At 48.0% G+C, this 57,671-nt stretch carries 48 protein-coding genes and 1 other annotated feature (1 of these 49 running past the window's edge); of the genes, 46 read left to right on the top strand and 2 right to left on the bottom strand.

Annotation, left to right across the window (positions count from 1 at the left end):
* From QP794_RS16340 to QP794_RS16220, 25 genes are all read left to right on the top strand, one after another.
* Positions 1-2,262: the 3' portion of a penicillin-binding transpeptidase domain-containing protein gene (locus tag QP794_RS16340; RefSeq protein WP_285078094.1), read on the top strand. It extends 69 nt beyond the left edge of the window; only the last 2,262 of its 2,331 coding nucleotides appear in the window; its start codon lies off the left edge, out of view; it ends in the stop codon at positions 2,260-2,262.
* Positions 2,263-2,355: 93 nt separating this feature from the next.
* Positions 2,356-4,320 carry a stage V sporulation protein D gene (locus QP794_RS16335; RefSeq protein ID WP_079349618.1) on the top strand — a complete coding sequence of 655 codons (1,965 nt, stop codon included), beginning with the start codon at positions 2,356-2,358 and terminating at the stop codon, positions 4,318-4,320.
* A gap of 128 nt (positions 4,321-4,448) precedes the next feature.
* Positions 4,449-5,936 (top strand): UDP-N-acetylmuramoyl-L-alanyl-D-glutamate--2,6-diaminopimelate ligase, encoded by a 1,488-nt coding sequence (locus QP794_RS16330; RefSeq protein WP_285078093.1) that lies wholly within the window; start codon positions 4,449-4,451, stop codon positions 5,934-5,936.
* A complete protein-coding gene (locus tag QP794_RS16325; RefSeq protein ID WP_285078308.1) occupies positions 5,936-7,348 on the top strand; it encodes a UDP-N-acetylmuramoyl-tripeptide--D-alanyl-D-alanine ligase in 1,413 nt (470 codons plus the stop codon). The genes QP794_RS16330 and QP794_RS16325 overlap by 1 nt, the downstream gene beginning before the upstream one ends.
* A 12-nt stretch (positions 7,349-7,360) precedes the next feature.
* Entirely contained in the window at positions 7,361-8,329 is a 969-nt protein-coding gene (gene mraY / locus QP794_RS16320) for a phospho-N-acetylmuramoyl-pentapeptide-transferase (RefSeq protein ID WP_024628420.1), read from the top strand.
* A gap of 3 nt (positions 8,330-8,332) precedes the next feature.
* On the top strand, positions 8,333-9,754 hold the full coding sequence (murD, locus tag QP794_RS16315) for a UDP-N-acetylmuramoyl-L-alanine--D-glutamate ligase (RefSeq protein ID WP_285078091.1): 1,422 nt from the start codon (positions 8,333-8,335) through the stop codon (positions 9,752-9,754).
* Between the two features lie 48 nt (positions 9,755-9,802).
* Positions 9,803-10,900: a stage V sporulation protein E gene (spoVE, locus tag QP794_RS16310; RefSeq protein ID WP_285078090.1), complete on the top strand. Its 1,098-nt coding sequence runs from the start codon at positions 9,803-9,805 to the stop codon at positions 10,898-10,900.
* 7 nt (positions 10,901-10,907) lie between these two features.
* The gene (gene murG / locus QP794_RS16305; protein ID WP_079349614.1) at positions 10,908-12,017 is read left to right on the top strand and encodes an undecaprenyldiphospho-muramoylpentapeptide beta-N-acetylglucosaminyltransferase; all 1,110 of its coding nucleotides are present in this window, start codon (positions 10,908-10,910) and stop codon (positions 12,015-12,017) included.
* A 148-nt stretch (positions 12,018-12,165) separates the two neighbouring features.
* Positions 12,166-13,071 (top strand): UDP-N-acetylmuramate dehydrogenase, encoded by a 906-nt coding sequence (gene murB, locus QP794_RS16300; RefSeq protein ID WP_094937306.1) that lies wholly within the window; start codon positions 12,166-12,168, stop codon positions 13,069-13,071.
* Positions 13,072-13,088: 17 nt separating this feature from the next.
* Positions 13,089-14,372 (top strand): UDP-N-acetylglucosamine 1-carboxyvinyltransferase, encoded by a 1,284-nt coding sequence (gene murA / locus QP794_RS16295; protein WP_079349612.1) that lies wholly within the window; start codon positions 13,089-13,091, stop codon positions 14,370-14,372.
* Positions 14,373-14,430: 58 nt separating this feature from the next.
* Positions 14,431-15,198, top strand: a complete 768-nt coding sequence (locus QP794_RS16290; protein ID WP_079349611.1) for a cell division protein FtsQ/DivIB — start codon at positions 14,431-14,433, stop codon at positions 15,196-15,198.
* 292 nt (positions 15,199-15,490) lie between these two features.
* A complete protein-coding gene (ftsA, locus tag QP794_RS16285) occupies positions 15,491-16,774 on the top strand; it encodes a cell division protein FtsA (RefSeq protein ID WP_285078086.1) in 1,284 nt (427 codons plus the stop codon).
* A gap of 151 nt (positions 16,775-16,925) precedes the next feature.
* Positions 16,926-18,038, top strand: coding sequence for a cell division protein FtsZ (ftsZ, locus tag QP794_RS16280; RefSeq protein WP_094937304.1), 1,113 nt, complete (start codon positions 16,926-16,928; stop codon positions 18,036-18,038).
* Between the two features lie 251 nt (positions 18,039-18,289).
* Positions 18,290-19,270: a sigma-E processing peptidase SpoIIGA gene (gene spoIIGA / locus QP794_RS16275; protein WP_285078307.1), complete on the top strand. Its 981-nt coding sequence runs from the start codon at positions 18,290-18,292 to the stop codon at positions 19,268-19,270.
* 11 nt (positions 19,271-19,281) lie between these two features.
* Entirely contained in the window at positions 19,282-20,004 is a 723-nt protein-coding gene (gene sigE, locus QP794_RS16270; protein WP_017687308.1) for an RNA polymerase sporulation sigma factor SigE, read from the top strand.
* A gap of 111 nt (positions 20,005-20,115) precedes the next feature.
* Complete coding sequence (gene sigG / locus QP794_RS16265) at positions 20,116-20,898, top strand: RNA polymerase sporulation sigma factor SigG (RefSeq protein ID WP_024628410.1); 783 nt, start codon at positions 20,116-20,118, stop codon at positions 20,896-20,898.
* A 194-nt stretch (positions 20,899-21,092) separates the two neighbouring features.
* Positions 21,093-21,482: a YlmC/YmxH family sporulation protein gene (locus QP794_RS16260; protein WP_236642200.1), complete on the top strand. Its 390-nt coding sequence runs from the start codon at positions 21,093-21,095 to the stop codon at positions 21,480-21,482.
* Between the two features lie 51 nt (positions 21,483-21,533).
* A complete protein-coding gene (gene pgeF, locus QP794_RS16255) occupies positions 21,534-22,427 on the top strand; it encodes a peptidoglycan editing factor PgeF (RefSeq protein ID WP_285078078.1) in 894 nt (297 codons plus the stop codon).
* A 6-nt stretch (positions 22,428-22,433) separates the two neighbouring features.
* Positions 22,434-23,135: a YggS family pyridoxal phosphate-dependent enzyme gene (locus tag QP794_RS16250; protein WP_285078077.1), complete on the top strand. Its 702-nt coding sequence runs from the start codon at positions 22,434-22,436 to the stop codon at positions 23,133-23,135.
* The gene (locus QP794_RS16245) at positions 23,126-23,593 is read left to right on the top strand and encodes a cell division protein SepF (protein WP_024628406.1); all 468 of its coding nucleotides are present in this window, start codon (positions 23,126-23,128) and stop codon (positions 23,591-23,593) included. Before QP794_RS16250 ends, QP794_RS16245 begins: the two co-directional genes overlap by 10 nt.
* A 7-nt stretch (positions 23,594-23,600) precedes the next feature.
* Positions 23,601-23,870: a YggT family protein gene (locus tag QP794_RS16240; RefSeq protein ID WP_024628405.1), complete on the top strand. Its 270-nt coding sequence runs from the start codon at positions 23,601-23,603 to the stop codon at positions 23,868-23,870.
* 16 nt (positions 23,871-23,886) lie between these two features.
* Entirely contained in the window at positions 23,887-24,669 is a 783-nt protein-coding gene (locus tag QP794_RS16235; RefSeq protein ID WP_285078074.1) for a YlmH family RNA-binding protein, read from the top strand.
* A 241-nt stretch (positions 24,670-24,910) separates the two neighbouring features.
* Positions 24,911-25,420 (top strand): DivIVA domain-containing protein, encoded by a 510-nt coding sequence (locus QP794_RS16230; protein ID WP_024628403.1) that lies wholly within the window; start codon positions 24,911-24,913, stop codon positions 25,418-25,420.
* Between the two features lie 58 nt (positions 25,421-25,478).
* Positions 25,479-25,770, top strand: a binding site (T-box leader).
* A 337-nt stretch (positions 25,771-26,107) separates the two neighbouring features.
* The gene (gene ileS / locus QP794_RS16225) at positions 26,108-29,206 is read left to right on the top strand and encodes an isoleucine--tRNA ligase (protein ID WP_285078073.1); all 3,099 of its coding nucleotides are present in this window, start codon (positions 26,108-26,110) and stop codon (positions 29,204-29,206) included.
* Between the two features lie 228 nt (positions 29,207-29,434).
* A complete protein-coding gene (locus tag QP794_RS16220) occupies positions 29,435-29,788 on the top strand; it encodes a DUF5665 domain-containing protein (protein ID WP_024628401.1) in 354 nt (117 codons plus the stop codon).
* Between the two features lie 12 nt (positions 29,789-29,800).
* Here QP794_RS16220 and QP794_RS16215 read toward each other — a convergent pair whose 3' ends face one another.
* The gene (locus tag QP794_RS16215) at positions 29,801-30,538 is read right to left on the bottom strand and encodes a TraR/DksA C4-type zinc finger protein (protein ID WP_285078072.1); all 738 of its coding nucleotides are present in this window, start codon (positions 30,536-30,538) and stop codon (positions 29,801-29,803) included.
* Between the two features lie 220 nt (positions 30,539-30,758).
* On the opposite strand from QP794_RS16215, the gene lspA reads away from it, so the two are divergent.
* From lspA to QP794_RS16175, 8 genes are all read left to right on the top strand, one after another.
* The gene (gene lspA / locus QP794_RS16210) at positions 30,759-31,253 is read left to right on the top strand and encodes a signal peptidase II (RefSeq protein WP_024628399.1); all 495 of its coding nucleotides are present in this window, start codon (positions 30,759-30,761) and stop codon (positions 31,251-31,253) included.
* Positions 31,246-32,229: an RluA family pseudouridine synthase gene (locus tag QP794_RS16205; protein ID WP_285078070.1), complete on the top strand. Its 984-nt coding sequence runs from the start codon at positions 31,246-31,248 to the stop codon at positions 32,227-32,229. The genes lspA and QP794_RS16205 overlap by 8 nt, the downstream gene beginning before the upstream one ends.
* A gap of 109 nt (positions 32,230-32,338) precedes the next feature.
* Positions 32,339-33,592, top strand: a complete 1,254-nt coding sequence (locus QP794_RS16200; protein ID WP_285078069.1) for an LL-diaminopimelate aminotransferase — start codon at positions 32,339-32,341, stop codon at positions 33,590-33,592.
* Between the two features lie 176 nt (positions 33,593-33,768).
* Positions 33,769-34,683 carry a decaprenyl-phosphate phosphoribosyltransferase gene (locus QP794_RS16195; protein ID WP_483311918.1) on the top strand — a complete coding sequence of 305 codons (915 nt, stop codon included), beginning with the start codon at positions 33,769-33,771 and terminating at the stop codon, positions 34,681-34,683.
* A gap of 31 nt (positions 34,684-34,714) precedes the next feature.
* On the top strand, positions 34,715-35,347 hold the full coding sequence (locus QP794_RS16190; RefSeq protein WP_285078068.1) for an HAD-IB family hydrolase: 633 nt from the start codon (positions 34,715-34,717) through the stop codon (positions 35,345-35,347).
* 26 nt (positions 35,348-35,373) lie between these two features.
* On the top strand, positions 35,374-35,664 hold the full coding sequence (locus QP794_RS16185) for an EamA family transporter (protein ID WP_285078305.1): 291 nt from the start codon (positions 35,374-35,376) through the stop codon (positions 35,662-35,664).
* Positions 35,651-35,971: an EamA family transporter gene (locus QP794_RS16180; protein WP_285078067.1), complete on the top strand. Its 321-nt coding sequence runs from the start codon at positions 35,651-35,653 to the stop codon at positions 35,969-35,971. Before QP794_RS16185 ends, QP794_RS16180 begins: the two co-directional genes overlap by 14 nt.
* 25 nt (positions 35,972-35,996) lie before the next feature.
* The gene (locus QP794_RS16175; RefSeq protein WP_285078065.1) at positions 35,997-37,298 is read left to right on the top strand and encodes a DUF6080 domain-containing protein; all 1,302 of its coding nucleotides are present in this window, start codon (positions 35,997-35,999) and stop codon (positions 37,296-37,298) included.
* Positions 37,299-37,454: 156 nt separating this feature from the next.
* Here QP794_RS16175 and QP794_RS16170 read toward each other — a convergent pair whose 3' ends face one another.
* Entirely contained in the window at positions 37,455-40,130 is a 2,676-nt protein-coding gene (locus QP794_RS16170) for a YhgE/Pip domain-containing protein (protein WP_285078064.1), read from the bottom strand.
* A 783-nt stretch (positions 40,131-40,913) separates the two neighbouring features.
* On the opposite strand from QP794_RS16170, the gene pyrR reads away from it, so the two are divergent.
* The 13 genes from pyrR to QP794_RS16105 all read left to right on the top strand — a co-directional run bounded on the left by pyrR (position 40,914) and on the right by QP794_RS16105 (position 57,593).
* Entirely contained in the window at positions 40,914-41,477 is a 564-nt protein-coding gene (gene pyrR, locus QP794_RS16165; protein ID WP_024631223.1) for a bifunctional pyr operon transcriptional regulator/uracil phosphoribosyltransferase PyrR, read from the top strand.
* Positions 41,477-42,388, top strand: a complete 912-nt coding sequence (locus tag QP794_RS16160) for an aspartate carbamoyltransferase catalytic subunit (protein WP_285078304.1) — start codon at positions 41,477-41,479, stop codon at positions 42,386-42,388. The genes pyrR and QP794_RS16160 overlap by 1 nt, the downstream gene beginning before the upstream one ends.
* Positions 42,389-42,511: 123 nt before the next feature.
* Positions 42,512-43,816, top strand: coding sequence for a dihydroorotase (locus QP794_RS16155; RefSeq protein WP_285078062.1), 1,305 nt, complete (start codon positions 42,512-42,514; stop codon positions 43,814-43,816).
* Between the two features lie 156 nt (positions 43,817-43,972).
* Positions 43,973-44,098 (top strand): hypothetical protein, encoded by a 126-nt coding sequence (locus QP794_RS16150; protein WP_285078061.1) that lies wholly within the window; start codon positions 43,973-43,975, stop codon positions 44,096-44,098.
* A 104-nt stretch (positions 44,099-44,202) separates the two neighbouring features.
* The gene (gene carA, locus QP794_RS16145; RefSeq protein ID WP_285078060.1) at positions 44,203-45,345 is read left to right on the top strand and encodes a glutamine-hydrolyzing carbamoyl-phosphate synthase small subunit; all 1,143 of its coding nucleotides are present in this window, start codon (positions 44,203-44,205) and stop codon (positions 45,343-45,345) included.
* A 1-nt stretch (position 45,346) separates the two neighbouring features.
* Positions 45,347-48,565: a carbamoyl-phosphate synthase large subunit gene (carB, locus tag QP794_RS16140; RefSeq protein WP_285078058.1), complete on the top strand. Its 3,219-nt coding sequence runs from the start codon at positions 45,347-45,349 to the stop codon at positions 48,563-48,565.
* Positions 48,566-48,676: 111 nt separating this feature from the next.
* On the top strand, positions 48,677-49,417 hold the full coding sequence (pyrF, locus tag QP794_RS16135; protein WP_285078057.1) for an orotidine-5'-phosphate decarboxylase: 741 nt from the start codon (positions 48,677-48,679) through the stop codon (positions 49,415-49,417).
* Complete coding sequence (gene pyrE / locus QP794_RS16130; RefSeq protein ID WP_094939307.1) at positions 49,414-50,055, top strand: orotate phosphoribosyltransferase; 642 nt, start codon at positions 49,414-49,416, stop codon at positions 50,053-50,055. Before pyrF ends, pyrE begins: the two co-directional genes overlap by 4 nt.
* A 289-nt stretch (positions 50,056-50,344) precedes the next feature.
* Positions 50,345-51,265, top strand: coding sequence for an ABC transporter ATP-binding protein (locus tag QP794_RS16125; RefSeq protein WP_285078056.1), 921 nt, complete (start codon positions 50,345-50,347; stop codon positions 51,263-51,265).
* Positions 51,228-52,349, top strand: coding sequence for an efflux RND transporter periplasmic adaptor subunit (locus tag QP794_RS16120; RefSeq protein ID WP_285078055.1), 1,122 nt, complete (start codon positions 51,228-51,230; stop codon positions 52,347-52,349). The genes QP794_RS16125 and QP794_RS16120 overlap by 38 nt, the downstream gene beginning before the upstream one ends.
* A complete protein-coding gene (locus tag QP794_RS16115) occupies positions 52,349-55,255 on the top strand; it encodes an ABC transporter permease (protein ID WP_285078054.1) in 2,907 nt (968 codons plus the stop codon). Before QP794_RS16120 ends, QP794_RS16115 begins: the two co-directional genes overlap by 1 nt.
* A 1-nt stretch (position 55,256) precedes the next feature.
* Positions 55,257-56,120, top strand: coding sequence for an ABC transporter ATP-binding protein (locus QP794_RS16110; protein WP_024631213.1), 864 nt, complete (start codon positions 55,257-55,259; stop codon positions 56,118-56,120).
* Positions 56,121-56,141: 21 nt separating this feature from the next.
* A complete protein-coding gene (locus tag QP794_RS16105; RefSeq protein ID WP_285078051.1) occupies positions 56,142-57,593 on the top strand; it encodes an ABC transporter substrate-binding protein in 1,452 nt (483 codons plus the stop codon).
* Positions 57,594-57,671: the final 78 nt, after the last annotated feature.

Raw genomic sequence — 57,671 nt, 5'->3', positions numbered from 1 at the left:
ATAACCCGCATTTTTTTTATTCAGGTTGTTAATGGCGGTATTTGGCAGGAGCGAGCGGCTGGTTTGGTCGAACGCGAACAAACCATCAAGGCAAGTCGCGGGACAATTACAGACCGCAATGGCAACATTCTGGCGACAGATGCACCTGCTTACACGGTGTCTGTGAATCCGGCTCTGATTAACGAGTTCGGGATTGAAGATGTGGTTATTAAAGAATTGTCTAGTTTGTTGGGGAAAAACGAGAGCGAAATGCGTACACTTGTAACAGCCAAAGATAAGGATGGAAAGTTCTACAAGCAACGTGAAGTTCGCAGTGAAGGGTATAAAATCAGCCCTGAATTGGCTGCTAAAGTAGATGCATTTCGTGAAAAACTGCAGGATGACTACAAGGCTAAAAACGCGATTGTCATGACACAGGAGTCGAAGCGATATTATCCCGAGGAAACGCTCGCCTCTCATCTACTGGGATACATGAGCCGTGATGGCAAGGCTGTTAATGGACTTGAGGTTTCGTATGATGAACAGCTTACAGGTACAGATGGTTATCTGAACTATCAGAAGGATGCCAAAGGTATTAAGCTTCCTGACTCCCAGGATAATTATCTTCCTCCGCAGAACGGAAACAATCTAAAGCTGACGATCGATGATACCATTCAGTACTACATCGAAGAAGCGATGAAAGAAGCGGTAGCCCAGTACAATCCACTGAGCATGACTGTCATCGCAGCAGATCCTAACACCATGGAAATCTTAGGTATGGCCAATTGGCCGACCTTTAATCCTAATACGTATGGGGAAACGCCGGATCAGAAAAACTTTATTAACCATGCGATACAATCCATCTATGAACCAGGGTCTACTTTTAAAATTGTTACTCTGGCGGGTGCTGTTGAAGAGAAGCTGTTTGATCCAAATGCGACATTTGAATCCAAACGGGTATACATCGGTGGCTATCCAATCAGTGATAACGGTCACGCCTATGGCCGAATTTCCTACTTGGAAGGTGTCAAACGTTCAAGTAACATTGCGTTTGTTAATCTGGGTTATAACATGCTTGGTGGTGAACGGTTGCGTCATTACATAGACCAATTCGGTTTTGGTAAAAAGACGGGCATTGATCTGCCGAGTGAATCAGCCTCACCAATCAAGCCGCTGGTTTATAAATCAGAAATTGCCACAGCAGCATATGGTCATGGTCTTGTACAGGTAACGCCAATCCAGCAGGTAGCAGCCGTTTCGGCCATTGCCAACGGTGGCAAACTCATGGAACCGCATCTGGTGAAAGAAATAATTAACCCGAATGACGGTACATCAGAAGTAATCAAGCCGAAGGTTGTTCGTCAGGTTATTTCCAAGGAGTCTTCCAAACTGGTGAGCGGGTATCTGGAACAGGTAGTAGCAGACCAAACAATTGGTACAGGGCGTAATGCATACATTGAAGGTTATCGCGTGGCTGGTAAAACGGGTACAGCAAGAAAAGTTGTGAACGGGACATACAGCAAATCGAAGGATGTCGTTTCTTTTATCGGATTTGCACCCGTTAATAATCCCAAAATCGCGATGTTGATTGTGATTGACCAGCCTGATGGATCCAATATTGGCGGAGGGACTGCAGCAGCTCCGGTATTCAAGAAGATTGTAAGCCAGACTCTTCAGTATATGGGAGTTCCCAAAGACACGGTGAAGACCACTGACAAAAAGTCAAAAACAACTCCGGTCGTTCAAGCTAAAGCTCCTGATCTGTCGGGTAAAACAGCCAAGCAGGCGAGAAGCCAATTATTGAACGCAGGAATTGCCTATGAGACGCTTGGTCAAGGTGAAAATGTCATTCGCCAGTATCCTGTGGCGGGTGCAGCCATGAATCCTGGCCAGCGAATCTACCTGCTAACCGAAGAGAGCAGCAAAATGAAGATTCCTGATCTGACTGGCGAATCTCTCCGGGATGCCCTTGAAGTGCTTTCTCTTATGAAAGTGGGGGTAACCGTTAAAGGCGAAGGGTATGTCGTGAAACAAACGGAGCAGGTATCAGGCGAACAGAGAACGGTTGAGCTTTCGCTGCAGACGGCCAAAGCGGCAGTTACCGGTATAGCAGATGAAGCCCCCGAGTCTTCTGATCCAGCATTAGGTAACGAGACTAACAATCAGGGAGCAGCTAATGGTACGGAGAACACCGAAGAAACGGGCAAAACGGATACTACAAAACCACCTTCAAATGAGACAAAATCGTCTGCCAACACATCGGACGAGGGTTCGCTCCCATAGAGATCACTGACAGCTTGTTCTAACCCCCGGTTGTCCTGAATATTCATGAATGGAACACAATCATGATTTTGGGACGAGTGGGGGGATCTTTTCGTGAAGGGGTCAAGCGTAAATCTGCGGCGCAGGCTGTTATGGAGTTTAGTGATTTTAGTTCTGTTATTCTCAGCCTTGGTGATCAGGCTTGCTTATGTACAGTTGGGAAAAGGACCGGAACTATCCGCGAAAGCGGAGGAGTCTTGGCGGCGGAATATTCCTTATTCAGCCAAAAGGGGAGAGATCCTGGATCGAAACGGAACCTCTCTTGCCTACAATATAACTACACCGACCATTATGGCGATTCCTGCCCAGGTGAAGGAAGCAGAGACAACAGCAAGAGCACTCGCTCCTTTGCTGGGGATGACCGAAGAGAAAGTGCTGGCAACCATCAAAAAAAGAGAACTGATTGTAAGACTACAACCCGGTGGCCGCAAAATTACGATGGAGAAAGCTCAGCACATCCGTGATTTGAAGCTTCCGGGTATCGTTGTTGCTGAGGATAATAAACGCTTTTATCCTTATGATGATTTGGCGGCTCATATTCTCGGTTTTACGGGCATTGATAATCAGGGCTTAACGGGTGTAGAGAAAAGATATGATGATAAGCTGAACGGTCTAAATGGCAGTGTGTCCTACTTGTCCGATGCGGCCGGAAGGCTAATGCCGGGCTCATCTGAGAAGTATGTGGAACCGAAGGACGGTCTGAACCTGAAGCTGACTATTGATAAATCGATTCAGTCCATCATGGAACGTGAGCTGGATCAGGCTATGGTCAAGTTCCAGGCCAACTCGGCGCTTGCCATTGCAATGAACCCCAAAACGGGTGAAATCCTTGGCATGGCCAGTAGACCCGGATATGAACCAGCGGATTATCAGCAATATCCGGCCGATGTATACAACCGGAACTTACCAATCTGGATGACGTACGAACCCGGTTCTACGTTTAAGATTATTACGCTCGCAGCAGCACTTGAAGAGAAGAAAGTAAATCTGACGCAGGATCAGTTCTATGATCCCGGATTTGTTGAAGTTGGAGGCGCTCGCCTGCGTTGCTGGAAAAAGGGTGGCCATGGAAGTCAAACCTTCCTCCAAGTCGTGGAGAACTCCTGTAACCCTGGATTTGTTGCACTGGGTCAGAGACTGGGTAAAGAATCGCTATTCTCCTATATCAAAGACTTTGGATTCGGGACCAAAACAGGCATCGATTTAAGCGGTGAAGCCAGCGGGATTCTGTTCAAATTGTCACGGGTCGGACCTGTTGAGCTTGCAACAACTGCTTTTGGTCAAGGCGTTTCCGTTACACCGATTCAGCAAGTAGCGGCTGTGTCAGCAGCCATTAATGGTGGTAAACTATACAAGCCTTATGTTACAAAGGCATGGGTTCATCCGGAAACGGGTGAAGTGATGGAAGAGGCCAAGCCGGAACTGGTTCGTCAAGTCATCTCGGAAGATACGTCCAAGCAAGTGCGTGAAGCGCTAGAGAGTGTAGTTGCCAAGGGTACGGGACGTCCGGCGTTTATTGATGGATACCGGGTTGGCGGCAAAACGGGTACAGCCCAGAAAGTAATTAATGGACGTTATTCCTCTACCGAGCATATTGTATCCTTTATCGGTTTTGCTCCGGCAGATGATCCGCAGATTGTTGTTTATACTGCGGTGGATAACCCGAAAGGGATTCAGTTCGGCGGTGTGGTTGCCGCACCGATCGTACAGAACATTCTCGAGGATGCATTGCATTATATGAATGTTCCTGTTCGGAAGGATCAGGTAGCCAAAGAATACAAGTATGGAGAAACGAAAATCGTGACGGTTCCCGATCTGACAGGAGCTACGGTCGAAGACTTGTATGAGGACCTGAATATGAATTTTATGCTGGCCAAATCCGGCAGTGGAAAATATGTCATTAACCAGGCTCCGAAGCCAGGAGCACGGGTTGATCAGGGTTCTACCATACGCATCTATATGGGTGATGTACTGAATGATATCCATGACCATACCAAGGAGGAAGGACAAGAGCCCTGATCGGGCTCTTGATCTCCACCGCAACAAAATGCACGGAGTTGCGTTTCATTAATTGGCTGTGTTGACGATAGTAATGAATACAGAACTGTTGAAATTGAAGTAAACTTGGAAAAAGTGAGGTTATTCATGTGCTTTTAAAACAACTTTTATCAATGCTGACAACCGCCGGTATCATTGGCGAACCAAATACAGAATGTCAAAACCTACAGACAGATTCTCGCCAGGTACAACCGGGAGATCTGTTTATCTGTCTTCCGGGGCATACGGTTGACGGACATGATTATGCCGAGAAGGCCGTAAACGCTGGAGCTGTCGCTCTGGTTGTGGAACGAGAGCTGGATCTGCCTGTACCGCAGCTGCTTGTAAAAGACAGCCGTTTCGCTATGGCTGTACTGGCAGATTCCTTTTTTGACTCACCTAGCCGCAAGATGAATATGATTGGTGTAACGGGAACCAACGGGAAAACAACGACTACCTATTTAATTGAAAAAATCATGAGTGATTTTGGCCAAAAAACAGGATTAATCGGGACAATTCAAATGCGTTATGACGGGCGTACGTACCCGATGTCAGGCACTACACCGGAAGCACTTGATTTGCAGCGCAGTCTGAATGATATGGTGCAAGCGGGCACGGACTGTTGTGTAATGGAGGTTTCCTCCCACGCTTTGGAGCAAGGTCGAGTAAAAGGGACGGAATTCCGTACGGCTGTATTTACCAACCTGACGCAGGATCATCTGGATTATCATCATTCCATGGAAGAATATCGCGGAGCCAAAGGATTGTTCTTTGCAAGGTTGGGTAACGGATATACTGCGGATGCTTCCAAGCGCAAATTTGCAGTGATCAACGCAGATGATCCCGCTGCAGACTATTTTATATCTGTAACGGCAGCTGAAGTGATTACATACGGCATGGAGGACAATGCGGATGTACGCGCATCCCAAATTTCAATTACTTCGCAGGGTACCTCTTTCCATGTAGACACATTCAGAGGCAGCACCGATATTCGTTTACGCATGGTAGGTAAATTCAATGTGTACAACGCAATGGCTGCCATCGCTGCTGCTCTGGTTGAGGACATTCCGCTGGAGGAGATCAAACGTAGCTTGGAGACAGTTCCTGGCGTAGATGGACGTGTTGAGGCTGTTGACGAAGGACAGCCGTTTGCTGTCATTGTTGACTATGCGCATACCCCAGATGGCCTGGAGAACGTATTGCGGACGGTGAAGGAATTTGCTGAAGGACGTGTGATCTGTGTATTTGGCTGCGGTGGTGACCGAGATCGTACGAAGCGACCTCTAATGGGCAAAATTGCAGCAAAGTATAGTGATATTGTATTTGTCACTTCCGACAATCCGCGGACAGAAGATCCCGATCTGATTCTCAAGGATATTGAACAGGGCCTGATTGAAGACGCCATTGAACCTGACCGTTACACCATGATTGTGGATCGGCGCCAGGCGATTCATGAAGCTATTGAAATGGCAAGCCCTGCCGATGTAGTATTGATTGCGGGCAAGGGGCATGAAACCTATCAGATTATCGGCACAACTAAAACGGACTTTGATGATCGGATCATAGCGAAAGAAGCGATAAGGGGCAAATCCAATTGATAAAAAGAACATTGGCACAATTGGCCGAGATGTGTGGAGGAACACTAACTGACATTGCTGCTTATGGTAATGTTGGTGTTGAAGGTGTATTTACAGATTCGCGTAAGCCCGTTCCAGGCAGTCTCTTTATCCCGCTAGTTGGCGAAAGGTTTGACGGACATGAATTTGTGCAAACCTGTTTAGAGAAGGGCGCTGCCGGGACATTATGGCAAAAGGATCATGGAACTGCACCTCAAGGTGCTGTAATTATTGTGGAGGATACCCTTGTTGCATTGCAGGAGCTTGCGACCTCCTATTTAAAAGAAAACAAGGCCTCCGTTGTAGGCATTACTGGCAGCAACGGTAAAACAACAACAAAGGACATCGTGGATGCCATTCTGTCTACCACATTCAAAGTGCATAAGACCCAAGGCAACTTCAATAACCACATAGGTCTCCCGCTCACTGTGCTAAGCATGGAGCCGGATACGGAGATCGTCATTCTGGAGATGGGCATGAGTGGCCGAGGAGAGATCGAAGAGTTATCTGTAATCGCCCAGCCTGATGTCGCGATCATCACGAATATTGGTGAATCCCATCTGCTTCAACTGGGATCTCGATTGGAGATTGCTCGGGCCAAAGTTGAAATTGCGGCTGGCATGAAACCAGGTGGGCTACTGATCTATAACGGAGACGAACCGTTGATTGAGCAGGTTCTGGCAGAGCCAGCCACTAAGCTCCCTGAAGGGCTCCAGCGGTATACATTCGGCTTGCAGGCAGATAATGATGATTATCCTACCGGAATCATGAATGCGCAGAGCGGGGTCGCTTTTACAACCAAGCAGTCTGGAGAAGTTGCTCTTACAATGCCATTACTGGGGACACATAATGTGGTCAACTGTCTTGCTGCATTAGCGGTTGCCCGTCATTTCGGAGTGGCCGCTGAGCAGATTGTGGCAGGACTGTCACGTCTGAAATTAACCGGCATGCGAATCGAGATTATTAACGGTGTCAGTGGTTTGACCATGCTCAATGATGCTTACAACGCCAGTCCGACTTCCATGAAAGCAGCTGTGGATGTGCTGGAGAGCCTTAAGGGGTATCGGATCAAAGTAGCCGTGCTTGGTGACATGCTTGAGCTGGGGCCTCAGGAGCATGAGCTCCATCGGGGAATCGGTGAATACATCACACCCGATAAAATGAATATGGTGCTTGCTTATGGCCCATTATCAGCGAGTATTGCAGAAGGGGCAAGACAAAACATGCCAGCGGAAGCCGTGCACGCTTTTGAGAGCAAGGAAGAATTGACTCATTATCTGGTGGAGAATCTTCATTCTAGAGACGTTGTCTTGTTTAAGGCCTCCCGGGGCATGAAGCTGGAAGATGTGGTCGAAGCGCTAAAAATAGCTCCATTACAGAATAGAGTAGACTAGAGGGGTGAACCCATGGATTTTCAGGTATTACTGTTAACAATCGGTGTTTCATTTATTTTGGCGGTGATCGCCGCACCGCTCTTGATTCCATTGCTGCGTCGAATGAAATTCGGACAGCAGGTTCGGGAAGATGGGCCACAGAGCCATCTGAAAAAGAGTGGAACACCTACAATGGGCGGAGTTGTTATTTTACTCGCGTTCACATTGGCCTTTTTGAAATTTTCAGCGGTCAAAAATACGGACTTTTATGTCCTGCTTGTAGCTACACTCGGTTTCGGTCTGATCGGATTCCTGGATGATTACATCAAGATTGTATTCAAACGTTCACTGGGGCTGACGGCTAAACAAAAGATGATTGGTCAGTTATTTTTCAGTGCCGTGATGTGCTACTTGCTGATTCAGAATGGCCACAGCACAGCCATATCGATTCCAGGTACATCCTTCTCCTTCGACTGGACGGGATGGTTCTACTATCCGTTTGTCGTATTTATGATGCTTGCCATCACGAATGCAGTCAACTTTACCGATGGTCTGGACGGCTTGTTGTCCGGCGTGAGTGCCATCGCCTTTGGGGCATTTGCCATTGTGGCGATGCAGGCAACATCTATGCCGGCAGCGGTATGTGCGGCGGCGATGATTGGTGCGGTACTAGGCTTCCTGGTATATAACGCACACCCGGCCAAAGTGTTTATGGGAGATACGGGATCACTTGGAATTGGTGGTGCGATCGGTGCCGTTGCGATTGTAACGAAGACAGAACTTCTCTTTGTCATCATTGGCGGTATTTTCGTCATCGAAATCCTGTCTGTTATTATCCAAGTGGTATCCTTCAAAACTCGTGGCAAACGCGTATTCAAAATGAGTCCGATTCATCATCACTTTGAACTGAGTGGCTGGTCGGAATGGCGAGTTGTCATCACTTTTTGGGCGGTAGGTGCCATTTTGGCCGCTCTTGGACTTTATCTCAACAAGGGGTTGTAAACAATGAATCATCCGGAAACATATCGTGGGCAACAAATCGTCGTGCTTGGACTGGCCAAGAGCGGCGTGCAGGTCGCCAAAGTGCTGGATCGTGCCGGCGCAATAGTTACAGTCAATGATAAAAAAGAGAGAGAACAGTGTCCCGAAGCATCCGAATTGGAGGCTTTGGGAATTTCTGTTGTATGCGGGGGACATCCGGACGATCTGATTCACAGTGATGTGAAGCTTGTGGTCAAAAATCCGGGTATTCCTTACCAGGCGCCTCCTGTGCAGCAGGCACTTGCCTTAGGCATTGAAGTGGTGACTGAGGTGGAAGTGGCATATCATCTATGCGCTGCACCTATGATCGGAATCACTGGGTCTAATGGGAAAACGACTACAACAACGTGGGTAGGCAACATGTTGGAGCATGCCGGCTTGAAACCGATCGTTGCCGGTAATATTGGAACACCATTGTGTGAGGCAGCAGAGCAGGCTTCTTCGGATAACTGGATGGTGGTGGAGCTTAGCAGTTTCCAACTGAAAGGCACATCCGATTTCCGTCCGCGCATTGCCAGTCTGCTAAACGTAGCGGAGACTCATTTGGATTACCATGGGGACATGGATGATTATGTGGCTTCCAAATCCAAATTATTCTCCAACCAGCAACCGGAGGATGTAGCTATCCTGAACTGGGATGATCCAGTATGCCGTGGACTGGTTCCTTATATCAAAGCAAGACTGCTCCCATTCTCCCTGACAGAGAAGCTTGAAGCAGGGGTATATGCTGATCCTCCATACGTGGATGAGGAAGAGGATGACGTGAAGCGCCAGGTGATCTATGCAGACGGTCAGGGAAACCATCATATCATTATTGATGTGGAAGACATTGGACTCCCAGGACGATTCAATGTGGGAAATGCATTGGCAGCAGTAGCTATTGCTGTGACCGCTGGAGCCGACCCGTCTGTGCTTGCTGCGCCTCTGGCTGATTTCAAGGGGGTTGAACACCGTCTTGAGTATGTACTAGAACATGATGGAGCCAAATATTACAACAATTCTAAAGCAACCAATTCCAAGGCAACTGTAATGGCGCTGAACTCATTCAAGGAACCGGTTGTGCTCATTGCCGGAGGACTGGATCGTGGTTCAGACATGATGGAACTGCTGCCCTTGTTCCAGGAGCGTGTAAAAGCTGTGGTTGCTCTAGGAGAGACAAGAGCGAAAATTGCCAAAGTCGCGGAACTGGCGGGATTAAAGCAAATTAAGGTCGTCGATAATGAGGAGGACGCTGCCCGGACGTTAACCGCTGCCGTGCAGGAAGCTTCACAGTTTGCAGCTCCAGGTGATGTTGTCTTGTTATCACCGGCGTGTGCAAGCTGGGACATGTTTGCTTCCTATGAAGAGCGGGGACGCATTTTTAAAGAGGCGGCGCATAACTTGTAAGTAGGGGGGTGGAAAAGCCCCTACTTCCATGCAAGGGGTGGCCTCCTGATGAAACAGACGCGACCGGCGCCGGATTTCTGGCTCCTAATTTGTATTCTGGCATTGCTTGCCATCGGCATTATTATGGTATACAGTGCGGGCTCGGTGCTTGCTTTTCATGACTACGGTGATTCATTTTACTTTGTCAAAAGACAGCTGTTGTTCGCCGGACTTGGACTTGCTGCCATGTTTGTTACGGCAAATGTGGACTACCGGGTCTGGAGAAAGTATGCAAAGCCGATATTGATTGCCTGCTTTATAATGCTGATTGCGGTGCTGATTCCTGGCATCGGAGTGGTTCGCGGAGGAGCTCGAAGCTGGTTGGGCATTGGCTCATTCGGCATACAACCTTCAGAATTCATGAAACTGGGTATGATCCTGTTTCTGGCTCATTGGTTAAGCAAGGAGCCTGGTAAAATCAAAACGTTCACGACGGGGCTTCTGCCACCGCTCGGCTTGATTGGTTTGGCCTTTGGTATTATTATGCTTCAGCCCGATTTGGGGACAGGCACAGTCATGCTGGGTGCTTCAATGCTCATTATTTTCACAGCAGGAGCACGGATGAAGCATCTATTACTGCTTGCCCTCGGTGGTGTAGCAGGGTTTGCCGGGCTGATTGCGGCAGCTCCGTACAGATTGCAGCGAATAACGGCTTTTTTGGACCCGTGGTCTGATCCACTTGGTGCAGGATATCAGATTATTCAATCTTTATATGCGATCGGTCCTGGAGGACTTGCGGGCTTGGGGCTGGGTATGAGTCGACAAAAATACAGTTATGTACCCGAACCACAGACGGATTTTATTTTTTCCATTTTGGCAGAAGAGCTTGGCTTCATTGGTGGAATGATTGTATTATTGCTGTTCCTGGTCCTGGTGTGGAGAGGGATGCGCGTAGCGATGACGATACCGGATACTTTTGGCAGCCTTCTGGGCGTAGGCATTGTGGGTATGGTCGCTGTGCAGGTCATTATTAACATTGGTGTGGTCATCGGGCTTATGCCGGTTACGGGGATTACACTCCCACTCATCAGTTATGGCGGTTCATCTCTGACCTTGATGTTGACAGCGTTAGGCATATTATTGAACTTATCCCGTTATGCGAGGTGAATGTACGATGCGAGTCGTTCTAAGCGGCGGCGGTACCGGTGGACATATCTATCCGGCCGTTGCGATAGCAAGGCAATGTGAGGCGGAGAATCCCGACTCGACATTTTTATATATCGGTGGTACCCGTGGACTGGAAAGCAAACTGGTGCCACAAGAGAATATTCCATTTCAATCGATTGATATTACAGGTTTTCGCCGGAAATTATCCTTTGACAACGTGAAGACGGTAATGAGATTTCTGCAAGGTGTACGCAAAGCCAAGAAAATGCTCAAGGAATTCAAACCCGATGTTGTCATCGGTACGGGGGGCTACGTGTGTGGGCCTGTCGTGTATGCGGCAGCCAAACTCGGTATTCCGAGTGTCATCCATGAACAGAATGCCATTCCCGGACTAACCAACAAGTTCCTTACTCGTTATGTGGATACGGTCGCAGTAAGCTTTGAGGGTTCGGAGAAAGCATTCTCTGGTGCCAAAAGGGTTGTGTATACCGGCAATCCAAGGGCTACCACGGTAGCTCAAGCCAGCCGTGATCGTGGATTCGCGACACTGGGTGTACCTATGGACAGCCGAGTAGTTCTTGTGGTTGGTGGCAGCCGTGGTGCGAAGGCAATCAATAAAGCTATGGTGGATATGGCACCGATGCTGGCCAAGCTTGAAGATGTGCACGTGGTCTACGTAACAGGTGATTCTTATTTTGACGAAACGCGTGAAGCGATCCGCAGCTCCCTTGGAACGATGCCGAATCATCTGCATGTGCTGCCCTACGTACACAACATGCCCGAAGTTCTTGCATGCACATCGCTGATCGTGAATCGTGCTGGGGCTTCGTTCCTTGCCGAGATCACATCGCTCGGAATTCCATCCATCCTGATTCCGTCACCTAACGTGACGAATAATCATCAGGAGGCAAACGCCCGCACGCTTGAGGGTGGAGGCGCATCGGTTACGATGCTGGAGAAGGATCTGACAGGCCAGGGGCTGTATAAAGCGATTGCTGGAATTATGAATGACGAAGCGGCGCGCAAAAGGATGGCAGAGGCCTCCAGGAAACTGGGAAAACCCGATGCAGCCGAGGTACTTGTGAGCGAGATTCGGCGTCTTGCTGCAGGGCGTTAAAGTGCGTTTTGGGCGATTGTCACACACACGGCGGGACTGACATAAGATACCCTATAAATCGTGACAATCGTTCCATGGCGACGCAACACGGCCAGCAGCAATGTAAACTGCCGTGCTCATCGGTTTTGAAGTAAAGGAGGATGTTAATATGCAGCAGTGGATATCGCTACTATCCCAGAACAATGTCGGCAATGTTCTTGAAAACGAGCCGCTAGCCAAATACACCACATGGAAGATCGGCGGTCCTGCAGATGCGCTGGTCATACCGGAAAACAAAGAGCAGATGGTTAATCTCATCCAATTACTGCACAAGCATCAGATCCCATGGATGCAGCTTGGACGGGGTTCAAACATGCTGGTGTCCGACAAGGGAATTCGCGGAGTTGTTGTGAAACCGGGAGAAGGCTTTGATTATGCCGAGTTTCACGAGGGCGGGGTAACTGCCGGAGCGGCACATTCCTTTGTTAAACTCAGTGTTGTTGCTGCAAAAAAAGAGTGGACCGGTTTGGAATTTGGCAGCGGCATCCCCGGAACGGTCGGGGGAGCCGTATATATGAATGCTGGTGCCCATGGATCGGATGTGTCACGGATATTTCAATCCGCTGAGATTGTACTGGAGACAGGGGAATTGGTACGTTACAGCAAGGAGGACATGGAATTTGCTTATCGCCACTCTGTTCTGCATGACCGGAGAGGCATCGTGCTGGAGGCTACATTTGCACTCCAGCAGGGAGAACGCAAAGTCATTTCGGAATCAATGGCAGCTTACAAAGACCGTAGGCGCCGTACACAGCCACTACAGATGGCGTGTGCTGGCAGTGTATTCCGGAATCCACCTGGTGATCATGCCGCCCGTCTGATTGAAGCAGCGGGGCTAAAGGGTATGACTCAGGGAGGCGCACAGGTATCCACCATGCATGCCAATTTCATTGTCAATACAGGCCAAGCAACAGCAGAGGACGTTATCACCCTAATGCAGCAGATTCAGAGCACTATATCATCTCAAAACGGTATTAACCTGGTACCGGAAGTCTTCGTAGTGGGTGAACGGTAAACCCCGGAGGTGATACATTGGACAAATTGGTGATTGAAGGCGGGAAACCCCTCTCAGGATCCATACGCATCCATGGAGCAAAAAATGCAGCTTTACCGATCATGGCCGCAAGTTTGTTGGCAGACGGAGAAATTACGCTGCACAACGTTCCGCACTTGCTGGACATCGAAGTGATGCTGTATATCCTGGAACGACTTGGATGCACGTGTCGGCATGAACAGGGAACAGTGACGATAGATACGTCGTCCATCCGGTCATATGATGTGCCTGAGGATCTCATGAAACAGATGCGTTCTTCCATTTTTTTAATGGGACCATTGCTGGCTAAGTTTGGGCAAGTATCCGTATACCAGCCAGGTGGCTGTGCTATCGGGGAACGCAAAATTGATCTTCACCTTCGGGGCCTGGAAGCGCTCGGAGCTTCGATTGAAGAGCTGGATCAGCAGATCATTTGCCGTGGGCGTAAGCTGGTGGGTACAGATATTCATCTGGATTTCCCCAGCGTAGGAGCCACAGAAAATATTATGATGGCTGCCGTTACGGCTGAGGGTACAACAACGATATTTAATGCAGCCAGAGAACCAGAAATACAGGATCTGCAGCATTTTCTGAATGCGATGGGTGCACGAATTATCGGTGCTGGAACGGATACGATTACGATTAGTGGTGTGGAGAAACTCAAGCCGTGCTCTTATGAAATTATACCGGATCGGATCGTTGCTGGAACGGTGATGATTGCGGCCGCAGCAACGAGAGGGAATGTAACGCTTACACACTGCAATCCGGCCCATCTTACTTCCCTTATACATGTGTTGAAGCGTACTGGTGTTCAAATCACAGTCTGCAATGATATAATGACGGTGAGCTGTATGAGCCGTCCCAAATCAGTAGACCGCATTGTGACTTCTCCGTATCCTTCATTCCCAACAGACCTGCAGTCGCAAATTATGGTGCTGCTCAGTCTGGCAGACGGTTTTAGTGTGATGAAGGAAACGGTATTCGAGGGTCGGTTCAAACATGTGGATGAGCTGAATGTCATGGGTGCCGATATTTCGGTAGACCTGAATGCAGCATTTATCCGTGGCGTTCCCCGTTTGTACGGGGCTACAGTGGAAGCAACCGATCTGCGTGCAGGTGCAGCATTAGTCATTGCTGGCCTTGCTGCCCAGGGAAAAACGGTTGTGGAGCAAGTGCATCATATTGATAGAGGGTACGATCGTATCGAGAAGCTCTTTCAGAGTTTGGGAGCTTCGGTTGAGCGACAGTCCCCCGTTTCGAAGCAGCTGGATTTTGCCAATTAACGTCCTTTGAGTCCCCTTCTTAAGGGAAGGGGACCGGAGGCTTTGTGGAGCGCGACCTATGCCTAAAAGCCAAATTCCGGTTCTGAAGAAGAATCGGCCCAAACGAAACACAAGCCGTAAAATTGTTTTTATTCTATTACTTCTTTTTATTGTATTACTTGCTGTACTTTTTTTTCGTTCTTCGATGAGTCGGATTTCGGCAATTGAGATTACGGGTAATGTATACACAACAACTTCGGAACTGCTGGAGAAAAGCGGTCTGAAGGAGGGCGAACAGTTTTTTGGGACAAGCTCGGCTGATGTGATCGAGCGACTGAAAACGATCAAGGCTATATCAACCGTAACTGTGGATAAACAATTTCCGGGTACTATTCTTATCAAGGTGCAGGAATATCCAACGGTTGCGTATGAACTTGGTTCTGACGGTACGCTAAAAGCCATACTGGCAAGCGGGACAAGCTTAACGGTTCCTGCCACCATTGGAGTTGCCGTAGAGAAACCTATATTAACCCAATGGAAGGCTGATGATCCGCTCAAGGCCAAGCTGAGTGAAGCGTTGGCCAAGATCCCGAATGAACTAACAACGGATATTTCAGAGATTATTCCGAATCCTACGCCTTCATTCCCGGATCAGATTCGGATGTATACCAAGTCACAGTTTGAAGTGATTACAACCGTTTCTCTATTGTCCGATAAGGTAGAGTATCTCAACCAGGTCATTGAGACGGAACGGCCAGGGAAAATCACGATGCTGGAGGCCGATACGTACGTGCCTTTCATTCCGGATAACCCGGAAGAAGATGCTGAACCAGGAGCAACTCCCTGATTTCCGCCTTTAATTCGGTTAAGCTGCATTCAAAACCAGGCGGGATCGGGGTTTAGCCCCTCTTATCCAGTGAAAGTTGTTCTTTCTGAGACGAAGAAAAAATGATACACTTGAATATGGCACCTAAGTTGCCTCCTTCTTTTTTCTTCAAGGTTTTATGTCTCACAACCAGATCTTGGCACCCAAAAAAATTGTAGAAAAAAGAGGGAAAGCCTAAAGTGTGTTGAATATGTTTTAAGAGTGTTTAAACCCGAACGTATTTTACTATTTGGAGTCAGGAGGTGCCACAGACTTGAGCAACAATGACATCATTGTTAGTTTGGACATCGGTACATCCAAAATTCGCGCTATTATTGGGGAAATGAATAATGGAACCTTTAATATTATTGGAGTTGGATCTGCCGACTCGGAGGGAATTCGCAAAGGTGTAATCGTAGATATCGATCAGACGGTGCAATCGATCCGCAATGCAGTGGATCATGCAGAACGTATGGTAGGTATTCAAATATCCGAAGTATATGTTGGAATCTCGGGAAATCATATCGGACTGATGAGCAGTCACGGCGTCGTGGCAGTGTCTAACGAGGATCGTGAAATCGGAGAAGAAGACATGGAGCGGGTGTTGAAAGCAGCCGAAGTGATTGCGGTCCCACCGGAACGGGAAATTATTGATGTTGTAGCCAAGCAGTATGTTGTAGATGGCTTGGAGGGCATTCAGGACCCCCGTGGTATGATTGGTGTTCGTCTGGAAGTGGAGGCGACCATCATTACGGGTGCAAAAACCGCGATACATAATCTTTTGCGCTGCGTGGAAAAAGCGGGTCTGAAAGTAAGTGATCTGGTACTCATGTCACTTGGAGCAGGTCAGCTGGCTTTGTCCAAAGATGAAAAAACGATGGGTTCCGTGCTGGTTGATATCGGAGCAGGGGCTACAACCATCGCCATCTTCGAAGAAGACAGTCTCGTTGCAACTTCAACCCTGCCTATTGGCGGGGAGTTTGTAACCAATGACATCGCCTATGGTTTGCGCACATTAACAGATCAAGCCGAAAAGGTAAAACTGAAATATGGCTGCGCATGGCTGGATGACGCGGCTGCGGATGTCATGTTCAAAGTAACACGGATCGGCAGCAATGTAGACAAGGAGTTCTCTCAAGAGGATCTGGCGGCTATTATCGAACCTAGGGTTCAGGAAATATTCCAGATGATTTCTCAAGAAGTGAAGCGTCTTGGTTACAATGATCTTCCGGGAGGTTATATACTAACGGGAGGTACGGTCTCTATGCCGGGTGTTCTGCAGGTAGCTCAGCATGAGCTTGCTGCTTCGGTACGAGTTGCGGTGCCGGATTATATTGGTGTGCGTGACCCGGGCTTTACAAGCGGTGTCGGTATTTTGCACAGTGTAATCCGCAGTTTGCGTATTCGTCCCTCGATCAACAACGGCGGTGGAAATAATAATAACAACAATAATAACAAAAAACCGACCAACCGTCCTAAGCCGAATACGGCCCAGGAATCGGAGCAGAAACCAGGTCTGTTCGAACGGCTGAAAAATATGTTTAGTGAATTTATATAACAGGTTGGATCTATTTCATACAATTCTTGAAGCCGTTTGAATGCGCTGGTTCTAAAATAAACGCTTTCGTTCGTCGATATATGAAATTGATTCGGTTCAAATCAAAAATTGGACGGGCCATCCATGCACATTGAGGGGGAGATGGAATAATATGTTGGAATTTGATTTCGAGATGGAGAGCTTGGCTCAAATTAAAGTCATCGGTGTAGGCGGCGGCGGAAGCAATGCAGTCAACCGAATGATTGAAAATGGTGTACAAGGTGTAGAATTTATTACGGTGAACACGGATGCACAGGCATTACACCTGGCAAAATCCGAGCATAAATTGCAAATCGGTGATAAATTAACCCGTGGTCTTGGCGCTGGCGCCAACCCGGATGTAGGTAAAAAAGCTGCGGAAGAATCCCGCGATTTGATCATGAATACCTTGAAAGGTGCAGACATGGTATTTGTGACAGCCGGTATGGGCGGCGGTACGGGTACAGGTGCGGCTCCGGTGATTGCCGAAATCGCCAAAGAGTGTGGCGCACTTACCGTTGGTGTGGTTACTCGCCCGTTCACATTTGAAGGACGTAAACGTTCCAGCCATGCAGAGCAAGGTATTGAAGCTCTCAAGGAAAAAGTGGACACGCTGATCGTCATTCCTAATGATCGTTTGCTTGAGATTGTTGACAAAAAGACACCAATGCTAGAAGCATTCCGCCAAGCGGATAACGTGCTTCGTCAAGCGGTACAAGGTATCTCCGATCTGATTGCAGTACCGGGTCTGATCAACCTTGACTTTGCAGACGTCAAAACGATCATGCACGAGCGTGGATCTGCGCTGATGGGGATTGGTGAATCGACTGGCGAGAACCGTGCAGCAGAAGCAGCACGCAAAGCAATTATGAGTCCTTTGCTTGAAACGTCCATCGAAGGTGCACGCGGCGTTATCATGAACATTACGGGTGGCATTAACCTGTCCCTGTATGAAGTTAATGAAGCAGCTGAGATCGTTACGTCCGCTTCCGATCCGGAAGTAAACATGATCTTCGGTGCGATCATTGATGAGGATCTGAAGGAGGAAATCAAAGTAACGGTCATTGCGACTGGCTTTGAAGATAAACCTGCTTCACCACCACCTGGACGTAAACCGACTCCAGCAAGTGAGCCTGCGGATAACCGTTCGCCGAACCTGCGTCCATTTGGAAATCAGCCGAGCAGTGATCAGCTGGATATTCCGACATTTTTGCGCAATCGTTCACGCAATAATAATAACGATTAATACGTTAATCGATTTAAATGAAGACCCGGTACTCCTGATGGAGCCACCGGGTCTTTTTATTTTTTTACATTTTATCACACATCATTGAACAAATTCTGAACAAGGGGCCTGAGTAATTCCGACAAAAAAAGTTGAAAGGGTCCCCCCATGATTAGACAGACTTTGAAAAGTGCGCTCCTTATACTTGTGAATATGCTCATGAATATCGGATAACGTTATTTCGATATGCTGCGCGCAGGCAGGTGAAGAATGTGGTAGTTTATGTGGATCTTATTTTTTTGACGAACCTGTGTATTGACGGTGCACTCATCGGCTTGACGGCTTGGATGCGCAAAACGAAGCTGGTCTGGTGGAGATGGTTGCTGTCCGCGATCGTCGGTGCGTTGTACGTCGTCATGATGTTTGTGCCGGAGTTTGATTTTATGTTCACCTTTTTGATCAAGTTTGGATTGTCTCTGGTGATGCTGAGTATTGCATTTGGGTTTAAGGGTCTTCAGGCATTTATACGGACTTTGGGCACCTTCTATGTGATCAATTTTGTCGCCGCCGGAGGAATTCTGGGTGTACATTACATGCTCCAAAGCTCCGGGGAATTGTTCAACGGCATATGGTTTACAGCATCGGGTGGGATGTCATTTGATCTGAAAATCGCCTTCTGGTTCACGTTTGTCGTCTTTTTTGCCGTGCTTTTTTTATTCAAAGCCGTGCAGAGCTCGAAACGTAAAACAGACCGAATGACAACGTACTTGGGTAAAGTAGAGGTTTTAATTGACGAGGTGACTATTTCTTGTACAGGCCTTCTGGATACAGGAAATCAACTCACAGATCCCCTCTCACGAATGCCCGTCATGGTCATGGAGGTATCGTTATGGCAAGACATGCTGCCTGCTGCATGGAAGGGCAGGTTGAAGGATGAGGCGCCGGACAACCTTATCATGGAGCTCGATCAGGAGGATTTTCACTGGCAGGATCGTTTAAGGCTGGTACCTTATCGAGGTATTAACAAAGGAACTGCGTTTATGCTGGCGATGAAGCCAGACCGGGTGAAGGTAACGATGGATGAGATGTGTTATGAGACGACAAAGGTATTAATAGGGTTGGACGGGGGCGTACTGTCATCCGATGGAAAATACCAGGCCGTGATTCACCCTGAGCTTGTGCAAGACGCCGCTTCTGCGCAGTCTACGGCTATCTCTGCGGGAGCAACAGAAAAGCCGCTGAATGTGGTATAGGAGGAACGTACATGCTTGTAAAATGGAAACTGGTGGCGCAGCTGCAGTACTATCGTTTATTATTTCTGCTTGGTTTAAAAAGTGAAGAGATTTATTATATCGGAGGCAGTGAGGCGTTACCGCCCCCATTAACACGTGAAGAAGAAGAATTTTTGTTGCAAAAGCTGTCTTCAGGCGATTCGGCGATTCGTGCCATGTTGATTGAACGTAACCTGCGGCTGGTGGTATACATCGCGCGCAAATTCGAGAACACAGGTATCAATATCGAGGATCTCGTCTCTATCGGTGCGATTGGATTGATCAAAGCGGTGAACACGTTTGACCCGGAAAAGAAAATTAAGCTGGCTACCTATGCTTCCCGTTGTATCGAAAATGAAATTTTGATGTACCTGAGACGTAACAGCAAAATTCGTACAGAAGTTTCTTTTGATGAACCACTCAATATTGATTGGGATGGAAATGAACTATTATTGTCCGATGTACTCGGTACAGAGAACGATACAATCTATCGGAATATTGAAGAACAGGTAGACCGGAAGCTTTTGCATAAGGCATTGGAAAAATTAACAGAGCGGGAACGAATGATTATGGAGCTTCGTTTTGGGCTGACGGATGGGGAAGAAAAGACACAAAAAGATGTCGCCGATCTGCTTGGAATCTCCCAATCCTATATCTCCCGTCTCGAAAAAAGAATCATTAAAAGACTCCGTAAGGAGTTCAACAAGATGGTCTGAACAGGATCATTTTTCATAATGGGTATTAATGGCAAGGATGCCAAGTGCGAATAAAAAAGCCTGCCCCGGAGATAATGTACATTAATGTTTCTCCTTGGGAGGTAAATCACGATGACCCGAAACAAAGTCGAGATTTGTGGCGTGGACACCGCAAAATTGCCTGTCCTCACCAACACAGAAATGCGGGAATTGTTTCATTCCCTTCAGCAACACCATGATCGCTCAGCAAGAGAGAAATTAGTGAATGGCAACCTGCGTCTTGTACTCAGTGTCATTCAGCGCTTTAACAATCGGGGAGAGTTTGTCGATGATCTGTTCCAGGTTGGATGTATTGGCCTGATGAAAGCCATTGATAATTTTGATTTATCCCAGAATGTCAAATTTTCAACCTACGCGGTGCCGATGATTATCGGTGAAATCCGTCGATACCTGCGCGACAATAACCCCATTCGGGTATCTCGCTCTTTGCGGGACATTGCTTATAAAGCACTTCAGGTGCGTGACAGCCTGACGAATAAAAACTCTCGTGAACCGACGATATTCGAAATTTCTGAGGTACTGAACGTACCGAAGGAAGATGTGGTTTTTGCATTGGATGCCATTCAGGACCCGGTTTCGCTCTTCGAACCGATCTATCATGATGGTGGAGATCCGATTTATGTAATGGATCAGATCAGTGATGACAAAAACAAGGATGTGTCCTGGATTGAGGAAATTGCACTGCGTGAAGCGATGCACCGTCTCGGTCAAAGGGAGAAAATGATTCTGTCGATGCGGTTTTTCGAAGGGAAAACCCAGATGGAAGTGGCTGATGAAATTGGCATTTCCCAGGCGCAGGTATCCCGTCTGGAGAAATCAGCGATACAACAAATGCAGAAACATGTGAAGTCGTAACAAGGGGCAAGCCAGGAGGCGATTCAAGGAAAGAGATATTCCTTGGATCGTCTTTTTGCTTTTTGCATTTCGACACCAGTGGAAGTGAATTTGTTCAGTTTCCTCTGAAAAAGAGGACATTTTTCGCGTATGAAACATATATTGTATAGAAGCGGAGAACGGGCAGAAGCGGATTAATCGGGGGGCGGGACCATATGAAAGTGAACACAGGTGAACCGGTGGGTAGCGGGATGAAAATTTCGGATTTTCAAACCAAAGATGTTATTAACATTACGGATGGCAAACGACTGGGTCAGATTAGTGATTTGGAGCTGGATCTGAAACAGGGACGAATCGAAGCGATTGTTGTGCCGGGTTATAGTCGTTTTATGGGGCTGTTCGGCGGGGGAACGGATCTGATTATCCCATGGAGAAACATTGTGAAGATCGGTTCGGATGTCATTTTGGTTAAAATGGATGAAATGAAGGAAACTACCTATGATGAGCGCGACCGTGAAGCCCGCTTGTATGACGAACAGAACAACCGCATGGACCGGGTGGAACGAATCGAACGGCTAGATCGCAGCCAGCGCCGAACGATATAATCGAGACAGAACGGGGTTCATTTGGTACACTGGAAGTTGTGAGGTGAGAGGATGGAACCGTTTATTTTGGATAAGGAAATACGGTCAGGAAGCCAGAGCTCTAATTTGGGTCCTGACCCGTTGTTATTATATGTGGAGCCGTGGAAACTGGAGTTTAAGCATATGAAAGCCGGTTTTACGACAAGGCAGGGTGGTGTCGGAAGCGCGCCTTACGCCAGTCTCAACTGTGCCTATCATGTAGGGGATGATCCGGCTGACGTGCTACATAATCGTAAACTTGTAGCTGAAAAGTTGGGTTTCCCTTTGGAATCCTGGACTTGTGGAGAACAGGTACATGGGAAACATGTAACTGTAATTACCGCTGATGATCGGGGCAAAGGTTTGCTGGATCGGCAGTCTGCATTGCAGGATACGGATGGTTTGGTCACCAATGTGCCAGGTGTGCTGCTGACTTCCTTTTATGCAGATTGTGTACCCCTTTATTTCTATGACCCCGTACAACAGGCGGTGGGGCTTGCTCATGCGGGATGGAAAGGTACAGTTGCCGGTATAGCCGAATCGATGGTTGAAAAGATGGAGCAGGAATATGGAAGTCGCAGACAGGATATCCGTGCTGCAATTGGTCCCTCAATTGGGGATTGCTGTTATGAAGTGGATGAAGCGGTTATGCAGCATGTACGGGTTTGGCTGGATCATTCCTCGGGTAATGATGAATACAAGAACTCTGCATCAAATCAAGTATATCGGCCAGCCGGAAATGGCAAAACGATGTTAAACTTGAAAGAATGCAATCGACACATTATGATGAAAGCAGGAATATTGCCGGATCATATCGAATGTACAACTTGGTGTACAAGCTGCAATCCCGAGCTGTTTTTCTCATATCGTAAAGAAAATGGCATTACCGGGAGAATGGCGAGCTGGATTGGGCTGGAAGAGAGGTGACCCTCTGTGTCATTGGAGGAGCGTATACAACTGGTAAATCAGAAGATCGAAGCCGCGTGTCAGCGCAGTGGCCGTCAACGTGAAGATGTGAATGTGATTGCTGTCACGAAATACGTCTCACTTGAAACAACGGGAGCTGTACTGGACCACGGTCTTGAGCATATTGGCGAAAACCGCTGGCAGGATGCACAGGCGAAATGGGAAGCATTCGGTCAGCAAGGTACCTGGCATTTTATCGGTCATTTACAGACGAATAAGGTGAAGGACGTCATCGGTAAATTCCGTTACATACATTCACTGGATCGTTTGTCCCTGGCCAAGGAGTTGGATAAAAAGGCGGCGTCTCTTGGCATCCAGGTGGAAACACTATTGCAGGTGAATATTTCGGGTGAAGAAAGCAAGTATGGCTTGCAGCCTGAACAGGCGAGTTCTTTTTTACGTGAAATCAGTTCGTTCAACAACCTGAAGGTCATCGGTTTGATGACCATGGCACCCCATGAGGAAGATCCGGAGCTTACACGTCCCGTATTTCGCGGACTGCGTGAGCTTAGAGACCATTTGAATGGACAAGCTCTGACGGCAGAGCCATTAGCCGAGTTGTCGATGGGCATGTCCAATGATTTTGAAGTGGCGATTGAAGAAGGGGCAACCTGGGTTCGGCTTGGATCGATTCTCGTAGGAAAAGAGGAGGGTTCACAATGGGCGTAATGAATAAGTTTATGAATTTCCTCGGGCTACAGGAAGAGGAAGAAATTGTGGAACGTGAGCGTATGGCGGCACAAGAGGAACATGATCCTGATCAACAGGAAGCTGAAACCTCAAGTCTCGATAAACGTAGAAACCAAAGGGGGAATAATGTGGTGAGCATTCATTCCCAGAAAAATGTTAAAGTCGTCCTTTATGAACCGCGTTCTTATGACGAAGCACAGGAGATCGCTGACCATCTGCGCTCCCATCGTACAGTTGTGGTTAACCTGCAGCGAGTGCGTCAGGATCAGGCACTGCGCGTCATTGATTTCTTGAGTGGCACAGTATATGCACTGGGCGGCGGTATTTCAAAAATTGGTGGCAACATTTTTCTCTGTACGCCAGATACGGTTGAAATTCAGGGAGCAATTACGGAAATACTGGCTGACAGCGAGCAAGATTATAACAGAATGAGGTGAGCCACTTTTGCAACAGGTTGAAGTTGTATTGTACACGCTATACCAGATTTATTTTTACATGGTCATTGTCTACATATTGATGTCATGGCTTCCCAACGCACGGGAAAGCTTCATCGGTGAATGGCTAGGCAAATTGGTGGAACCATACCTAAGACCTTTCCGTCGATTTATTCCGCCTTTGTTCGGTATGTTGGATATTTCACCGATTGTGGCGTTAATCGTTCTGCAACTTGCGCTTAATGGGCTGATCTCCATCCTCCGATACTTTGTATATTAGGGTAGGGTGAACATAGATGAGCGGTGAAATTTACGAGCATTTTAGTCATGACGAGCGGGATTTTGTGGATAAAGCCTCAGACTGGGTTGAACGTGCAGGCAAGTTTCATGACATGAAGCTAACTGACTTTCTTGATCCCAGACAGGCCTTTATTTTACAAACACTTGTTAACCGTCGAGATGATGTACAGATTCGTCTGGATGGTGGTTATGAAACAGCTGAACGTAAGCGGGCGCTGATTGCACCGGATTATCGGTATCTGGACGATGAAGATATGGGTATGCAGGTGATGAGCATTACGTCTGACGATCAGAAGATTAAAGAGCTGGAGCATGGGGACTATATGGGTGCCCTGCTCGGGCTTGGCATGAAACGTGGCAAGATCGGTGATATTCAAGTGCTGGAGGACGGGTGCCATACGGTGGTGGCGTCGGAAACCGGCGCTTTTTTATCGCTTCAATTGAACCAGGTGCACCGGGTACATGTGTTTACAGAGCTACTGGCATTGGATCAGCTGAAATGGTCCCAAAGTAAACTGGAGACGATGGATATTACCGTGGCTTCCCTGCGTTTGGATGGCATCTGTGCAGATGTGTATCGGCTTAGTCGCAGTAAAGTTCTGGTCCCGATCAAGGCCGGTCGCTGTCGTGTGAATTGGAAAGTGGAGGAAGATCCGTCCAAATCACTAAAAGCCGGCGACGTGGTTTCCATTCAAGGTTTTGGTCGATTCAAGGTGCTGGAACAGGAGGGGTTGACCAAAAAGGGACGCTGTCGCGTAAAAATCGGCAAATTTGCCTAAGTGTGTTGCAGGAAAACCCGCTTTCTTGTCGAAATGTTTAAGGTAAAGGTGCAAAAAACATTCGGTGTTTCCGATATACATTAAAGTGCAAAGGTTGATATGATCGCTAAAGGATCAGAGTCTGATCCTGCATTCCGTATTAGTTGCCAGGATTGGGCATCTCATATACGGCCCCTTGGGTGGAACCCATATGCTGCAAACCTTCTCGTCCGGGAAGGAACTTTTACAGGAGGTGGACAGCATGCCATTAACGCCGCTGGACATACACAACAAGGAATTTTCCCGACGCTTGCGCGGGTATGACGAGGATGAGGTCAATGAATTCCTGGATCAAGTCATCAAAGATTACGAAGGCGTCATTCGCGAAAACAAAGAGCTGAGCAATCAGTTGCTGTCCGTACAGGAGAAGCTTGATCATTTTGCAACGATTGAAGAGACGCTGAGCAAAACGATTATCATTGCGCAGGAAGCTGCGGATGATGTGAAGAACAATGCGAAAAAAGAAGCACAGTTGATCGTGAAGGAAGCCGAGAAAAATGCGGACCGGATCATAAACGAATCATTGTCTAAATCACGCAAAATTGCTTTGGAAGTCGAAGAGCTGAAAAAGCAGGCGTCCATCTACCGTGCCCGTTTCCGTACACTTGTGGAAGCACAGCTCGAACTGCTGACTCAGGATGGTTGGGAAGCGCTGGAGAGCCGGGAACAGGAAGTCCGTGACCGTGAGCGGGAAATGAAGGAAATTTATTAGTCTATCCGCCTGGTTGACTTTTACCTGTAAAGAGGCTATAACTATATTCATAATGAATAGTGATTCCATGACGGGTTCAGTACGTTATGATCTCATCCCTCAGAGAGTTGGCGTTTGGTGCAAGCCAATGGATGAGTTATAGCCGAATATCTCCCCGGAGAAGTGACGCTGAAGCGGTGAATTAGTTGCCGTGTGTAAGCGAAACCGTGAGCCGAACGTTATATCGGCACCCTGCTGTAGTGAAGCGGGGCATAAGCGCTGTTGATGACAGAGCATACCCAATTTATATTGGATGTGGTTTGTGATGAACAGAATTAGGGTGGTAACGCGAGTATAACCTCGTCCCTTTCCAGGGATGAGGTTTTTTTGTGTCCAAAAAAAGCAGCGAACGCCCATGAGGCCCGAAGGTGCCTCAAGGAGAGAGCCCACGCCGGAGAAGCGAAGCGTCCGGCAGCTCCCCCCACGTAGTAAGGCCCGGCGGCGTTCCCGGAGGGGACAGCCGCAAAAGGGCCGACTCCAACATACACACCTTCGCAAACGCCGCCGCAGTCCCGCCAAAGACAACCCATCCCGGGTGTCCAGAGGGCGGAGCGCCTATGGGGTCCCCCTTGGTAAGGGGGATTTAGGGGGATTGAAACGCTTTTTGTGGACGGTCCACAATCTAACACAGTTGAAAGGAAGATAATCATGCAACGAGTTGACGTCAAAGAGAAAGCACGCGCCAGAGAACTACGCGTGTTAAACAAATGGAAAACCGAGAATACATTCAAAAGATCCATCGAAAACCGGGAAGGCAAGCCGAACTTCGTATTTTACGAGGGACCGCCAACGGCCAACGGTAAACCGCATATCGGTCACGTACTCGGACGGGTCATCAAGGATTTCGTAGGACGTTATAACACCATGAAGGGTTACCGCGTCGTTCGTAAAGCGGGCTGGGATACACATGGTTTGCCTGTAGAACTGGGTGTTCAGAAAAAGCTCGGCATCTCCCACAAGTGGGAAATCGAAGATTACGGCGTGGAGAAATTCATTAACGAATGTAAAGCGAGCGTGTTCGAATACGAGCAACAATGGCGTGATCTGACGGAAGGGATCGGCTACTGGACGGACATGAATAATCCGTATATCACACTCGACAACAATTACATCGAAAGTGTGTGGAACATTCTGGCGACGATTCATGAAAAAGGCCTGCTGTACCGCGGTCATCGTGTGAGTCCGTACTGTCCTTCTTGTCAGACTACACTTAGCTCCCATGAGGTGGCGCAAGGCTACAAGGACGTCAAGGACCTCAGTGCTACGGCCAAATTCAAGCTGGATGACAGCGGCGAATTTGTGCTTGCCTGGACAACGACGCCTTGGACATTGCCATCACACGTTGCGTTGGCCGTGAACCCGGATATGGATTACTCCCGTGTTCGTCAGGACAACGAAGTGTATATCATGGCGACCAATCTGGTTGAGAAGGTTATGAAGGACGCCAAAGGTGAATATGAAGTGATCGGTTCCCTGAAAGGGTCAGACCTGGTTGGTAAAACGTATGATCCTCCGTTCAACTACGTGCAGGCTGAGAAAGCAAACATCATCCTGGGCGCAGGCTTTGTAACTGATGCAAGCGGTACAGGGATTGTACACATGGCACCTGCTCATGGTGAAGATGACTATCGTGTATGTCGTGAGAATGGCATCAGTTTTGTGAACATGGTGGACCTGGAAGGCAAGTTTGTGCCGCAGGTAACTGATTTTGCCGGACGTTTTGTGAAGGATTGCGATATTGATATCGTTAGATACCTGTCGGAAAAAGGACGTTTGTTCAGCAAAGAAAAATATGAGCACAGCTATCCGTTCTGCTGGCGTTGTGATACACCGCTTCTCTACTATGCAATGGACAGCTGGTTTATCCAAACAACAGCAATCAAGGATCAACTGATCGCCAATAACAGTGAAGTAGACTGGTATCCAGGTCACGTTCGTGATGGTCGCTTTGGCAAGTTCCTTGAAGATCTCGTAGACTGGAATATCAGCCGTGACCGCTATTGGGGAACGCCACTGAACATCTGGGTGTGTGAAGAGACAGGTGAACAATTCGCCCCGCATAGCATCGCTGAACTGCGTGCCCGTGCGATTGGCGACGTGCCAGAGAATCTGGAACTGCATAAGCCGTATGTAGATGACGTCAAAGTCATGAGCTCTTGTGGCAAATATGAAATGAAGCGTACACCCGAAGTGATCGATGTCTGGTTCGACAGCGGCTCCATGCCGTTTGCCCAGCAGCACTATCCATTTGAAAATAAAGAAATATTCGAACAGCAATATCCGGCAGATATGATCTGTGAAGGAATTGACCAAACGCGCGGGTGGTTCTACAGCTTGCTGGCCGTATCTACACTTTTGACAGGCAAAGCGCCTTACAAAGCAGTTATGGCAACAGGACACGTTCTTGATGAGAATGGACAGAAGATGTCCAAATCCAAAGGCAACGTTATCGATCCATGGGAAGTGATTGAAGAATACGGTACAGATGCATTCCGCTGGGCTTTGCTGTCTGACAGCGCACCATGGAACAGCAAGCGTTTCTCCAAAGGCATCGTGGGCGAAGCGAAATCCAAAATGGTGGATACGCTGGTCAACACCCATGCATTCCTGACGCTCTATGCTACGATTGATGGATTTGATCCACAGGAGCATCCGTTCAAGCTGTCTTCACACAACCTGGATCGCTGGATTTTATCAAGACTGAACAGCCTGATTCTCGTTGTAGAAAAAGCGCTGGCTGTTAACGACTACCTGAACTCTTCCAAAGCTATCGAAGCATTTGTGGATGAGCTCAGTAACTGGTACATCCGTCGTTCCCGTGACCGTTTCTGGGGCAGCGGATTGACAGAAGACAAACTGGACGCCTACCGTACATTGACTGAAGTGCTGGTAACTACAGCCAAGCTCGTGGCTCCGTTCACACCGATGCTTGCAGAAGATATCTATCTGAATCTGACTACTGGTGAAAGTGTGCACATGGATGATTATCCGGTTGCCAATGAAGCGTTGATTGATTTGGATCTGGAGCAGGATATGGAGACAGCTCGCCGAATCGTTGAACTCGCCCGTAACGTTCGTAACGAAACAGGCATCAAGACTCGTCAACCGTTGTCCGAACTGATCGTTTCTCTGGATAAAGGTTTCAATCTGGCAAGTTATGAAGAGATCATCAAGGATGAGATCAATGTCAAAAGTATTCGTACCGAGCATGATGATGCGGACTTCGTTGATTTTACTTTGAAGCTGAATTTGAAAGTAGCAGGCAAAAAATACGGTAAAAACGTAGGCTTCCTGCAGAACTTCTTCAAGGGAATGTCAGCGGATGAGACTCGTAAAGTGGTAGCAGAGGATGTGCTAAACGTCGTTTCTCCGGAAGGTGAGGAGCTGCAAGTGACGGGTGAAGAATTGCTGGTGGAGAAACAAGCCAAATCCGGTTTTGCCTCAGCATCCGGCTATGGTCTGACGGTAGCTCTCAATACGGAGATCACTGCAGAACTCGAACAGGAAGGCTGGGTCCGTGAAGTCATTCGTGCAGTTCAAGATACACGGAAGAAGCTGGATCTGCCAATTGAGAAAAGAGTACGTTTGACGCTGGATGTGGACGCTGCTCTTCAAGCAGCGATTCAGGCCTTTGATCATGTGCTGCGTGAGAATGTGCTCGTTACCGAAGTAACCTTCGGAACAAATGATTCGATGCAACGAATTGAAGCCGGAGGCAAAGCCATCGGTGTATATATCGAGGGGTAATACAGTAATTTTCACGTAAGGCGGTCCTGGAGAAAGGTTACTTTGTCAGACTTTAACGGAGACAGAGTAACTCTATTTCAAATAGGACAGTATATAGAGACAGAAATGCCAACGAGCCTCAGATGCAGGAGAAGAATCCTGTGTCCTGGCTCGTTTGGTTTTTCAGCAAATGGGCAATGATTTCTATTGTGCAGACACTCTATATACATCAAAGGAACTGAGTAAATTATGAACGAACAGGATAGCCGATCACCATTGAATTCAGAATCCACGCATTCCAAGAATGCAGAGGACAAAATTGAAGAACTTCATACGCTCACCAACCGGCTTGCCAATGAACTCGAACGTTCGCGGATCGCGCAGTACACAGAATTGCTGAACCGGCCATGGAAGCTGATTGGACTTAATCTGTTGTCCGGAGCAGCACGTGGCGTGGGGATCGCAATCGGGTTCACTTTTTTTGCAGCCACGATCATTTATGTGTTACAGGTTCTTGGGGCTCTTAATCTGCCCATTGTAGGTGATTACATTGCAGATATTGTGCGAATTGTGCAACGACAGCTGGAGTTAAACACATATTAGTCAGTCAAGTGATCAATACGAATCGTCCGAATCGAAATCCGGTTCTAACAGACCTTCGCCTTCACGGTTCTCCAGATACTGTCGATATTGCCGATTGCGCACGATGGACACATCATGACCGTAGATATCGGTGGCGACAAAGCTCTCATATGCTTCAACGCATCCCTCGACTTCGTCTGTGGCTTCAATCGCCATAACATCATAACTGTCGATGTCCCGTCCCTCAGCCATGGCTGGCGTGTTGGAGGTACCCCAACTTTCAACAATCTGCCACGCATCCTCGCCGTCGAAGCCGTTCTGGTCATCCCGTTCATCTAGGCTTGTGCGGCCAAAGGCCGGAGCGAGGAATTCTTCCTCGACAGGACGATTTTCGGAGACAACGGTTTCGGGTTGATGCTTTTTGCAGTACTTGGTGTAAGGAACAGCTTGCATGCGTTCATAAGAGATGGGCTGCTGACACACGGCACAAATCCCATAATGGCCTTCATTGATGGAATGCAGAGCAGAATCAATGCGCTCCAGTTGAAATTCATCATGCTCCAGCAGCGAAATATCCTTTTCGCGTTCATACATCTCGGTTGCGATATCACCTGGATGGTTATCAATCGGTGATAATTCACCTGTCTGGAGTTTCATGGAGTCACCAAGACCATAATGTTCGTTTTGCTCCAGTCTATGTTCAATATCACGCTTTTCGGTTATCAGTTGGGAACGTAACAGTTGCATTTGTTTGGCAGTGAAATGTGACATCGTTTTCCCCTTTCTGTTCTGTGTGGACTCCGGTTTTTGTCTCTGTTGTAGGATGTACCATTTCGTGCAGAATTACAGAAGGGAAATGTTATCGTTTTTGCCATCCGGACTGCGGCGTACCGCGTCGTGGACGATTTCCAAACAGCTGTGCTACAATGAACAAGTCTGGCGTTAAGCCTGGTATCGTTTGGAAAAGACAAGAACGGAGTGACAAACAAACGTGGTGTATTATATCCTCGCTTTTATCGTATTTTTAGTCGATCAGGGAACGAAGTTCCTAATTGCAACCCGGATGGAACTTAGAGATGAAATTCCGGTGATTGGCAATTTCTTTGTCATCACATCACATCGCAACTCAGGTGCAGCCTTTGGTATTTTGCAGGATCAACGCTGGTTCTTTATTGTGGTTACGCTGGTAGTCGTGGTGGCTTTGGTTTGGTATTTGCAAAAGGTAAAAGATACTCCGCACAAATTGCTGCCCGTGGCGCTTAGTTTAGTGCTTGGGGGAGCCATTGGTAACTTCCTGGATCGGGCTTTGACCGGAGAGGTTGTCGATTTTATCCAGCTTAATTTTGGAAGCTACACGTTTCCCATTTTCAACATAGCCGATTCGGCGATCTGTATCGGTGTGGTACTGATTATTGTGGAAACGCTGCTTGAAGGACGGCGCGAGAAAGCTGCCGCAAAGGTCGAAGGGAATGAACATCATGAGTAAATCGCAAAATGAAGAACAAATTAACGGAGATACGTCAACGCATGACGATGAACTCTTGAATGGCAATGATCGTATGGAATGGACGGTTGCCGCAGAACATAATAGGGAACGAATTGACAAATATATTACAGAATCCATGGATAATGTATCGCGCTCTCAAGTTCAATTGTGGATCGGAGACGGGTTCGTAACGGTGAATGGGGCTAAAGTTAAAGCCAACGCCAAATTATTTGAAGGTGATCTGATAGAGCTTCTGATTCCTGAGCCGACGACTGTGGAGATTATTGCTGAAGACATTCCGCTTGAAGTGGTATATGAAGACAGTGATTTGATCGTTATTAATAAACAGCGTGGCCTGGTTGTACATCCAGCACCAGGGCATACGTCGGGAACACTTGTTAATGCACTGATGTATCACTGTAAAGATCTCTCAGGCATTAACGGCGAGCTACGTCCCGGTATTGTGCATCGGATTGATAAGGACACATCAGGACTGATTATGGCTGCCAAAAATGATCGTGCTCATGCCTCGTTGGCCGCTCAGCTCAAAGAGCATAGTGTGAATAGACGATATATTGCACTCGTTCATGGGCATCTTAGTCACGATCAGGGTACGATTGATGCACCGATTGGCCGAGACACCAATGATCGCAAAATGTACACCGTTACAGAGCGTAACAGTAAACATGCGGTTACGCATTTTACTGTTACGGAACGCATCAATGACTACACGTTGTTGGAACTGAAGCTGGAGACAGGACGTACCCACCAGATTCGTGTTCACATGAAGTTCATTGGTCATCCGCTTGTTGGAGATCCAACGTATGGTCGTAATAAAGGGATCAAAATGCAGGGACAGGCTCTGCATGCTGCGATTCTAGGTTTTGTACATCCAACGACCGGAGAATACCTTGAGTTTACAGCGCCGCTTCCGCAGGATATGGAAGATGTTCTGGCCTCATTGCGTAGTCGCTGACAGCTCGAGAAAGTACAAATGTTCGGATAATTTGTCCATGGTTTTGAACGCGCAAATGCTTCATATTAAAGTGTAGAAATTTGCGTCAAATGAGGAGATGAACAAAATCATGAGTATCGATAAATATCAGGAAACGTACATTCAGACTAATTTTGCCGACCGTATTGGCGGCTCCAACTATGGTAAAGACACCAACATCTATAAATTCGAGAAAATCAAACGTGCCAAAGCTTCGGCTAAAAAAGATTTTCCCAATGTAGAACTGATTGACCTCGGCGTAGGTGAACCGGACGAGATGGCAGATGCAGGCATCGTAGATGCATTGGCTGAGCAAGCCTCCAAACCTGAGAACCGTGGTTATGCGGATAACGGTATCCCTGAATTTAAGGAAGCGGCTGCTGCTTACCTGAAAAATGTATTTAATGTAGAGGGTATCGACCCATCAACTGAAATCGTGCATTCCATCGGTTCCAAGCCGGCTTTGGCTATGATGCCTTCCTGCTTCATCAATCCAGGTGATGTAACGATCATGACAGTGCCAGGATATCCGGTTATGGGTACACACACCAAATACCTGGGTGGGGAAGTATTCAACATTCAATTGACCAAGGAGAACAACTTCCTGCCGGACCTGACGGCCATTCCGGAAGATATCGCAAAACGTGCGAAGTTGCTCTATCTGAACTATCCGAATAACCCAACGGGTGCGAGTGCAACGGTGGAGTTCTTTACGGAAGTGGTTGAATGGGCGAAGAAATACAGCGTTGTCGTTGTGCATGATGCTCCATACGCAGCACTGACATATGACGGCACAAAACCGTTCAGCTTCCTGTCCGTACCTGGTGCGAAGGATGTTGGCGTAGAGCTTCACTCCTTGTCCAAGTCCTACAACATGACAGGCTGGAGAATTGGTTTTGTAGCAGGTAACCCGCTTGTTGTAAAAGCATTCAGCGACGTGAAAGACAACAATGACTCCGGTCAGTTCATCGCGATCCAGAAGGCTGCTGCCTATGGATTGAACCATCCGGAAATCACGGAAAAAATCGCGGAGAAATATTCCCGTCGTCATGACCTGCTGGTAGCTGCACTGAACGAGTTGGGCTTCCAGGCTGAGAAACCTAAAGGTTCCTTCTTCCTGTATGTTGAAGCACCAAAAGGGATTGTGGGTGGCCGCCGCTTTGAATCCGGCGAAGACTTCTCCCAGTTCCTGATCCGTGAGAAACTGATCTCTTCGGTTCCTTGGGATGATGCCGGTAACTTTGTCCGTTTCTCCGTTACCTTTGAAGCTAAAGGGGAAGAAGAAGAGAAACGTGTTATCGCTGAAATTAAACGCCGCCTGAGCGACGTGCAATTCGAATTTTAATTTAAGTTCACATTATCATAATATGTAGCTAAAAGAGACCGGAAACGGTCTCTTTTTTATGCAAAAAATTATAAATTCTTCCTGTAATCCCTTTACAAAACTATATAAGCAACATATGATTAAATCTTTACGTTATGTATTTAGTCAGAAGTTGCTTTTGAAGGGAGTTATGGAAATTGTTATCATCTCGTACCAATACCGTGTCCACACCTGCTGCAGGAACAGGTAGTACCTTTTCAGGTTTGCTTAAACTGTTGAGGCCGAAACAATGGACCAAAAATGTGCTATTGTTTGCCGCACTGCTTTTCTCTTTTGAGGAAATTCGGACGGAGACCATTCTATCGACTTTGTTAGGTTTTATTTTATTTAGCCTGGTTGCAGGCTGCGTTTATATTTTAAACGATTATGTAGATCGCGACAGAGATCGTCAGCATCCGGTGAAGATGTTCCGTCCCCTTGCTTCTGGACAGGTCAACCCGGCTCACGCTTTGGTATTCGGAGTTCTGCTGCTGATTCTTTCCGTCGGGACAGCCTTTGTGATGAACCCGTTATTCGGAGTGTTATGTATTGTTTATTTCCTATTGAATGTGTCGTACTCATTTGTGCTGAAACATCTCGTTATTTTGGATATGATGACCATTGCGGCTGGATTTGTGCTTCGTGCGATTGCGGGTGGCGTGCTAATCCATGTACCATTTACGCCGTGGTTCCTCATTTGTACAATGCTGCTATCCTTGTTCCTGGCTATTGGCAAACGGAGGAATGAACTTACCCTGCTTGAGGGAAATACCGGTTCGCACCGTAAAGTTCTGGATAACTATTCAATTACGTTATTGGATCAGTTTAATACCATTGTCACAACCGCGACCATTATCAGCTATTCGCTTTTTACGTTCACATCCGATCGCACCATTCATTTAATGTGGACGATTCCATTGGTCATATACGGCATGTTCCGCTATCTGTATTTAATTCATATGAAGAACCAGGGTGGTTCGCCGGATCGAGTTCTATTTGAGGACAAGCCTATCTTAATCACGGTCATTTTGTATGTCATCAGTGTTATTTTGATTTTTGCTATTTTTGAATAAAGTTAGAGTCTGGAAGGTAGAGGGGATCAGGGTGAAAAGCACGAAAGTCGCCATCTTTGATATTGATAAAACGATTATACGCAGAGATTCCATGTTTCAGTTTGTACATTACGGCGTTCGGCGTTACCCGTGGCAGGTATGGAGATTGCCTGTCATTGCATTTCATACCGCGCTGTTCAAGGCAGGTCTGATGAGCGTTGAACGTGTTAAACGTTCCTATTTCAAGGGCATTGAGCGCATGTCCGAAGAAGATCTGGAGCATTTTTTTGATACGCGACTCCGTTCTGCCATTTTTGCGGAGGCAAGTGTAGAGATGCAGCATCGTAAGGAAGCCGGTTACCACGTATTGCTGGTGACTGCATCTCCGCATGCCTATATGAAATATTTTAAAAACTTCCCTTGGGTGGATCATGTCATAGGTACCGATCTGGTTCGTCACCCGAATGGCTATACCTGTAGGATCGAAGGCAGCAATTGCAAAGGGGATGAGAAGGTTCGCCGAATTCAGGCCTATCTGGATGAGAAAAAGATGGTGATTGATTATGATCAATCCTGCTCCTATTCCGACTCCTTATCCGATCTTCCAGTGATGCAGTTGGTAAGTCAGCGATACTTTATTAACAAGCGCGTGCCAGAGATGGAGGCATTGTCGTGGGGGAGATAAGAGGGCGCCATACAGGCAAGTTATTGATGTTGGTCTCCGCCTTTCTTACAGCGACGGGCCAACTGTTCTGGAAATGGGGTCTGACTGAGTGGATCTTTTTGGGCATCGGCTTTCTTTGTTATGGACTTGGTGCCATTTTGATGATCAAGGCGTTTGCTTTGGAAAAACTGTCTGTGGCCTATCCTTTGATGTGTGCAAGCTACGTGTTTGCGCTGATCTATGGATATTTTTTGCTAGGAGAAGAAATTACGGTGCAGAAGTTGGCGGCTGTCGTGCTGCTTGGAATCGGGGTGACATTGACCAGTGTTGATCGATAGCTGGATGATTGCTGTACTGATCGCAATGACCCTGTGTGGAGCGATGGGAGGAGCGGGTCTGAAAGCCTACGCCACCAGCCGCAAAAAGCTGCATGTTCTAGTAGGGCTTGGATTCTATGGTACAGGTGCGCTGCTGAACATTGTATTGTTGAAATTTCTTCCCTTAACGGTTGTACTGCCTGCCAATGCGTTAACGTATGTGTGGACGCTCATTATAGCGCGGTTTGCATTTAAGGAGAACGTGGGTCCTTTGCGCTGGATAGGTGTCGTTTGTATTATGGGCGGGTTGTGTTTGTTGGTTTTCTAGAATAATTGAAACTGGATGTGAACGCATGAGATTTTTGGACTACATATTTGTTAATCGCAGAACCAATTGGACGGCATTTTGCCTGTTTGCGGGTTTTGCTCTTTTTTACGGTCTGATGAATGGCCCTTACGTGACGTACATTGCAGATTACGCAGAGCTTCTAGGGTCATACACGCCATTTAGTACGGCGCAGTTCCCACTTAATTTATTTAACTTTGATCCTTCCATGTATTATGGAGCCAACAGTTCTTCGGTTATTCATCCGTTAATTTCATTTCTGGCGGTTACGCTTGAAGCAGGTGCTCAATTACTGGGCGGAAATTGGTTCTTTCTTATCCTGCAGTCGCTTGTGAATGCGGGCTCGGTTGTGCTGGTATTTCTGTTCTTGAATCAAAAAGATAAACAAAGCACTACACCGTTACTTTTCGCTTTATTATTCGGTTTTAGCTCCTATCTCATGTTTACTGCATTGATTCCGGACTCCTATCCGTATGTACAGTTTGTTATTCTGTTCTCTGTGCTGTACATGCAATACACCCGTGAATGCAAAGATGTCCGTTACATCCCAAATGCGCTGCTGGCATCCATTAACTTCGGACTGACGTCGACCAACATTGTACCATTTGCGGCCGCCATGTTTTTCAATTTGCGGACGTGGCGTAACAAGTCGGGTTGGAAAAAGTATATCGGAATCATGGCGCTGGCCGTTGCTTTCATCGTAGTATTGACAGGGATTCAGTACATCGCGTTTGGCGGTCGTAGTTGGGTCAGCAATTGGTTGCTCGGTATTCAAAATGGGGGAACAAGCTATGCCACTCCATTCCAGTTCGCAGTTCATTGGAAGGCTCTAAGCTTGCTAACGATTAATCCGATGCTGTCACCGAAAGTGCATTTGCTGGACCCGGGCATGGTAGCGTTTGTAACGGACCTGTCCCGTTCCAATCCGATCTATGTGCAGCTCACGGGTATTTTTATCCTGTTGCTAGCGCTCACTGGGTTTATCAAGGGCATCCGTGAACGGGAAGTGTGGACTCTTGCGCCATACATTCTGTTTGCATTTGTACTTCATATTGTTGTTGGTTTCGGGCTAGCGGTATTTCAATACGATATGTACCTATACGCAGGACACTATCTGTTTGCGTTTTTCCTCCTCGGTGGGGGCTTCGTCATCGGTCTTCGTCAGGGGTTGGGGAAAAAAGTGTTAATAGGCTTGATCATGCTATGTATTCTCGTTACTGCAGTCAACAATATCTATCGTCATGTAGAAACATTAACAACGATTAAGCAGTCCTATGATCAATTGGAACAGGAACGTACAGTGAAATAATCAGACATTTTAATTATTCTATACTAAGAGACAAGGCCATTGGATTGTAAATCCAATGGCCTTGTCTCTTTGAGCATGATTCATTCGGTATGTGCAGGTTGGTTTAAAAACCAAAAGACCCTCTGCATTCATGACACAGAGGGTCGCTCGGACGATTTAAGCAATAATTTTGGTCTTCTTGGCATTCTCGGCTGAACGTTTGGTCAGACTGCTGAGTGGACGTTTCAAAGCGAGGGCAACGATGAGACTCAGCGCGATGAACATGCACAACCACAGAATATCCTTGATGGCCGTCGACCACAAGATGCCGCCGACCGACTCACGCAGCAGACTGATCGCATACGTGAAGGGCATGAACGGATTCAATGCCTGGAAAAAGGGCGATGTCATGCTGATCGGGAATGTACCGCCCGAGCTGGAGAACTGGAACACCATGAAGATGATGGCGATGCCTTTGCCGATATTCCCAAAGACGGACAGCAGGGTGTACGTTATGGTGACAAACACGGCACTCACCAGCATGGCAAACAGGACAAACCACAGCTTATCTGCGACGTATGTTCCGAGAATCAGGATGTCTCCCAGGCTGACACAGACCGCTTGAAGCAATCCAATGGTCAGAAAAGTACCAAGACGTCCGAGATACAACTCATATCCCCTGAACTTGCCTTCTGGATTTTCAGCTTCGGCACGAAGCAGGGAAATCAGCAGCGTTGAACCGACCCACAAGGACAGCACGCCATAAAATGGTGACATGGCCGATCCATAATTCGGAATCGGGTAAAGCTGCTGTTCCTTGATTTGTACTGGACTTGCAAGGAAAGCACTTTCTTCTTCAATGTCTCCGCGCAAAAGTTTGGCGAGTTCGGCAAACTGGTTATTGCCTTCCACTTCCCTAAGCTTGTCTGCAGCCTTGCTGATGGCACTTTCCAATGCGGGCAGGTCATCACGTACAAGCGTGGCAACACGATGTACTCCTTTTTCAACCTCTGGCAGCTGGTTCTGTACAAAATCGGATGCCTTGCCGATCTGTTTCTCGGCATTAGGCAGATCGTTCCGAACAAAATCAGCCGCTTCGTTCAGCTTGGTTCCCAGCTTGGGCAGATCGTTCCGAATTAATGAAGACACCGTGTTCAGAGCTTGGATAAAGCCTTCACTTTTGTTCGCGAGTGTCTCCGATATTTCATGGATCTTAGATTGTATTTGAGGCAGTTCGCTCTGGATTTTCGTCAACTCGGTCTGCCCAAACGTAATCCCTTCTTTGGCTGACGCAAGAATGTCCTTAATATCCGGAATTCGATCTCTGGCCCCCTGTAGTGCATCTGCTGAAGTGGAGAGGATAGACCTGAGTTTATCCGCACCAGCCGCAAGTGCAGGTGATATTTCGCTATCGTAGGTGTTCAGGATATTGCCAATCCCGCTGCTAATGTCCTTGGAGAGGGCATTTAACTGAGCGATGACGTCTGCAGGCGGAGTTGTATTACGACGCATCGCATCACTGATGATCCCAGCCAGGCGGATTTGCAGCTGAAGTTTATCAGAAATGGTGTTCAGTTGCGTAATTTTATTGCTCAGTGGATGGCTAGGAAGCAAATTGTCGATTTTGCTGAGTAATTCCGCCATACTGTCAACGAGTTTTACCGCAATCCCCAAGCGGGCAGCGATCCGGTCCAGATCTTCTGGTGTCGGCAGCTTGTTAAGATCCGTATTTTGCAATTGCCCAAATACATCTCCTGCAGCGTTTGCGATTTGCTGCACCAGCAGCAGGTTTTGCCGGATCGCCGGGCCTATAGCCTGAAACGCTTCTTCACTGGAATCTACAAACTGATTCAAGCCTTCGGCCAGCTCAATCCCGTTACCAGCGATTTGGGATACTTTGTCCAGATCTTGCTCTGCAGCGGTTACGATAGACAGAGCTTTGTCGGTTTTGTCCAGGGCCGTTTGAATCACACCTGATACCTGACCAAAGTTTGCATCCACTTCCCGAATACGTTCTACGGCTTTTTGAATATCGGGAATCCGTCCCTGAATAGCCAACACCTCGGATGCCGCATCATTAATTTGTGGCCAATACTCCTGCACCTTGAGCACATACTGTGCGGCTTCATTAATTTCGGGTAGTTTTTTTTCGATTTCGACGATCTTTTGAGCATCTTTGACAATACCAGGCATGGCTTTTTCCACTTCCAGTACCTTTTGACCTGCGGACTGTATAGCCGGAAGATTTTTCTCCAGCGTGAAAATGCCATTCTCCATCTTGCGCAAAGTTGGAAGCTGGGCATTGATTTCAACTCCGGCTTCCTTCAACTTGGTTAGAACAGCCTGACTGACGGCTTCAGTAAAATTTTCATTGATTTGTGTTGTTATCGCAGATACACCGGAGCCTGTGATTTTTGGAGCAATGGCATTAACCTTCTCATTAACGGTATAGATTACCTCTGGGCGCTCCAGCTTCCCGTCAACAATGCCTGTAATTTTGGATGAAAAGTCCTCGGGAACGAGTAGGCTTGCATAATACTCTCCGGTTTGCACACCCCGTTCAGCCTCAGCCTGATTCACAAAAGTCCATCCCAGTTTTTCATTCTGTTTCAGGCTGGATACGAGTTCGTCCCCGATATTGACGCTGGTTCCCGCAACAGTCGCACCCTTGTCCTCGGTTGTCACCGCAATTTTGATCCCCTGGGTGTTACTGTACGGGTCCCAGACAGATTTTACGTTAACCCAGTCATACACTCCCGGCAGTAAAATAATAGCCACAATTAGAAATATACCTGTGGGAACCTTCAAAATATGCAACCAGTCTGTTTTGTAAATGTGCCAAATGTGACGCATAACTTCCTCCTAAATGTAAATAAATGTAGATCTTATCTTATTTCTATGTCGCATATTTGTAAATCCTTATGTATATCGGCTTTATTGCAGCTTCAATGAATTGTTTCATGTTTATAAACTTTACCCATTTCACGGCGTACTAATGCAGAGCCTTTATGTATTCCGTGTTTCTGGACGTTGAACTCTAGAATTTGAAGATATGGATCACATTAAATATGTTATTAAAACTAAGGCAGTTAAGGCTAAACTCACCGAATGTTTTAAAAGGGAGGGCTTTGTCTCCACGTTGAAAATAGTCGGAGGATTATTTTGGCGGTAAGATTCTCCTTAATTTCTTATGGATAAATATACAGTTTTATTGTATAATTATGAATAACGAATGAAATGTGATGTGTTTGGATGTTTTTCAGCCGAACTGCTGATTCTAAGAGGAATACAGTAGAGGAATTTCGCCTGTGATGTTGAGGTGTTGACAGGGGGTTGTCTTTCTGTCATAATTCATGAAGATAAACGGACATATTGAGTACAGAACCCTGTGAGGTCCTGCAATATGAACGACATGAATAGCACCTTTAAATCAGTCCCGTGAGACTGGCAAGGTAACGTGAACGATACATCGTTTTTTTGCTGCGGCAAATGAAGCGATGCATCCCGAGAGTAAACTTTCTTCAGAGCGGTCTGAAGTTCGGAGACTCCTTGCCAATAAACACGGCAAGGAGTCTTTTTTGTTCTCCTCGTCACGGGGCCATGATCTGAAAGGTAAATCCTGAGGAGGCTGAACGCATGAGCACAGAGACACATGTCATTATGGATGAAACCGCGATCCGCCGCGCATTAACACGGATTGCCCATGAGATTTTGGAAAAAAACAAAGGCATTGAAGGCTGTGTACTGATCGGTATTCGAACACGGGGTGTATACCTCGCTGAACGGATTGCCGCCAAGATTGAAGAAATCGAAGGTACACCGATCCCTTGGGGAGAGCTCGATGTGACCCCTTATCGCGATGATCGCTTGGATGAAAATAAAGCGAATCGCAAGGAACTGTTGACGATGACCCCTGAATCACTTTCGATTCATAACAAAAAAGTGATTTTGTTCGATGATGTGCTCTATACCGGACGGACGATTCGCGCAGCGATGGATGCCCTGATGGACTGTGGAAGACCACAGAACATTCAGCTGGCAGTTCTCGCGGATCGTGGACACCGGGAACTTCCGATTCGACCTGATTTTATCGGCAAGAATGTACCAACTTCCAAATCAGAGGAGATCGAGGTTGCACTCATCGAAACGGACGGAACGGACGAGGTCAAAATCATTCAGAACCGGGGGGAACAGGCATGATGATTACACAACCTGCATTGAAGGACCGGAGCTTGCTTGGCCTTAAGGAACTTAGTCGCAATGAGATCGAATCCATTCTGAACAGAGCAGCACACTGGGAAGCGCAGAAGGAGAAACTGGTTCCAGTACTGGAATCGCACTTTGTAGCCAACATGTTCTTCGAGAACAGCACGCGAACTCGCTTCTCGTTTGAGATGGCTGAGAAACGTCTGGGTGCACAAGTGTTGAACTTCACGGCCGCTGCATCAAGCGTGGAGAAAGGTGAATCCATCTATGATACGGTACGCACGCTGGAGTCCATGGGCATTGACGCTGGGGTGATTCGGTTGAAACCATCAGGTGTTTTACAACAACTGGCTCAGAAAGTAAATGTTCCACTGGTGAATGCCGGAGATGGGAATAACGAGCATCCCACACAAGCGCTGCTGGATCTCTACACGATGCGGAAGGCATTTGGTGAACTGAAAGGTTTGCGTGTGTCGATCATCGGAGACATCCTGCACAGCCGGGTAGCACGCTCCAATCTGTGGGCACTGCAAAAGTTTGGTGCGGATGTGCGCTTCTGCGCGCCGCAAACGATGCAGGCACCGGAGCTCGCAGAACACGCGCCTTATGTTGGTCTGGAAGAAGCACTCGATGCGGATGTAGTCATGATGCTAAGAGTTCAACTGGAACGTCATAAACACGGCCTGATTACTTCGGCTGAGGATTATCGCGAACACTACGGATTGACGGAAGAACGGGCGTCACGCCTGAAACCAAGCACAATTATCATGCACCCTGCTCCTGTGAACCGCAATGTCGAGGTAGATGACGCGGTAGTGGAGAGCGCAGCATCGCGGATCTTCCCGCAGATGGCTAACGGTGTTCCAATCCGCATGGCGGTCATGGAACGCGCGATGAAACTGTAACAGGGTCTGGCTGTGGGTCATAGGCTGACGGGACGGAAGTTCTTATAGAGCAATGAGAGCGTACACGATAAAAATCATCCGGCTTGTCTGGCAAGTCGGACAGAATCGAAGCGGAGGGCAATTATGCTACAGATTATAAAAAACGCGAACATCTTGAATCAACAAGGGGAACTTGAACGGAAAACGATCATTATAGATGAAGGAAAAATTCAAAAGATCGCTGGAGTGGAAGATGAAGCGGTACTGACAGCAGAGCAATCAGCGCATAACGTCACCGATGCTTCAGGCAAACTGGTTATCCCCGGTTTGATTGATATGCACGTGCATCTGCGTGAACCTGGATTTGAGCATAAAGAGACGATCGAAACAGGTGCCCGTTCAGCAGCGCAAGGCGGTTTTACAACGATTGCCTGCATGCCGAACACGAGACCGGTAACCGACAATGCGGATGTCGTTAAGTTGGTTTTGGATAAAGCCAAAGAAGCCGACCTGGTTAAAGTGCTGCCTTATGCAGCTATTACGAAAAACGAGCTTGGACGTGAACTTACGGATTTTGCCGCATTGAAAGAAGCGGGCGCGATTGGATTCACGGATGATGGTGTAGGCGTACAAAACGCTCAAATGATGAAAGATGCCATGAGCCTTGCAGCAAGCATGAATATGCCAGTCATCGCTCACTGCGAAGACGACTCATTGGTAGTCGGTGGATATGTGACCGAAGGCGAGTTTTCGAAGCGTCACGGTATCAAAGGTATCCCAAATGAATCCGAGGCTATCCACGTAGGCCGTGATATCCTGCTTGCAGAAGCAACGGGAGTTCACTACCACGTCTGCCACGTAAGTACAGAGCAGTCGGTTCGCCTGATTCGCCTGGCGAAGTCCATCGGCATTAAAGTCACTGCTGAGGTATGTCCGCACCATCTGGTATTGTCCGATGAAGATATCCCGGGCATGGATGCCAACTGGAAGATGAACCCGCCTCTTCGCTCACCACGCGATGTGCAGGCTTGTATCGAAGGTTTGCTGGACGGAACGCTGGACATGATCGTTACGGACCACGCGCCGCACAGCGAAGAAGAGAAGGCAAAAGGCATGGAGCTGGCACCGTTCGGTATCGTCGGATTCGAAACAGCCTTCCCGCTGTTGTACACGAAGTTTGTGGAAACAGGGCTCTGGAGCCTAGACTTCCTCGTCAAACGCATGACAGCTGACCCGGCACGGGTATTCCGACTGGATACTGGTAAGCTGGAAGAGGGAGCACCTGCGGACATCACCATGATTGATCTGAATCAGGAACAAGTGGTTGATCCGGCAGCTTTTGCTACCAAAGGAAGAAACACGCCATTCACAGGCTGGAAGCTGAAAGGCTGGCCGGTACAGACATGGGTGGACGGCAAAAGCGTGTGGAACAACACGGTCCAACAATAAATCAGTACTTAGTAAATCAATAAACTTTACATCTTTAATTCTTAATAACTCTTAATAACTCTTAATCTACAACCTATACACCATTAACATCTTTACAACTAACTCAAGGCAGACCATGCCGAGAGTTCAATATACGAAACAAAGAAAAGTTGAATAATGCTTTTGAACATGGACACCAACGTAACTGCGGAGTGGGCAGAAAGAACCCGAAGAAGCAAAGCGTTCGCCTTTATCACCGGATTACACCATTTGAAGGATGGGATCAAAGTAATCCGGGGATAACAGCGATCAAAGGGTTTTCTGCCCACGGAGCCGCACAAAACGTAACGTTTCCCATGTTCAACTCAAAGTATTCAACGTTGATAAACACAGAGGAGTGAAATGGGATGCAGGCACAGGCAAGATTATTGTTGGAAGACGGCACACTGTTCACCGGGAAAGCATTCGGTGCTGAAGGTGAAACAACAGGTGAGGTCGTTTTTAATACGGGAATTACAGGCTATCAAGAAGTGCTTTCGGATCCTTCTTATTGCGGTCAAATCGTAACCATGACGTATCCACTGATTGGTAACTACGGTATTACGCGTGACGACTTCGAGTCGATTCGTCCGTTCGTACACGGTTTTGTGGTACGCCGTCATGAGCCAACGCCAAGCAACTGGCGTGCGGAATACAGCGTAGACGATTTGCTTAAAGAGTATGGCATCGTAGGGATCAGTGAAATTGATACACGGATGCTGACTCGCCGGATTCGTCACCACGGCACAATGAAAGGAATTCTCACAACAGGATCGAAACCTGTGGAAGAGTTGCTGGAGATGATGGAAGACACCAGCATCGCTGAACTGCGTAACCAGGTTCCTATGACTTCTACTCAACATGTCTACAACAGCCCAGGAACGGCTGAACGCATTGTATTGGTTGACTACGGTGCAAAAACAGGGATTTTGCGTGAACTTAGCAAACGCAACTGTGACGTTGTCGTAGTTCCTCATGATGTAACAGCGGACGAAATCCGCCGCATGAACCCGGATGGCATTCAGCTGTCCAACGGCCCTGGGGACCCGAAAGACGTTCCTCACGCGGTTAAAATGATCAGTGAACTGCTCGGTGAATATCCGATCTTCGGAATCTGCCTGGGTCACCAACTGTTCGCACTGGCGGCAGGAGCCGATACAGAGAAACTCAAGTTTGGTCACCGCGGCGGAAACCACCCGGTTAAAGAACTGGAGAGCGGACGTTGCTTCATCACATCTCAGAACCACGGTTACACCGTAAACGAAGAATCCGTGAAAAATACGGAGCTTGAAGTGACACATATTAACAATAACGATAAGACCATTGAAGGTCTGAAACATAAAACATTCCCGGCGTTTTCCGTTCAGTACCACCCGGAAGCAGCGCCAGGACCTTATGATAACAACTATCTGTTCGACCGCTTTATCGAGATGATTCGGGAGCACAAGATTACTCACCCGCAACAGCCGCGTCAAGCCGTATTGGCAGCCGCAGTGAAAGGAGCACAATAACATGCCGATTAACAAAGATCTCAAAAAAATCCTGGTGATTGGTTCAGGTCCAATCGTCATCGGTCAAGCGGCCGAGTTCGACTATGCCGGTACACAAGCATGCCAGGCACTGAAAGAAGAAGGCGTGGAAGTTGTACTCATCAACAGCAACCCGGCTACGATTATGACGGATACCAACATGGCTGACAAAGTATACATTGAGCCCATTACACTGGATTTCGTAACGCAAATTATTCGTCAGGAACGTCCAGACGGTTTGCTGCCAACTCTTGGTGGTCAAACGGGTCTGAACATGGCGGTGGAACTGGCACGTGCCGGCGTCCTTGAACGTGAGAATGTCAAATTGCTCGGAACACAGCTCACATCCATTGAGAAAGCGGAAGACCGTGATCTGTTCCGTGATCTGATGCGTGAACTGGAACAGCCTGTACCTGAGAGTGTAATTGTAACAACACTTGAGGAATCACTTGATTTTGCCAATGAGATTGGTTATCCAATCATCGTTCGTCCGGCCTACACGCTTGGCGGAACAGGCGGCGGGATCTGTGCCAACGAAGAAGAACTGCGCGAGACAGTTGTAGCAGGTATTCGTTATAGCCCGATCGGTCAATGTTTGGTTGAGAAGAGTATCGCAGGTATGAAAGAAGTCGAGTATGAGGTTATGCGGGACAAAAACGATAACTGTATCGTCGTCTGCAACATGGAAAACTTTGACCCGGTAGGTGTTCATACAGGTGACAGTATCGTTGTGGCACCAAGCCAAACGCTGTCTGACCGTGAATATCAAATGCTGCGCTCAGCTTCCCTGAAAATCATCCGTGCCCTCAACATCGAAGGTGGATGTAACGTACAGTTTGCACTTGATCCGCACAGCTTCCAATACTATGTTATCGAAGTTAACCCACGGGTAAGCCGCTCTTCGGCACTGGCTTCCAAAGCAACGGGTTATCCGATTGCCAAGATGGCTGCCAAAATTGCCATGGGTTACACACTGGACGAAATCGTGAACCCGGTAACGGGCCAAACATATGCATGCTTTGAGCCAACACTGGACTATATCGTGAGCAAAATCCCACGCTGGCCGTTCGACAAGTTTATCTCGGCGAACCGCAAACTGGGTACACAGATGAAAGCGACAGGCGAAGTTATGGCGATTGGCCGGACATTCGAAGAGTCGATTCACAAAGCGGTTCGTTCCCTGGAAATCGGCGTACACCGTCTGTATCTGAAAGATGCGGAAACACTTGATGAAGAAACGCTGAACGAGCGTCTGGTCAAAGCCGACGATGAGCGTATCTTCCTCATCGCTGAAGCCTTCCGCAGAGGTTATACATTACAACAGCTTCAGGATCTGACGAAAATTGATTGGTGGTTCCTGGATAAACTTGAAGGGCTGGTCGGCTTCGAAGATCGCATTCGAGAGGAATCCGAATTGTCTTCCGAAACCTTGTATCAAGCGAAGCGTCTGGGCTTCACTGACCGTGCCATTGCTGAATTGCGTGCTGAAGGGCAACCAGGAGGTACGTTGACAAAAGAAGCTGAAGTCAGAGCACGCCGTGAAGAGGAAAACCTTCGCCCAGTCTACAAAATGGTAGATACGTGCGCAGCTGAATTTGAAGCAACAACGCCATATTACTACTCCACTTACGAAACTGAGAATGAAGTCATTCCTTCAGATAAGAAAAAAGTCGTCGTTCTTGGTTCCGGTCCAATCCGGATCGGTCAAGGGATTGAGTTCGACTACTCGACAGTACACGCAGTATGGGCTCTGCAAAAAGCAGGCTATGAAGCAGTTATCATCAATAATAACCCGGAGACGGTGTCTACGGACTTTAATACATCGGATCGCTTGTACTTTGAACCCCTGTTCTTCGAAGATGTAATGAACGTTATCGAACAGGAACAGCCTGTAGGTGTAATCGTACAGTTTGGTGGTCAAACGGCAATTAACCTGGCAGCACCACTGCGTGCCGCTGGGGTGACGATTCTCGGAACAGATCTGGAAAACATTGACGAGGCGGAAGATCGTAAGAAGTTTGAGCGTCTGCTCTCCCGTCTGGAAATTGCACAACCAAAAGGTAAAACAGTTATTTCGGTAGACGATGCGGTCGAAACGGCTCAAAGCCTGGGTTATCCGGTACTGGTTCGTCCTTCCTACGTACTCGGCGGTCGTGCGATGGAGATTGTATACTCCGATGCCGAATTGCTGACATACATGGAACAGGCGGTTAAAATCAATCCAGAGCATCCGGTCCTGATTGACCGCTACATGATGGGTAAAGAGGTTGAGGTTGACGCGATCTGTGATGGTGAAACGGTATTGATTCCAGGAATCATGGAGCATATCGAGCGCGCAGGGGTTCACTCTGGTGACTCAATCGCGGTATATCCGCCACAGCACCTGTCCCAGGATCTGAAAGAGAAAATTGTAGAGATTACAATCAAGATTGCAAAAGAATTGAAAACGATCGGTTTGGTGAATATCCAGTTTGTTATCCATGATGGCCAAGTGTACATCATCGAGGTGAACCCGCGTTCATCCCGTACAGTTCCTTTCCTGAGCAAAGTAACCAACATCCCGATGGCGAACCTGGCAACACAAGCCATTCTGGGCGTGAAGCTGAAAGACCTCGGTTATGTAGACGGTCTGTGGCCTGAGTCGGATCATGTTTCGGTAAAAGTTCCGGTCTTCTCCTTCGCGAAGCTGCGTCGTGTGGAGCCAACGCTTGGACCTGAGATGAAATCCACAGGTGAGGTTATGGGGCGTGACCCGAATTACGCCAAAGCGTTGTTCAAAGGTCTCATCGGTGCAGGCATGAAGATCCCGGCCACCGGAGCAATCGTGGTAACGGTAGCGGATAAAGACAAAGAGGAAGCTGTTCCACTGCTTGAAGGTTTCTATAGACTGGGATACAAAATCATGGCTACTGGAGGCACGGCGGCTGCGCTCGAAGCAGCGAACATTCCGGTGACGACGGTGAACAAATTAAGTGAAGGTTCACCAAACATTCTCGATATGATTCGCAGCGGCGAAGCAAACTTTGTGTTCAACACGCTAACTAAAGGCAAAACCCCGCAGCGTGACGGATTCCGTATTCGTCGTGAGGCGGTAGAGAACGGCATTGTATGTATGACTTCACTGGATACGATCCGTGCCTTGTTGATCATGCTGCAAACGATCAACTTCTCCTCTGAGGCTATGCCAGCTCTTGTAAAATAAATAAGACGATTTGTCACTGATCAAGGACATCAGTCAGCCTTCGGGCTGGCGGGATGTCCTTTATATCGGGCAAAAACGGAAAAATGAAGCTTTTGGAAGGAGCGCTGGTAAATGAATCACCCGAATTTCAACGAAATGGCTGGCCGTCTGATGGTGGCACTCGATTATCCCGGAGCGGAGCAGGCACAGGAATTGGTAGAGGCCCTCGAAGGCATTCCCTGTTATCTGAAGGTGGGCATGCAGCTTTTTTACGCCGCTGGCCCGGACTTCATTCGGGAATTAAAGTCGAAGGGATACTCGGTATTCCTTGATGTGAAGATGCATGATATTCCAAACACGGTTCGTGGGGGTGCTGAAAGCATAACTCGTCTGGGTGTGGATATGTTCAATGTGCATGCAGCTGGAGGTACAAGCATGATGCGTGCTGCCCGTGAAGGGGCAGAGGCGGCTCTGGCTGCTGATCCATCCCTACGTAAACCTGAGATTATTGCAGTTACCCAGCTGACCAGTACCAGTCAGGAAACGATGAATACCGAGATCGGCATCCAGGGAAGTGTTGAGGCAGCGGTAGTCCGTTATGCTGGACTGGCCCATGAGGCAGGTCTTGATGGTGTTGTTGCTTCCCCGCTGGAAGTACCTGCGATCCGCGCAGCCTGTGGCAGTGATTTTCATACGGTCACACCAGGCATTCGTCCAGCAGGAAGTGGCCTGGGAGACCAGACTCGTGTCCTGACGCCGGGTGAAGCCATTGCCAGAGGCAGTCATTACATCGTTGTAGGCAGACCAATTACGGGCGCTCCCCATCCGCGTGAAGCGGCAGAAACCATTTTGAAGGAGATGTTGAATGCATGATCGAACTTACTGAGATTCCTAACCATATTGCTTCCCAACTGTTAAAAATTAAAGCGGTGGCGCTGCGTCCGCAGCAGCCATTCACCTGGACATCCGGCATCAAATCACCAATCTATTGTGATAACCGCTTAACGATGTCTTATCCCGAGATTCGCAACGACATCGCTGAAGCCTTTGCTGCGATCATTCGTGCTCAATATCCCGATGCAGAAGTCATCGCAGGTACTGCAACCGCAGGTATCCCGCATGCTGCCTGGGTTGCGCAAAAGCTGAATCTGCCGATGGCTTACATTCGTGATAAAGCCAAAGGACATGGCAAAGAGAACCTGATTGAGGGTCTGATCACCGAGGGACAAAAGGTTGTTGTTATTGAAGACCTGATCTCGACAGGGGGCAGTTCAATCAAAGCGGCAGAAGCGGTACGTGTAGCCGGGGCGACTCCCCTTGCAGTATTGGCCATTTTCAGCTATCAGCTGGACAAAGGCATTAAGGCTTTTGAAGAAGCGGGAATTCCGCTGCAAACCCTGTCCAATTACACTGCTTTGATGGATGTGGCGTTGGCTGAGGGCACGATCCAGGAGAGTGATTTTGAACTGCTCAAATCCTGGCGTGAAGATCCTTCTTCATTTGGAAAATAATATCATTCACAGTGGATTGAACGGTTTGCTTGTGAACGGTATCAAAATTGTAATGATTGCCGCCATAGAGGCAAATTCATCGAATATTCAAGAGGCATCCCGCACTTCGGGGTGCTTTTTTGGTTTGTTCATCAAAATATTAACTTTTTCACGGGAACGTTGTAAAAAGCTTGTAACTTTTAGTTGTGATCCGTCGTTTATAATGCAGTGTAGTATGGAATAGATTTCTATTTTTAGTGTCTTGATGAAGTAAACGGGATATGAAGAAAGGATGAGCGTGATTGCTGGCATGAAGAAGTTATTTTCCAAAATCAGACCTGCCAAGAGCCAGTCAGGCGAGGACAGTGCAGTCGAACCAACGGAGCAGCAGGAACCCGTTGGGCAGGAGGAATCGGCATACATAAGTGAACCACAGAACCCATCCATCGACTCGCACGACATAACCAGTGACACAAGCCAGGAGGAGGTTGCGGTTGCAGCAGCTGAACCTGAAGTGAACTCCCAGCCTTCCAAGAAGGATCTATTGCCTCCATATGATGGGCCCGTGCTGGAGGTTCGCAATGTTCATCGCAGCTTTCAGACGGGAAGCCGCATTATTCATGTGCTCAAAGGCATTGATATGGAAGTGAACCCGCAACAGCTGGTGATGTTGAAAGGGCGATCAGGCTCAGGGAAAACCACGCTGCTCAATATGCTGGGCGGGCTGGATCAGCCTTCAAGTGGAGACATCCTGTTCTCCGGCCAGCCTCTTCAGGATTGGGGAGACCGGCGGCGGACCGCTTTGCGACGCAGGGAAATTGGTTTTATTTTTCAGGCGTATGCGTTGATGCCCTTGTTGTCTGCCTGGGAAAATGTAGAGCTGTCGCTGCGTATGGCGGACGTGCCGCGTTCAGAATGGAAGGACCGGGTAGGTCATTGTCTGGATCTGGTTGGACTAACCAAACGGGTCAAGCACCGTCCATTCGAGATGTCCGGGGGAGAACAGCAGCGGGTTGCTATCGCCAAGGCGATAGCCCACAGACCGAGATTATTACTCGCGGATGAGCCGACAGCTGAACTCGATTCCAAAATGGGAGCACAGGTGATGGCTGTATTTCGCAATATTATCGAAGTTGAACAAGTAACGATCTGTATGACTACACACGATCCTACGATTTTGGAGGTTGCGGACCATGTTTATGAAATGGCGGACGGCAGATTTATCAAGTAAAGGGGCCGCTCCGAAGAGGGGGAAACGCGCAGCGCTTATTGTGCTTAGTGCGATAGTGGCTGCAACGATGTCCGGCTGCTCATTGCTGCCGGCAGAAACAGAGGAAGAAGTGCTTCCGCCAATTACACCGCCAACGATCTCCAAGAAGCCGGAATATGAAGTTCGGACGGAGACGCTGGAGAAGAAAGTAAGCGGAAGTGGCAAGATGATGAGCCAGCGGGAAGAAAAGGTATATTTTACGCTGGACGGTATGCATGTCAAAGAGTTGAATGTAAAACCAGGGGATAAAGTGAAGAAAGGTCAACTTCTCGCAGTTCTTGATGTAGAGAGTGTGGAGAAGGAGATCCGGGCCAAAAACCTGCAGATTCGCAAATCGGAAGTCCAGATGAAGGAAACGCTTCGCAAGCGGGATGAGATGGACCCGGTGGAGTTCGAAGAGTCCACGATTGCCTTTGAAGAACTTCGTCAGGAACTGGCTGATCTGGAGGATCAATTGGGTAAAGCCACTTTGACCGCTCCGTTCGGCGGAACGATTATTGCGGTGCAGGTGGAGAAAGGTGCGGCTGTCAAAGCCTATGACCCGATTGCAACCATAGCAGATACATCCAATCTGGTTGTCGCAGCTACGTTTGCCAAAGAAGATCTGGAAAAGTTCTCGGCTGGCATGAAGGCGGATGTGGACATTAATGGTGCAGGCAAAGTGGCTGGCAAAGTTAAAGTTATGCCTGTTGCCCAAGCATCGGGAAGCGGAAATGGTAGCGGCAGCGGCGGAGGTTCGGGAGAAGGCGGAACGCCTCCGGCGAAAGAAAGCCTGGATCAATATGTTATTGTTTCGCTGGCAAAAATGCCCAAGGGTGTTGAACGCGGTACACCTCTAACAGTATCCATTGTCACCCAACGTACAGAGAACGCGATTGTTATTCCTGTATCCGCTTTGCGCTCCATCGGTTCAAGAACGTATGTGCAAGTGGTGGAGAGTGATGGAAGCAAGCGTGAAGTGGACGTGGAAGTCGGACAGCAGACATCTACGGATGTGGAAATTCTAAAAGGTCTGACTGTTGGACAGAAAGTAGTGGGCCGCTAATGGGGCTGCCATTGCTTCGACTGCTGTTCCGCAAAATGTGGAACACTCGCTGGATGACGTTCAGCACACTGATCGGACTAATTGTGGCGGTTGCGTTCACCGTTAGTATTCCAATGTATGCCGATGGTGCGCTGAAGCGGGTCGTGGCCCAGACACTGCAGGATAACAGTGAGGGACTGCCAGCCGGTTCGTTGCTCATGAGTTATCAGGCACCTGGTGGTGTGAAGACTGACACACGTGGTCTGGAAGAGGTGGATCGCTATATTCGCGAGGATGTGCCTCGTGACATCGGTTTTCCTTTTCATACGTATGTGAACTCCCGTTCCATCCGCAGCACGGAAGTGAACCCGGAAGATCCTACTAAAGTGGATGCAAGCCGGGTCCGCAGCATGAGCCTGGGCACGATGACAGGTTTGGATGTACAGGTTAATTATTCTGCGGGAGTGAAGCCGGGCAACCAGGTCAAGGACGATATTATTGAAGCGGTCATGCTGGAAGAGGGCATGTATCGTAACGATCTTCATATCGGAGATGTGCTGGAATATCCGATTTACAGCGGTCTTGATATTACGTTGCGTGTGAAGATTATAGGTTCTTTCAAAGCGGATGATCCTAGCAGCCCTTACTGGGTGCAGGGATTTGACGGTATGATGAACGGACTTTATGTAGATGAATCGGTATTTAATGATGTTTTAATAAAGGAAAAAGGGATCCCTCTTCAGAATTCACGTTGGTATTATGCCTTTGATCTGAAAGAGATTCAAACGAGCCAGCTCTCGGGACTGACCTCTGTGCTGGAAAGGCTGGATATTGACCTGTACCAGCGGTTGAAAGATACGAAAGTGGACATCACCTTCGGGGATCTGCTGAAGCAATTCCGCAGTCAGAGTCTGCAATTGCAGACCATGCTGTTCACACTGGCAGCACCGATGATTGCGATGGTCTTTTATTTTATAGCCATGAATGCCAGACAGTCGTTGCAGAAGCAGGAAAGTGACATCGCGGTTCTGCGCAGTCGCGGAGCTTCTGCCCGGCAGATCTTCTCTCTTTATCTGCTTGAAGGTATATTCCTGGGCGCGATTGCTCTTGTCATCGGACCGTTTCTTGGATGGTTTATGGCGAAAAGCATCGGTTCAGCCAGCGGATTCCTGTCGTTCGTGGATCGAAAATCCATCCCGATTGGAATATCGAAAGAAGCGATCTTGCTTGGTCTTATCGCCGTGTTGGTGGCTATCATAGCCTCGCTTATTCCGGCAATAACCTATGCGCGGGCGACGATTGTATCGGCCAAACGCCGACAGGCCCGTACGGATCGTGCGCCGGTATGGCAGCGCTGGTTCCTGGATATTGCGTTGCTGGGGCTTGCGGGGTATGGATATTACTTGTTCTATGAACGGCAAATGTTGACGTTCCAGACCGGAATGACGACTGATCAGCTTCAGGTACAGCCGTTTTTGTTCTTTGTTCCGGCACTCGCCATCTTTGCACTGGGACTGTTTTTCTTACGGTTGTTCCCGTGGATTTTGAAGCTCATTCAGCTGATCGGGCGCAAGTTTCTCCCGGTTCCATTGTATCTGACACTCACACAGCTTTCGCGTTCATCGTCTTCTTACTATCCTTTGATGATTCTGCTTGTATTGACACTCGGACTTGGTGTGTATAACTCGGCAGCGGCTCGTACCATTGATCTGAACTCGACCGAGCGTACGTTATACCGATATGGTTCCGATGTTATTATGCAGACCGTATGGGAAGGTACACCTGAGGTTAAGCCAACGGGTTCCGGACAAAGCGGCGGTTCAGGCGGAGGACAGCAAGGTGGAGGAAACGGTAGTGGTGGTTCTGGAGGCGGAGGAAATGGCGGCGGAGGTGGATCAGGTGGGGGTGGTGGTTCACAACCCACGAAGATGATCTATTCTGAGCCACCTTTTGAAGTGTTCCGCAGCTTGAATGGGGTAGAACATGCAGCGAGAGTGCTGCAAACGAAAGGCAATATTATTGTCTCTGGCAAATCGGGTGGACAGGGAATGCTGGTGGGGATCGACAATGTGGATTTTGCTCAAGTGGCTTGGTTCCGCAACGATCTGTTCCCGGCACATCCTTACAAGTACCTCGACTTGCTTGGAAAATATGAAGGGGCCGTATTAATCTCTTCCAAATTTGCAGACAAATTCAAGCTCAAAACCGGAGACCTCGTCTCCATTGGTGTACAGGGTCAGGCCATTGAATTTGTAGTTTTTGGCATTATCCCTTACTGGCCAGCTCAGTACCCGGATCAAATGCCGTTCTTCATTGCCAATCTGGATTACATCTATGATCAGGTGCCTCTGATTCCATATGAGGTCTGGCTGAAGATGAAGCCGGATGCCAAAGTCGCTCCGTTGATGGAGAAGCTTGCAGCAGAAGGCATTGAGTTATCGTCAGTACGTGATGTGCGTACAGAGCTGGTATCCCAGGGCAAACATCCGTCAAGGGGCGGAGTGTTCGGCATACTGAGTCTCGGATTCTTAGTGTCGGTCATTATTTCCCTGATCGGATATATCCTGTATTGGTTCTTCAATCTATCCGGGCGTGTAGTACAGTTCGGTGTTCTGCGGGCGATGGGGTTATCCCGGGCGCAATTGAGCGGCATGCTGCTGCTGGAGCAGGTGTTCACGGCGGGACTTTCGATCATTCTCGGTATTGGCATTGGTCAGGTATCCAGTCGTCTGTTCCTGCCCTTCCTGCAAACGACAGATAATGTGTCCGCACAGGTACCTCCGTTCCGAATTGTATTTGAAGAGAAAGACATGCTGCAGCTGTATGGCGTGACCGTGGTCATGCTGATCATTGGAGCGACAATGCTGCTGTGGCAAATCCGCAGGCTGCGGGTTCACCAGGCAGTCAAAATGGGAGAGGAGAGGTAACGTGATCCAGTGCGAAGGACTTGTCAAAATTTTTAAATCCAGCGATGTGGAAGTCGTTGCCCTTCAAGGTCTCAATCTGACTGTCAATCAAGGTGAAATGATGGCGATTATCGGCAACAGCGGTAGTGGTAAGTCAACCTTGCTCAACATTCTGGGAGGACTTGACCGTCCAACAGCCGGTACGGCCGTTGTCGGAGATTGGGATTTGCTGAAAATGACAGATGCCCAATTGGTGGAGTACAAACGTCATACCGTAGGCTTCATTTGGCAAAATAACGGTCGTAACCTGCTTCCATACCTCACAGCATTGGAGAATGTGGAAACACCCATGATTTTGGGAGGCAAGCGAGATCGAGCCTATGCCATGCAGCTGTTGGAATGGGTTGGACTGAAGGACCGAATGCACAACAAGCTGCATCAATTGTCCGGTGGGGAGCAGCAGCGGGTGGCGATTGCCATTTCTTTATCGAATCGCCCCAAGCTGCTGCTTGCGGATGAGCCGACAGGTTCGGTGGATTCGGAGACCTGTGATACCATCATGGGCATTTTCCGCAAGATGAACAAGGAGCTTGGGGTTACGATTGTGATTGTTACTCATGATCTAACCCTTGCTGGTAAGGTGGATCGAATCGTGGCGATTCGGGACGGCTTAACCAGCACCGAGTTCGTGAAACGCAATCCGAATCTGGATGACGAGCATGGCTTGTCTGAGGCAGGAGCCGCGGATATTCATGAAGCTTTTGTCATCATTGATCGGGCGGGACGACTTCAGGTGCCCAAGGAGTATCTGGAGGCGCTGTCCATTGATAATCGTGCCACATTGGAATTTGACGGTGAACGTATTGTCATTACACCGCCAAGATAATTTTAGAGGGGGAATTGGGAGATGAAGAACAGGTTTTGGGGAAAACGAGTGCTGGCCGTGCTGGCTACAGCCAGTCTGGCACTGCCGCTGCTTGCGGGTTGTACAGGAAGTGAGTCCAAGGAAAACGAGCAGCGTGTGCTGCGTGTAGCAACGATGTGGGGGGGCCAGGATGACAGCTATTTCCGCCAGCAGTTTACCGATGCTTTTGAATTGACACATCCGAATATCACGATTGAAGTTGTACCTGCGGTAGACCAGGGCAGCATGTACGGATATGGTACTCAGGAAGAGCAGAAGGACGTTCCAGATACGATGGAGAGCTTGAAAAAGATTATGACAGGGGATAACCCGGTAGACGTCATCGTGGCGGATATGACGACAATCAAGTCGTTAATTCAGGAAAACATGGTCAAACAACTGGACCCACTGATGCAGGAAGACAAGTTTGATACATCGGATATTGTGCCGAGTGTTCTTGAGGGAATCAAGGATTTGGGAGATCAGAGCATCTACGCTTTGACACCAACGTTCTCCTCTGCAGCGTTATTCTACAACAAGGGCATGTTTGAGAAAGCAGGCGTAGAGCCTCCAACGGACAATATGACTTGGGACGATATTTTCAACCTGGGTACCCGTCTTACGAAGGGCGAAGGCAAAGACCATGTGTTTGGCTTCTCTTTCAGTACCTATCAAGGCGGTTCTCCATACTATACGATGTCGCAGTACTATAACTCTCTGCAGCTGAAAATTTTTGATGACAAAGCAGAAAAAATGACCGTCGATTCTCCGCAGTGGGAGAAAGTGTGGAGTACGATAAGCAAGCTTGCCTTAGATAAAGTCATCCCTAAAGGAGACGAACCGCAGGATCAGGATAACAGCGGACGTTATAATCCAATTCAGGGTGATCTGTTCCTGAGCAGCAAAACAGCGATGGTCATTGGAGATTACAGCTATATTAATCAATTGATTGATGCCAATAAAAATGCGGATAAAATGAAAGACTTTACGAAGGTAGACTGGGATGTTGTCACACCTCCGGTTCATCCGGAAGCTCCTGAAATCGGAGGCAACATTTATCTGAGTAGCCTCATGTCCATTAATAGTTCAGCTCAGAACCCTGATGATGCATGGGAATTGATCAAGTACATGAACAGTGAAGATTGGGCGAAGATCAAAGCACGCAGCAGTTATGAGATGGTTTCCCGGAAGAGCTTCATTAAACCGAAGGATGGCTTGGATTACAACATTCAGGCCTTCTATACGCTGAAACCTGTACCTCCGACCAATACGAACTTGGATAAAATGTATCAAAAAATGCCAAACCTGTGGCAAGTAAGCGACAAGGGCATGGAATACTTCAATCAAGTGCTTGCGAACAAAAAGACACCAAAAGAAGCGCTTGGTGAATGGGCAGCCAAAGGAAATGAAATGCTGGAGAAGTTGAAAAAGGACCCTAAAGCCACGTTTCAATAAGTAAAATGTACCCTATAAGATGGACACTTTAAAAAGGTCATCTTATAGGGTCTTTTTTGTGTACAATGAATAAAAAAC

It is taken from the genome of Paenibacillus sp. UMB7766-LJ446 (genome assembly GCF_030226665.1).
Lineage (GTDB): Bacteria > Bacillota > Bacilli > Paenibacillales > Paenibacillaceae > Paenibacillus > Paenibacillus vandeheii.
The sequence above is the reverse complement of the archived record's forward strand: the minus strand, read 5'-3'. Positions and strand labels throughout refer to the sequence as shown.

Bases quoted from the DNA above. Each gene is read 5' to 3' on its own strand.
- mraY (WP_024628420.1), top strand. From the start codon at position 7,361: ATGGATTTTCAGGTATTACTGTTAACAATCGGTGTTTCATTTATTTTG.
- murD (WP_285078091.1), top strand. From the start codon at position 8,333: ATGAATCATCCGGAAACATATCGTGGGCAACAAATCGTCGTGCTTGGA.
- spoVE (WP_285078090.1), top strand. From the start codon at position 9,803: ATGAAACAGACGCGACCGGCGCCGGATTTCTGGCTCCTAATTTGTATT.
- murG (WP_079349614.1), top strand. From the start codon at position 10,908: ATGCGAGTCGTTCTAAGCGGCGGCGGTACCGGTGGACATATCTATCCG.
- murB (WP_094937306.1), top strand. From the start codon at position 12,166: ATGCAGCAGTGGATATCGCTACTATCCCAGAACAATGTCGGCAATGTT.
- QP794_RS16290 (WP_079349611.1), top strand. From the start codon at position 14,431: ATGCCTAAAAGCCAAATTCCGGTTCTGAAGAAGAATCGGCCCAAACGA.
- ftsZ (WP_094937304.1), top strand. From the start codon at position 16,926: ATGTTGGAATTTGATTTCGAGATGGAGAGCTTGGCTCAAATTAAAGTC.
- sigE (WP_017687308.1), top strand. From the start codon at position 19,282: ATGCTTGTAAAATGGAAACTGGTGGCGCAGCTGCAGTACTATCGTTTA.
- sigG (WP_024628410.1), top strand. From the start codon at position 20,116: ATGACCCGAAACAAAGTCGAGATTTGTGGCGTGGACACCGCAAAATTG.
- QP794_RS16260 (WP_236642200.1), top strand. From the start codon at position 21,093: ATGAAAGTGAACACAGGTGAACCGGTGGGTAGCGGGATGAAAATTTCG.
- pgeF (WP_285078078.1), top strand. From the start codon at position 21,534: ATGGAACCGTTTATTTTGGATAAGGAAATACGGTCAGGAAGCCAGAGC.
- QP794_RS16245 (WP_024628406.1), top strand. From the start codon at position 23,126: ATGGGCGTAATGAATAAGTTTATGAATTTCCTCGGGCTACAGGAAGAG.
- QP794_RS16235 (WP_285078074.1), top strand. From the start codon at position 23,887: ATGAGCGGTGAAATTTACGAGCATTTTAGTCATGACGAGCGGGATTTT.
- QP794_RS16230 (WP_024628403.1), top strand. From the start codon at position 24,911: ATGCCATTAACGCCGCTGGACATACACAACAAGGAATTTTCCCGACGC.
- ileS (WP_285078073.1), top strand. From the start codon at position 26,108: ATGCAACGAGTTGACGTCAAAGAGAAAGCACGCGCCAGAGAACTACGC.
- QP794_RS16220 (WP_024628401.1), top strand. From the start codon at position 29,435: ATGAACGAACAGGATAGCCGATCACCATTGAATTCAGAATCCACGCAT.
- QP794_RS16215 (WP_285078072.1), bottom strand. From the start codon at position 30,538: ATGTCACATTTCACTGCCAAACAAATGCAACTGTTACGTTCCCAACTG.
- QP794_RS16205 (WP_285078070.1), top strand. From the start codon at position 31,246: ATGAGTAAATCGCAAAATGAAGAACAAATTAACGGAGATACGTCAACG.
- QP794_RS16200 (WP_285078069.1), top strand. From the start codon at position 32,339: ATGAGTATCGATAAATATCAGGAAACGTACATTCAGACTAATTTTGCC.
- QP794_RS16185 (WP_285078305.1), top strand. From the start codon at position 35,374: ATGTTGGTCTCCGCCTTTCTTACAGCGACGGGCCAACTGTTCTGGAAA.
- QP794_RS16175 (WP_285078065.1), top strand. From the start codon at position 35,997: ATGAGATTTTTGGACTACATATTTGTTAATCGCAGAACCAATTGGACG.
- QP794_RS16170 (WP_285078064.1), bottom strand. From the start codon at position 40,130: ATGCGTCACATTTGGCACATTTACAAAACAGACTGGTTGCATATTTTG.
- pyrR (WP_024631223.1), top strand. From the start codon at position 40,914: ATGAGCACAGAGACACATGTCATTATGGATGAAACCGCGATCCGCCGC.
- QP794_RS16160 (WP_285078304.1), top strand. From the start codon at position 41,477: ATGATTACACAACCTGCATTGAAGGACCGGAGCTTGCTTGGCCTTAAG.
- QP794_RS16155 (WP_285078062.1), top strand. From the start codon at position 42,512: ATGCTACAGATTATAAAAAACGCGAACATCTTGAATCAACAAGGGGAA.
- QP794_RS16150 (WP_285078061.1), top strand. From the start codon at position 43,973: ATGCTTTTGAACATGGACACCAACGTAACTGCGGAGTGGGCAGAAAGA.
- carA (WP_285078060.1), top strand. From the start codon at position 44,203: ATGCAGGCACAGGCAAGATTATTGTTGGAAGACGGCACACTGTTCACC.
- carB (WP_285078058.1), top strand. From the start codon at position 45,347: ATGCCGATTAACAAAGATCTCAAAAAAATCCTGGTGATTGGTTCAGGT.
- pyrF (WP_285078057.1), top strand. From the start codon at position 48,677: ATGAATCACCCGAATTTCAACGAAATGGCTGGCCGTCTGATGGTGGCA.
- pyrE (WP_094939307.1), top strand. From the start codon at position 49,414: ATGATCGAACTTACTGAGATTCCTAACCATATTGCTTCCCAACTGTTA.
- QP794_RS16125 (WP_285078056.1), top strand. From the start codon at position 50,345: ATGAAGAAGTTATTTTCCAAAATCAGACCTGCCAAGAGCCAGTCAGGC.
- QP794_RS16120 (WP_285078055.1), top strand. From the start codon at position 51,228: ATGTTTATGAAATGGCGGACGGCAGATTTATCAAGTAAAGGGGCCGCT.
- QP794_RS16115 (WP_285078054.1), top strand. From the start codon at position 52,349: ATGGGGCTGCCATTGCTTCGACTGCTGTTCCGCAAAATGTGGAACACT.
- QP794_RS16105 (WP_285078051.1), top strand. From the start codon at position 56,142: ATGAAGAACAGGTTTTGGGGAAAACGAGTGCTGGCCGTGCTGGCTACA.